This window comes from Pedobacter sp. B4-66 (genome assembly GCF_018492665.1).
Lineage (GTDB): Bacteria > Bacteroidota > Bacteroidia > Sphingobacteriales > Sphingobacteriaceae > Pedobacter.
Genome location: NZ_JAFVME010000003.1, coordinates 1 through 57,671, shown reverse-complemented (window position 1 = coordinate 57,671; position 57,671 = coordinate 1). Strand labels below are relative to the sequence as shown.

Annotated in this window: 44 protein-coding genes (1 of these 44 running past the window's edge); 12 read left to right on the top strand and 32 right to left on the bottom strand. The window is 36.3% G+C overall.

Annotated elements, in window-relative coordinates:
• Positions 1-2,991, bottom strand: the 5' portion of a protein-coding gene (locus J1905_RS04735) for a PVC-type heme-binding CxxCH protein (RefSeq protein ID WP_214226092.1). Its footprint begins 558 nt before the window's first position; the window shows 2,991 of its 3,549 coding nt (coding positions 1-2,991); the start codon lies at positions 2,989-2,991; the stop codon falls past the left edge of the window.
• A gap of 166 nt (positions 2,992-3,157) precedes the next feature.
• Between J1905_RS04735 and J1905_RS04730 the strand changes: the two genes are divergently transcribed.
• Positions 3,158-3,976: a glutaminyl-peptide cyclotransferase gene (locus tag J1905_RS04730; protein WP_214226091.1), complete on the top strand. Its 819-nt coding sequence runs from the start codon at positions 3,158-3,160 to the stop codon at positions 3,974-3,976.
• Between the two features lie 78 nt (positions 3,977-4,054).
• Here the strand turns inward: J1905_RS04730 and J1905_RS04725 are convergent, their stop codons facing one another.
• Genes J1905_RS04725 through J1905_RS04715 form a run of 3 tightly spaced genes read right to left on the bottom strand, consistent with a single transcriptional unit; the run spans position 4,055 to position 9,844 of the window.
• Positions 4,055-5,134 carry a hypothetical protein gene (locus J1905_RS04725; RefSeq protein WP_214226090.1) on the bottom strand — a complete coding sequence of 360 codons (1,080 nt, stop codon included), beginning with the start codon at positions 5,132-5,134 and terminating at the stop codon, positions 4,055-4,057.
• 43 nt (positions 5,135-5,177) lie between these two features.
• On the bottom strand, positions 5,178-6,506 hold the full coding sequence (locus tag J1905_RS04720; RefSeq protein ID WP_214226089.1) for a vanadium-dependent haloperoxidase: 1,329 nt from the start codon (positions 6,504-6,506) through the stop codon (positions 5,178-5,180).
• Positions 6,507-6,523: 17 nt separating this feature from the next.
• Complete coding sequence (locus tag J1905_RS04715; RefSeq protein ID WP_214226088.1) at positions 6,524-9,844, bottom strand: VCBS repeat-containing protein; 3,321 nt, start codon at positions 9,842-9,844, stop codon at positions 6,524-6,526.
• A gap of 570 nt (positions 9,845-10,414) precedes the next feature.
• Between J1905_RS04715 and J1905_RS04710 the strand changes: the two genes are divergently transcribed.
• Both J1905_RS04710 and J1905_RS04705 read left to right on the top strand, forming a co-directional pair.
• Positions 10,415-11,392 carry a c-type cytochrome gene (locus J1905_RS04710; RefSeq protein WP_214226087.1) on the top strand — a complete coding sequence of 326 codons (978 nt, stop codon included), beginning with the start codon at positions 10,415-10,417 and terminating at the stop codon, positions 11,390-11,392.
• 155 nt (positions 11,393-11,547) lie between these two features.
• Positions 11,548-12,615, top strand: a complete 1,068-nt coding sequence (locus J1905_RS04705) for an alpha-L-fucosidase (RefSeq protein WP_214226086.1) — start codon at positions 11,548-11,550, stop codon at positions 12,613-12,615.
• A 67-nt stretch (positions 12,616-12,682) separates the two neighbouring features.
• Here J1905_RS04705 and J1905_RS04700 read toward each other — a convergent pair whose 3' ends face one another.
• Entirely contained in the window at positions 12,683-13,699 is a 1,017-nt protein-coding gene (locus tag J1905_RS04700; protein WP_214226085.1) for a zinc-binding alcohol dehydrogenase family protein, read from the bottom strand.
• Positions 13,696-14,694 (bottom strand): aldo/keto reductase, encoded by a 999-nt coding sequence (locus J1905_RS04695; protein WP_250318000.1) that lies wholly within the window; start codon positions 14,692-14,694, stop codon positions 13,696-13,698. Before J1905_RS04695 ends, J1905_RS04700 begins: the two co-directional genes overlap by 4 nt.
• 181 nt (positions 14,695-14,875) lie before the next feature.
• Here J1905_RS04695 and J1905_RS04690 point away from each other — a divergent pair, with 181 nt between their 5' ends.
• Positions 14,876-15,745: an AraC family transcriptional regulator gene (locus J1905_RS04690; RefSeq protein WP_214226083.1), complete on the top strand. Its 870-nt coding sequence runs from the start codon at positions 14,876-14,878 to the stop codon at positions 15,743-15,745.
• 4 nt (positions 15,746-15,749) lie between these two features.
• On the opposite strand, the gene J1905_RS04685 is transcribed toward J1905_RS04690, so the two are convergent.
• Positions 15,750-17,333 (bottom strand): hypothetical protein, encoded by a 1,584-nt coding sequence (locus J1905_RS04685; RefSeq protein WP_214226082.1) that lies wholly within the window; start codon positions 17,331-17,333, stop codon positions 15,750-15,752.
• An 83-nt stretch (positions 17,334-17,416) separates the two neighbouring features.
• Entirely contained in the window at positions 17,417-17,728 is a 312-nt protein-coding gene (locus tag J1905_RS04680; protein WP_214226081.1) for a hypothetical protein, read from the bottom strand.
• Between the two features lie 118 nt (positions 17,729-17,846).
• Between J1905_RS04680 and J1905_RS04675 the strand changes: the two genes are divergently transcribed.
• Together J1905_RS04675 and J1905_RS04670 are read left to right on the top strand one after the other, a co-directional pair.
• Entirely contained in the window at positions 17,847-19,751 is a 1,905-nt protein-coding gene (locus J1905_RS04675) for a glycoside hydrolase family 172 protein (RefSeq protein ID WP_214226080.1), read from the top strand.
• A gap of 75 nt (positions 19,752-19,826) precedes the next feature.
• Positions 19,827-20,735, top strand: coding sequence for an SMP-30/gluconolactonase/LRE family protein (locus J1905_RS04670; protein ID WP_250317999.1), 909 nt, complete (start codon positions 19,827-19,829; stop codon positions 20,733-20,735).
• A gap of 65 nt (positions 20,736-20,800) precedes the next feature.
• Here the strand turns inward: J1905_RS04670 and J1905_RS04665 are convergent, their stop codons facing one another.
• Entirely contained in the window at positions 20,801-21,589 is a 789-nt protein-coding gene (locus tag J1905_RS04665) for a phosphatase PAP2 family protein (protein ID WP_250317998.1), read from the bottom strand.
• A 133-nt stretch (positions 21,590-21,722) separates the two neighbouring features.
• Between J1905_RS04665 and J1905_RS04660 the strand changes: the two genes are divergently transcribed.
• Positions 21,723-22,433: a DUF4488 domain-containing protein gene (locus tag J1905_RS04660; protein WP_214226078.1), complete on the top strand. Its 711-nt coding sequence runs from the start codon at positions 21,723-21,725 to the stop codon at positions 22,431-22,433.
• A gap of 21 nt (positions 22,434-22,454) precedes the next feature.
• A complete protein-coding gene (locus J1905_RS04655) occupies positions 22,455-23,543 on the top strand; it encodes a Gfo/Idh/MocA family protein (protein WP_214226077.1) in 1,089 nt (362 codons plus the stop codon).
• Positions 23,544-23,557: 14 nt separating this feature from the next.
• Here the strand turns inward: J1905_RS04655 and J1905_RS04650 are convergent, their stop codons facing one another.
• From J1905_RS04650 to J1905_RS04625, 6 genes are all read right to left on the bottom strand, one after another.
• On the bottom strand, positions 23,558-24,304 hold the full coding sequence (locus J1905_RS04650; RefSeq protein WP_214226076.1) for a LytR/AlgR family response regulator transcription factor: 747 nt from the start codon (positions 24,302-24,304) through the stop codon (positions 23,558-23,560).
• 89 nt (positions 24,305-24,393) lie between these two features.
• The gene (locus tag J1905_RS04645; RefSeq protein ID WP_214226075.1) at positions 24,394-25,716 is read right to left on the bottom strand and encodes a RagB/SusD family nutrient uptake outer membrane protein; all 1,323 of its coding nucleotides are present in this window, start codon (positions 25,714-25,716) and stop codon (positions 24,394-24,396) included.
• An 11-nt stretch (positions 25,717-25,727) separates the two neighbouring features.
• Positions 25,728-29,093, bottom strand: a complete 3,366-nt coding sequence (locus J1905_RS04640) for a SusC/RagA family TonB-linked outer membrane protein (protein ID WP_214226074.1) — start codon at positions 29,091-29,093, stop codon at positions 25,728-25,730.
• 25 nt (positions 29,094-29,118) lie between these two features.
• Entirely contained in the window at positions 29,119-31,773 is a 2,655-nt protein-coding gene (locus J1905_RS04635) for a zinc-dependent metalloprotease (RefSeq protein ID WP_214226073.1), read from the bottom strand.
• Positions 31,774-31,852: 79 nt separating this feature from the next.
• On the bottom strand, positions 31,853-33,475 hold the full coding sequence (locus J1905_RS04630) for a sensor histidine kinase (RefSeq protein WP_214226072.1): 1,623 nt from the start codon (positions 33,473-33,475) through the stop codon (positions 31,853-31,855).
• Positions 33,476-33,505: 30 nt separating this feature from the next.
• The gene (locus J1905_RS04625; RefSeq protein WP_214226071.1) at positions 33,506-35,014 is read right to left on the bottom strand and encodes a bifunctional GNAT family N-acetyltransferase/carbon-nitrogen hydrolase family protein; all 1,509 of its coding nucleotides are present in this window, start codon (positions 35,012-35,014) and stop codon (positions 33,506-33,508) included.
• A 481-nt stretch (positions 35,015-35,495) separates the two neighbouring features.
• Between J1905_RS04625 and J1905_RS04620 the strand changes: the two genes are divergently transcribed.
• Positions 35,496-36,152: an ATP-binding cassette domain-containing protein gene (locus J1905_RS04620; RefSeq protein WP_214226070.1), complete on the top strand. Its 657-nt coding sequence runs from the start codon at positions 35,496-35,498 to the stop codon at positions 36,150-36,152.
• A gap of 116 nt (positions 36,153-36,268) precedes the next feature.
• Here the strand turns inward: J1905_RS04620 and J1905_RS04615 are convergent, their stop codons facing one another.
• From J1905_RS04615 to J1905_RS04555, 13 genes are all read right to left on the bottom strand, one after another.
• Complete coding sequence (locus J1905_RS04615; protein WP_214226069.1) at positions 36,269-37,021, bottom strand: hypothetical protein; 753 nt, start codon at positions 37,019-37,021, stop codon at positions 36,269-36,271.
• Positions 37,022-37,044: 23 nt separating this feature from the next.
• The gene (locus J1905_RS04610; RefSeq protein ID WP_214226068.1) at positions 37,045-37,623 is read right to left on the bottom strand and encodes a cupin domain-containing protein; all 579 of its coding nucleotides are present in this window, start codon (positions 37,621-37,623) and stop codon (positions 37,045-37,047) included.
• Positions 37,624-37,695: 72 nt separating this feature from the next.
• Positions 37,696-40,254, bottom strand: coding sequence for a DUF5686 and carboxypeptidase-like regulatory domain-containing protein (locus tag J1905_RS04605; protein ID WP_214226067.1), 2,559 nt, complete (start codon positions 40,252-40,254; stop codon positions 37,696-37,698).
• A 185-nt stretch (positions 40,255-40,439) separates the two neighbouring features.
• A complete protein-coding gene (locus J1905_RS04600) occupies positions 40,440-41,705 on the bottom strand; it encodes a sensor histidine kinase (protein ID WP_214226066.1) in 1,266 nt (421 codons plus the stop codon).
• A gap of 5 nt (positions 41,706-41,710) precedes the next feature.
• Positions 41,711-43,084: a sigma-54-dependent transcriptional regulator gene (locus J1905_RS04595; RefSeq protein WP_214226065.1), complete on the bottom strand. Its 1,374-nt coding sequence runs from the start codon at positions 43,082-43,084 to the stop codon at positions 41,711-41,713.
• Between the two features lie 20 nt (positions 43,085-43,104).
• Positions 43,105-44,289: an ABC transporter permease gene (locus J1905_RS04590; protein WP_214226064.1), complete on the bottom strand. Its 1,185-nt coding sequence runs from the start codon at positions 44,287-44,289 to the stop codon at positions 43,105-43,107.
• A gap of 26 nt (positions 44,290-44,315) precedes the next feature.
• Complete coding sequence (locus J1905_RS04585; RefSeq protein ID WP_214226063.1) at positions 44,316-45,554, bottom strand: ABC transporter permease; 1,239 nt, start codon at positions 45,552-45,554, stop codon at positions 44,316-44,318.
• Positions 45,555-45,565: 11 nt separating this feature from the next.
• On the bottom strand, positions 45,566-46,231 hold the full coding sequence (locus J1905_RS04580; protein WP_214226062.1) for an ABC transporter ATP-binding protein: 666 nt from the start codon (positions 46,229-46,231) through the stop codon (positions 45,566-45,568).
• 23 nt (positions 46,232-46,254) lie between these two features.
• Positions 46,255-47,739 (bottom strand): TolC family protein, encoded by a 1,485-nt coding sequence (locus J1905_RS04575; protein WP_214226061.1) that lies wholly within the window; start codon positions 47,737-47,739, stop codon positions 46,255-46,257.
• Between the two features lie 10 nt (positions 47,740-47,749).
• Positions 47,750-48,997 carry an efflux RND transporter periplasmic adaptor subunit gene (locus J1905_RS04570; RefSeq protein WP_214226060.1) on the bottom strand — a complete coding sequence of 416 codons (1,248 nt, stop codon included), beginning with the start codon at positions 48,995-48,997 and terminating at the stop codon, positions 47,750-47,752.
• 143 nt (positions 48,998-49,140) lie between these two features.
• On the bottom strand, positions 49,141-49,527 hold the full coding sequence (locus J1905_RS04565; RefSeq protein ID WP_214226059.1) for a (deoxy)nucleoside triphosphate pyrophosphohydrolase: 387 nt from the start codon (positions 49,525-49,527) through the stop codon (positions 49,141-49,143).
• A gap of 7 nt (positions 49,528-49,534) precedes the next feature.
• Positions 49,535-50,215 carry a pseudouridine synthase gene (locus tag J1905_RS04560; protein WP_214226058.1) on the bottom strand — a complete coding sequence of 227 codons (681 nt, stop codon included), beginning with the start codon at positions 50,213-50,215 and terminating at the stop codon, positions 49,535-49,537.
• Positions 50,216-50,258: 43 nt separating this feature from the next.
• Positions 50,259-50,564, bottom strand: a complete 306-nt coding sequence (locus tag J1905_RS04555) for a hypothetical protein (RefSeq protein WP_214226057.1) — start codon at positions 50,562-50,564, stop codon at positions 50,259-50,261.
• A 285-nt stretch (positions 50,565-50,849) separates the two neighbouring features.
• Between J1905_RS04555 and J1905_RS04550 the strand changes: the two genes are divergently transcribed.
• Entirely contained in the window at positions 50,850-51,488 is a 639-nt protein-coding gene (locus J1905_RS04550; protein WP_214226056.1) for an NAD(P)-dependent oxidoreductase, read from the top strand.
• 174 nt (positions 51,489-51,662) lie between these two features.
• Positions 51,663-52,520: an EamA family transporter gene (locus tag J1905_RS04545; RefSeq protein ID WP_214226055.1), complete on the top strand. Its 858-nt coding sequence runs from the start codon at positions 51,663-51,665 to the stop codon at positions 52,518-52,520.
• On the opposite strand, the gene J1905_RS04540 is transcribed toward J1905_RS04545, so the two are convergent.
• Positions 52,517-52,762, bottom strand: a complete 246-nt coding sequence (locus tag J1905_RS04540) for a hypothetical protein (RefSeq protein WP_214226054.1) — start codon at positions 52,760-52,762, stop codon at positions 52,517-52,519. The genes J1905_RS04545 and J1905_RS04540 overlap by 4 nt on opposite strands.
• Before the next feature lie 159 nt (positions 52,763-52,921).
• Here J1905_RS04540 and J1905_RS04535 point away from each other — a divergent pair, with 159 nt between their 5' ends.
• Complete coding sequence (locus tag J1905_RS04535) at positions 52,922-53,383, top strand: hypothetical protein (RefSeq protein ID WP_214226053.1); 462 nt, start codon at positions 52,922-52,924, stop codon at positions 53,381-53,383.
• On the opposite strand, the gene J1905_RS04530 is transcribed toward J1905_RS04535, so the two are convergent.
• From J1905_RS04530 to J1905_RS04520, 3 genes are all read right to left on the bottom strand, one after another.
• On the bottom strand, positions 53,380-55,251 hold the full coding sequence (locus tag J1905_RS04530) for a M1 family metallopeptidase (protein ID WP_250317997.1): 1,872 nt from the start codon (positions 55,249-55,251) through the stop codon (positions 53,380-53,382). The two genes, J1905_RS04535 and J1905_RS04530, sit on opposite strands and share 4 nt — an antisense overlap.
• Before the next feature lie 44 nt (positions 55,252-55,295).
• Positions 55,296-56,645 carry a PhoH family protein gene (locus J1905_RS04525; protein ID WP_214226052.1) on the bottom strand — a complete coding sequence of 450 codons (1,350 nt, stop codon included), beginning with the start codon at positions 56,643-56,645 and terminating at the stop codon, positions 55,296-55,298.
• Between the two features lie 103 nt (positions 56,646-56,748).
• Complete coding sequence (locus tag J1905_RS04520; protein WP_214226051.1) at positions 56,749-57,363, bottom strand: hypothetical protein; 615 nt, start codon at positions 57,361-57,363, stop codon at positions 56,749-56,751.
• Between the last annotated feature and the right edge of the window lie 308 nt (positions 57,364-57,671).

Sequence of the window (57,671 nt, the reverse complement as noted above, 5' to 3'; positions counted from 1 at the left end):
CAGCAGATCAAACTTCACATCGCCTTGTTTAACTGATTCTAACAGATAACCAACTCCCTTTTCTGAATTAACCAGCAAACCTGCTATTACCACTTGTAAATTACGTTGGCTTCCTTCAAATCCTTTCTGCAATAAAGCATATTTATCTTCAGAATCATCTTGTGCTATTGCCTGGGCTATTTTTTCTTTCATAAGCTGGCTTTCGTCCAGGCTTAAAAACACATCAGAAATCAATGCTTTGTTCTTTGCCGGATTTAGCGTCATCAAAGCCATTGCCGCTGCAGCCCTTGTTTTGTAATCAGCCCAATCAGCTGTAAACAACTTTTTCATTTCAGGTTCAAGACCCTTTACCTTATATGCATTAACAATCTCAGCAGCGAGGGTATAACGAGATGCATTTTCTGCAGGCCCTTTATCAGGGATTTGCAGAACTGCAGGCTTTATACCTCCAATACCAACTGATCCTGTTTTAGTGCTATCTACAACTTCAATAAAGGCCTTTTGCCCTTCATATGCCTTCAGGTCAAATTTTATAACATTCATGAGGTCTTTATTCTCCATTTTGGTTTTAAACACTGCACGATAAGAGGCCACTACCTTCTTAGATTTAGCCAAACGAATCCGAACTGTATTTTTCGAAACCCCAACTTTAGATTCTGTATTGTGTACATCATTATCAAATACGCTCAACTCTAGTGATGATGGCAAAACAAAATCCGGAGAAACCAATATACCGGTTGGAGGATACCATTTTATTTCGCTCCAAATCATTTTAAGAGCGGGGATTTCGGCAACAATAGCACCATCCCTGGTAGACCAAGGATTTATTGGCTCACCTGTTTGTTCCAAAGGTTTATTGCTCCACATGTTGGCAGTTGCTGAGATATTTTTCAGTGATTGCTCAGCTAAGCTAATACCCCAATTTTTCATTGGAGCCACCAATGTTGTTCCTCCTCGCTGTTGTAAGCCTTGTTGCATAGTATTAAACAACATGTACTGAACATCCAGGTTACCGGCAAACTTTTTCTGAATAAAATCTATCGGTTGCTTTAAGTTCGTAACATCCAGATAACGGCCTATAAATTCTAAACTCGAAAGCAATTCCGCATTAGATAAATCATGATTTTGCAAATATTTCATTGCAAACAATGCGGCCTCTTTAGATGGCACATCTCTTATCACCTTGATCAACACTTTTAATTGCTCTTCATCCCAGTTCTGAGCATTTACACTTTTCATAACCTCAGCATTCTTCAGATTCTCTCTAATGGCTAACAAAGCAGTGTACTTTAAATGACTATCCTGCTCAGCTGCCCCAGTATGCAGTGCTACCAAAGCTTTCACAACTGCTATTTTTGGATACTTACCCAAAACCTCAGCTGCAATGCGCTGTACATGAATACTGGTATCCTTTAGTGCTTTTAGAGCAATATCCTGCTGTTTTGATGAAACAACAGCTTGCTCTGTAAGTATCCTAAAGGCATGTACTCTAATCACAGCCTCTTTATGATTAAGCGCTTTATCTAACATTTCAGCACTTAAAGCTTTTAAACGCAACAGTGCCCACAGAGCCTGAACATAAGTTTTAGAATCAGTTTTTGATGATTTAAGCTTGCTGATTAACGGATCAACAGCCTTAGTACCATATCCCTCAACAATTTGATTGGCAATCATCATCCTTAAATTAAGTTGAGGATGATTTAAATTCTTAATGAGCTCATTGATGCTAGCTTTCGACCAATCTCTAGGTTTATTGTCCTTATGCTTTTTATCGCCTTTATAGGTAATCTTCCAAATCCTTCCGCTTTGACGATCGCGCAAAGGGTGATCTAAAGGCACTTCATAATGGCCTATTATACGGTTATAAAAATCCGCAATATATAATGCCCCATCAGGCCCAGTCTTAATGTTGACTGGTCTAAACCATGGATCGGCGCTGATTAGAAAGTCTTCCTGCCTCTTGGCTTCTGGTGATGAACCAGTAAACGACATTGTATTTCTGTTGATTCTGCAGGTAACCACATCTCCCGAGTAAAAGCTGTTTCTATATTCTTCAGGAAATTGTTCTCCAGAGTAATAAACCAATCCAGAAAGAGCCGTAGAGCCTAATTCATAACTCATCATTTCAGGAGCGAAGCCCATTGCAGGAGATTTTTTACCAAAATGAGGATATTCGGCACCTCTTATTAACTGGTAAATAGGCTTTGAATGGCAATCGACAGAATAAAGATAACCCCACTCATCAAATGTATATCCAAAAGGATTAACACGTCCATACGAAGTTTGCTCTACCCTGCTTCCGTCAGATTTAAAACGGAACGTGTTACCGGAAACCATGGTTATAGAATCGCCATCAGTACCGGCAATTGTTGAAGTATTTGTAAAACCATGACAAGCATATATCCAGCCGTCAAAACCTCTAATAAAGTTATTGACCATCCCATGGGTATCCTGATGACCAAACTCGCCAAGAAGTACCTTTTTTTCATCAGATTTCCAATCGCCATCAGTATCAGTAAACTGATAAACATTGGGAATACTAAATGCAATAGCACCTTTTTTTGAAGGTATTATACCTATTGGTATATTCAAATCTTGTGCAAAGGGAGTAAACTTATCTCCTTTACCATCTCCATCAGTATCTTCAATTATGGTTATCTTATCATGGCCTTTTTTAGGAGCAGCTGCCATTGGGTACTCTGAAGACTGTGTTACCCATAACCTCCCCTTTTCATCAAATTCCATATTTATGGGTTTACCAATGTCAGGTTCAGAAGCAAAAAGTGTTATTTCAAATCCTGGGGGCAGTTTAAATCCGGCTTGTTCTTGTTCGGGTGTCTGGAATTCGGTCGTACGAATATGCTCTGCAAACTGCTTTGGCTCTGGGTCGGTCATTCCCTTCGTTGTTCCCTGACTTGTCTTTTTAGACATATTACAGCCGTAGGAAGTAAGCAGAAAGCAAAGCATCAAAATGCTCTGTTTCAATTTCATTTGTGTTTAGTTTCCATCAAATTACAATTATAAATCCATTTAGCAAAGACGACTAAAAAAATATACTGGTGAATTAAAGTACTCAAGTATTATTGAGTAGTTTTATCTTCGAGTGAAAATTACACTTGATTATTCCCTAGCAATTACCTAAATATTAATCTAAAGAATGAAAAAAACCTATTTATTGCCTTTTGCTTTATTGGTATTACTTCAAAGCTGTCAAAACAATACCAAAGTAAATGAAACTAACTCCGCCTCAAATGACACGATTGAGAACATTGATTTTAAAGTAAAAAATGTGTTACCTCACGACAAAACACTATTTATTGAGGGTTTAATTGTACATAATGGAGACCTGATTGAAAGTACCGGCTCACCAGAAGAATTTAAGGATTCGAAATCACTAATTGGGAAGGTGGATTTGAAAACCGGTAAAATGGAGACTTTAGTAGAGTTGGATAAAACCAAATACTTTGGCGAAGGTATCACTATATTAAATGGCCTTTTATATCAGCTTACTTATAAAAACCAGGTTGGTTTTGTTTACGATGCTAAAACCTTTAAAAAATTACGTGAATTTAATTACTCTAACCTTCAGGGTTGGGGCTTAACTAATGACGGCAAGTATCTTATTATGAGTGATGGTACTAGTCAGTTAACCTATCTTAGTCCTGATAACTTAAAGCCTGTTAAAACCTTAAATGTTACTAAATATGGTGAGTCAGTAGATATGCTAAATGAGCTGGAATTTATTGATGGTTATATTTATGCTAATATATGGCTCGCAAATTCAATAATTAAAATTGATCCTTCGACCGGTAAAGTTGTAGGCAGATTGGATTTGACAAGTGTTTACACTACAGAAAAACATACCAACCCTAATGGGGTAGAAATGAATGGCATTGCTTATGATGCCAAGGCAAACAAAGTTTACATAACCGGTAAAATGTGGGAACACATATATGAAATCGAATTCCGTAAGTAGATGGAGAGTCGTATTTTGATAAACGAAAAAAGTTCCAAAAGCGCGGTTGCACCTTTGGAACTTTTTTTGTTTTAACTACTAAAGTCTGAATGAAATACCCAGATTTACTGAATAATCTGCAAAAGCAGCATCGCCATTTACAAATGTAGTGTTGGTTGATCTAGCTCTATCTGTAACACTTTGAGTTCTTTTTCTGTATACAGCTGCTGGTACAGAAGCATAAATATTTATTCTGCTTAATTGATAGGTAAGACTTGGTTCAACTGATATTACATATCCAGGTCTGCGAAAATCTCCGCTACCACCAATAACATCGTGGATTGGAATACCTTCAACACGTCCACCCGCAGAAATAACAAATTTATCTACAGCGTAGTTAGCTCCCACTCTAGCCATAAACTGATCTGGCACACTACTTATTGCCTCATTAGCTAAACTAGGACTTACCAATTCACGGTATGTTCTAACTCCATTATTTTGACGCGGATTGCTCAAGTAAAAGGCATTTGCATATAATCCAAGGTTGTGTTTTATATTAACAAATGAATTAAGCTCAAGGGTAAGACCTGTACCACCATCACCTAATTGAATTGACTGGTCAACAGTACGTAATTCCGGTCCACCACCAGGTCCTACATTCTGCCAGTAATCTTTGTAATCGTAATCCCCCGTTGCAAATTTTATCCCTAATCCGACTTGAACATTTGCTTTCGGACTTGTGGCAGGATTAAACAACCAACGATAAGCAGCAACACGAATGTCACCTAATCCGAAAGAATGCATGCTATGTCTTTCTTTCCTTCCATGCTCATACAATGATGACCTGGCATTTGATATAATAGGTACATCTAACATCATAGACCAACGGCTATTAAATATCCTTATTAAGGATAGATCTGTAGCAAACTGGTGATTAATTACCTCAGTTCCTAGTTCAATTCGTTCTTTTTGATAAACATCACCTTTAAAGTGCTTATCTGATTTAAAATATCTGGTATTGGCATTAAAAACCCAGCTTCCACCATCTGAAGTTAGGGAGCTGTCAGGATGCTCAGTCATTGAGCAAACACCTCCAGTACTACGAATTGCTACGCAGCCCTGGGAAAAAACTTTAGCGGAAATTAACAGAATAGTGAGCGTGGTAAAGATTTTCTTCATAATTGATTTTTAGTTTATATAATTTATTTTATTTGGTTTCTTTTTAAGATTGTTTTGCCTGCTTTGCTTTCAATTTGGAAACTACCCATTCTCCAACACCAAAGCCGGTAGTCATACCATTGTCTATTGCATCCATAAAATGGATACCTCCCCAGTATCTGCTAATAGCCCCTTCTTTTGCAGCTTCTTTAAATGATGTAAACTTTCTGGCAGGTAAACCATAGGGTTCCTCTACATTATCTGTATAATGATAATTGTCACCAAAGTAGTGGGTAAGTATAACTGCAGATGCTGCCGAAATAACAGAATGTCCACTCAAATATTCTGGAAACGGCGGCGTCTGCAACAATGGTTTCCATTTAGGATCTATATAGCTTCTGATTGCTGTTTCCGGACGTATTCTGTTGCTCCTAAATTTCTCATCCCAACAGCTGAGAAAGCTATCTGTTAAACCCGCAGCTACCATAGTATAAACCTCCATTGACTTAGAAAAACTAAATTTTGACTGCTGACATGCTATACCTGCAATACCCATCCAGTGCGCTCCCGGCGATATTTTTTTCATACCTGTTAACAAGTGACCATCGCTTTTTAATGCAAAAGGATTACAATCCCAAAATGCAGCTATTGCCCTGCGTTCAGGAGTTAACCCGGCTCCTCCATCTACATAATTACTCAACATTAATTTATAAAATGCAGAGTTTTTATCCTTAGAAAAAGGAACAGGAGGGGCTGGTTTAAATTGTGAACTAGAATCTAATGCAAACGGACGTATCGTATTGAAATATGGCTCAACAGGAGCAAAATATCCTGGAGGTGTAGGATACCAACTTCCTTCTTTTTTTAAAGGAGTGTAACGAGGGTAATTACTAATTTTGTTATACTTATCTGCTTTTGCATATGCTAATATTTGCTTGCTTATTTGCTGACCATACAGTTTAGAATTCTCAATAACATCATCAGAGAATCCTACTTTTTTGCAGGAATCTAAAAATGTCTGCTCGTACTTTTCAAATAAACTACCTGATGGTTGCATTTTCTTTGCAGTTGCCATCATAGCCAAAATAGCACTTAACTGGTAAGAGTGCTTACCTGGAACTGAAGGTTTAACAATATCCGGATAATCATTCAGTACACCTCTCATTGATATACAATTCGAATCATTCTGCGCCACAACCTCATAGCCGGAAAGGCTGGCGTAAGTAAAAAATCTTGCCGCCAACGGAGGATTTGTTACATCATGAATCATAAGTGCGGTCATCTCATCTAAAACCTTAGCTATGTCTTTGTTACTTAATTCAGGCGATTTCTCATGCTTGCTACATCCAATGAAGCACACTATGCATAGACTAAGAAATAATAGTTTTCTCATAATAATTAATAGTAATTCTATTTTTGTTTTAACTGATAAGCTTTTGCTCCTTGTTGATTAATACCGAAGACTAGGGTATTGTTAATTTCAATTACACTTCTAACATCTCCTTTTAGTTTGAATCCGGAGATATACTGAGGAACAAAACTAAATCCGCCTTTTCCGTTGCCTTTTAATAGCAAGCCATAATTAGCATCGTATTTCCCAAAACGAAGTCTGGCTTGATTCATATTGCCACACAATAACAGATCTTTATGACCATCTCGGTCGTAGTCAATTGTTGTTATCGTATACACTGGTGACATTTGAACTTCCAATGGCAATGGTTTCTCATGAAAACGACCGTTTGCGCCGCTTTGGAAATAGGTAGTCTTAAGACAATTTGCTTTCAAATATTTAGCTCCTTTTAATTCATCGGCAGTAAATACGTCTTTCAAAGTAGCGTCTGCATAGCTTTTATAATCAGGAAAACGCGGCCGCATGATACTCATCTGATCCAATAATTCATCTCTTGTGATGTAAGGATAGCTTTTGCCCATAATGTAGAAGCAAAGAATAGGATCTATAGCGCCATTATCATCAAAGTCTTTATAATGCATTTCCGCTAGCTCAGCATCACTAACCTTACATTGACTATTTAAACCTAGATTTCCAACAACTAAATCGGGTTTTCCATCCTCATTTAAGTCCGCAACCTGTAGTTTATTCCACCAGCCACTATACTCTTTATCAAAATAATCTTTGGTCTTATTTACCAATTTCCCATTCGAATTAATGAAAGCACTTACTGGCATCCACTCTCCCACTACAACCAAATCTTGTTTTTTATCACCATTCAAATCAATCCATGCGGCGTCAGTAATCATCCCTAATTGACTCAATTCTGGAGAAATAAGATTTAGTTGATCTACAAAATGACCTTTACCATCGTTTATTAAAAAATAACTTTTGGGCGCCTCAGGATACCTGCCTGGAACAACACGACCGCCAACAAAAATATCAAGATGGCCATCTCCATTAAAGTCAACTACTCGTGCACAGCTTTTACTTTCGCGCATTTCCGGTAGTGAGTTGGCCGATTTTAAAAGATTTCCTCTACCATCATTAATATACAAGCGATCTTGTAATAAAGGATCATTAACCGCAAAACTATGGTAGCCCCCACTTACTACATATAAATCAATAAAGCCATCACCATTAGCATCAAAGAATACAGCGTCTGCATCCTCACTATCTTTATCACCTTCAAAAGGCTTCTGGTTTTTTATAAACCTGCCATTTTTTTGTTGAAGGTATAATGCACCTGACTCATTCTTACTCCCGCCTACATAAACATCTTCTAATCCATCCTTATTTACATCCCCTTTAGTTATACAAGGTCCTGCAAAAGATTGTGGATTGGTCATTAAAGGCTGGCGCTTGAAATCATTAATGTCATTTTTACTTCTAGCAAAATCTATGGGTGATGATGCTTCGTTAAACAAAGTAGGTTTAGCTACTGATTTCTGATTATTTACTACTGCATCCTTTTCATTTAGCGATAACATTTGGTTGCTCTTAACATTAGTTAAAACTTGCTTTTTTCCGCTTTGCCACACAACGGAAACTGAATCTATCATGCTTTTCTTACCCAGACCGAAATGTAAAATTGAAGAAACACTGGACAGATAGCCTTTAGATGGCATTTGCTCTAACGTTTGCTGCTTAGAGGCTGAATAAATCGTGATTTTTGCACCAATCCCTTCTGTATTCTGTTTTAATCCGGCTAATTTTATTTTAAGATAGTGAGCTGTTGAATCACCTTGATTCTGATATATAAACGCTGGTTTATTAATATTATTAACGATAAGATCCAAGTCTCCATCATTATCAAGGTCGGCATAGACAGCCCCATTACTGTTAGAAGGTATATTTACCCCCCAATCAAAGCCCTTATTTGCAAAAGTAAGATCACCATTATTTTTATAGATATAGTTCTTTACATCGGAAGAAGGGAGCTTGCTTAACATATCTAAAATATGTCTAGGTTCTATCTCACCATTTATACTGTTAAAGTAATTAGCATTATACTTTACAACATCCATATTGGTGAAATCATGTAAATAGCCATTGGTTACAAAAAGGTCCTTCCAACCGTCATTGTCAAAATCTGCAAATAATGGCGCCCAACTCCAGTCTGTATTAGAAATACCGGCCAATTGCCCCATTTCGCTAAAAGTACCATTACCATTATTTACATGTAACATATTGCGCATGAACTGGTAGTAGAGACCATTACGTAAATTAAGATTAAAAGACTCATAGTTATCAAAGCCCTGAAGCAATTTCTGGCGACGATTTTCTTCCGGGAGCATATCCAAAGTATATATATCCATCAATCCATCATTATTGATATCGACTATATTATTGCCCATCGAAAAAATAGAAATATGCGGGATAGATGTTTTCAATTGATCTGTAAAAGTTCCATCTCTATTATTTATATACAGATAATCTCTTACTGCATAATCATTTGAAACGTATATATCAGGCCATCCATCTCCATTAACATCTCCAATACCTGCACCCAAACCATAAGACAATACAGAACTATGTATTCCTGCTTTCAAAGTGACATCTTTAAAATGTCCACCATCATTTCTAAAAAGCTTAGTTCCAGATATATTATCAGGAGTCCTTTGAAGTTCTTGAATAGTAATATCATCAAGGTCAGTAAGCACTCTGATATTTTCATTTACTAATAGCATATCTAAATCTCCATCCTTATCATAATCAAAGAAATAAGATTGAGTACTATATGATGAATCTGCCAGTCCGTAAATCTCTGCCTCTTCTTTAAACTGCGGAATCCCCTTTTCACCAAGCCCCTTATTAATGAACAATTGATTTTTTCTATTTTCGCCCGGATACCTACCTGAATAACACACATACATATCGAGAAGCCCATCGCCATTAATATCGGCCATATTAACTCCATTCTTCCATCCCTCAGCTCTGCCTGAAACTCCTGCTACATTCGTAACATCCTCAAATTTCATATTGCCTTTATTTAAATAAAGCTTATTAGCAGTCATGTTACCAGAAAAATATAAATCTTCCTGCCCATCATTATTCAAATCTCCAACAGACACACCTGCACCATTATAAAAAGCTGGGTAATTGAAAACATTTCGATCAAAATTCTCAACTATAGTATTAGCGAAAAAGATATTGGTTTGTGCTGTATCCAATAATTTGAACAGTGGATTTTCAGCAACAGTATCTCCTATCTCTTTAGCAGGCTGTTTGCAAGCTGATAGTGCTAAAAGGAAAATAACAGAATAGTAAAATCTCTTCATATTTTCGTGATAAGGGTTAACCACGAAAGTCCTATGCATGCCAAAGGCATGTAACAATTCACACAATTACGCATGGTTCTAATTTGGTTTATTTTGGTTTGGCACTTAATAAAGTTAACTCACACTAACATGTTTTAGCAAACGTGAATGTAACATTATCATGGTTTCAATAAAGTTATAACTTTTATGTATTACTTTGTAATAAAATTAATACTTTATCATAAACACCTAAAAAACAGATAATTAAAATAATATAGTGTAACAAATACACTAACACAAGAATATTAGGTGCATTATTAGTGAAAAAATCAGATTAAAATGCTTCTTAATCGAACATACTTTTTTAAGAAAAAAAAATAAGCACAAGGTTACAAAAACATAAAATTAACTTTTAATTAACTCCCTATCCAATCTTAATATGAAATAACCAAATTAGACTTTTATCAAAAGGCTTTCAATTGGTGTTATGGAATCATTTTACTCCTGTATAGTTAGTTAGTTTTACACTGCCCCTAAATAGCCAAATGAAAGGTAAAAAGAAATTGATCACTAAATAATAAAACGTTCTAAATGAAAAAAACACTAAAAGTATTAGGTTTGCTTATCCTCTTTGTATTAATTGTTGCACTTGCCGGAGGCACCTATATAAATCTCGCTTTACCAAATACCGGCAAACCATTATCAATAAATATAGAAAGAACACCTCAAAGGTTAAAAAGAGGAGAATATCTTGCTAACCATGTAGCAGCCTGTATGGATTGCCATAGTTCAAGAGACTGGAGTCTCTATTCTGGCCCTATGAAACCAGGAACCATGGGTATGGGTGGAGAAATATTCGATGAAAATACAGGTATGCCCGGTCAAATCTATTCTGCAAATATTACGCCTCATTCACTTGAAAACTGGACAGACGGTGAAATACTAAGAGCAATAACTACTGGAGTTAACAAAGACGGTAAAGCTTTGTTTTCTTTAATGGGCTATTCCCGTTTCGGGAAAATGGACAAAGAAGATATCTATAGTATTATAGCCTATGTTAGATCTCTTAAACCTATAAAAAATGAAGTTCCTGAAACAAAACTAAACTTCCCTGTTAATTTGATAAACAAAACACTTCCAGAACCAGCAAATTTCCAAACAATTCCAAATGAAAAAGATACCGTCAAGTATGGAGCATATATTGCAAACGCAGCTGGCTGCGTAGATTGTCATAGTAAGCGTGAAAAGGGAAATATTGTTTCTGGTTCAGAATTTGGAGGTGGAATGGAGTTTATCCAACCATTAGGAACTTTAACCTCTCCAAATATTACAATGCATAAGCAAAATGGAATTGGCTCATGGACCAAAGAAGCTTTCGTGCAAAGATTTAAGCTATATACTGACAGTACTTACACACCGCAACAGATGGGCAAGAATGACTTAAACACTCCAATGCCCTGGACTATGTATGCAGGTATGAACACAAACGATATTGAGTCAATATATGTTTACCTAAAAAGTTTAAAGCCTAACGCCAACAAAGTAGAAGTTAGATCAAACAAAAACTAAAAGCATTATACACAAACGTTTGCGCAATTTTAAGTAACCTCCAAAGTTCGGGTTTCCCAATTTGTTTCTTTACCTTCAATTTATTAAGCCTATTGTTTATCAGTAAACAATAGGCTTAATAAATTATAAGAACAAACCAAAACATAACCCACACAATGAAAAAAAAATCTCTCTTATTTTTAGTACTCCTTGTGCTAACAAAATTATCTGTAGCCCAGCAAGGTATTACAACACCTATCCCCTCTACCAAACCTGGAAAATACCAATTAGAACAAATAAATCGCAAATACGGTATGTTCATTCATTTTGGAATTAATACCTTCCATGATGAAGAATGGACCGACGGAACTATGCCTCCAAGCTCCTATAATCCCTCAGCAATTGATGCAGAACAATGGGTTAAAACCGCAAAAGATGCCGGAATGAAATATGTAATTCTTATTACCAAACACCATGACGGTTTCTGCCTTTGGGATAGTAAATATACAACCTATGATGTTAATAGTTCACCTAATAAAACTAACGTTGTAGACGCGGTGGCTAAAGCATGCAAAAAATACAACATAGGTTTAGGCTTATATTATTCCTTATGGGACAGGCATGAAAATGGTAAAGTTCAAGATCTGACATTAGATAAAGCATATAATGAATATATGGTAAATCAAATCAATGAATTGATTGCCATCGCTCAAAAAAATAAAACTAAAATTGTAGAGTTTTGGTTTGATGGAGGCTGGGAGAAACCAAACACCAGATGGCCTGCAGCCGATCTTTACAAAGCGATTAAATCAAAAGAGCCTCAATGTCAAGTAGGAATTAACTGGACGATAGGTGCGCCTGGTAATCCTGACCAACACGCAGTGTTACCTGATCAACAGAAAGAGGGCTATCCTATTAGATATTTCCCAAGTGATTTTAGATTAGGCGATCCGTACCTTCCAGCAACACCAGATCCTAAAGTATTTTCTCATAACAATGAGAACTATTACATGCCCTGGGAGTCTACCATATGCGTAAGCTCAAAATGGTTTTACAATACCAAAGACACTACATATAAATCTATTGATAACTTGGTTCAGGATTATAACATAGCAACTGCCCAAAACAATATCTTAATATTAAATACCCCTCCTAACAGAGAAGGAAAAATAAGACAAAAGGATATTGATGTGTTAATGGAGCTTAAGAAAGAAATCTCCAAACAAAAAAACAAGTCAAAATAATAGCAATTCTATAAGATAAAGTGGTAAAGCATTACTGAGTTTAGTAATGCTTTATCCGTTTTAAGTATCAATCAAAAACCACAACAGCCTTCACTAAACCATCTTCAGAGCCAATAAGGCTAGCAAATTTATCCTTTACTTCTTCAAAATTTAATTTATGCGTGATGTAATCTAATGGTCTTATCTCTCCGTTTTTTATACATGATATCACATGCTTGAAATCGGCAGGCAAGGCATTCCGGCTACTTAATAATGTTGCTTCTCTCTTATGAAATTCTGGATGGCTAAAGCTTATTTCTTGCTTCTGCAAACCTATTAATACAAAACGAGCACCATGGGCCATGTATTGAAATGCATTGTTTATTGCTTTCAAATTACCAGTGCAATCTATAACAACTGTAGGCATATCGCCATTGGTTATCGATTTCAATTGCTCAACAACATCATCAAAAACTGCATTTATGATGTGTTTTACACCTAATTTGTCCCTACAAAACTCAAGTCTTCGAGAGTTAGTATCTAATGCAATAACCTCTGCGCCTGCTATTCTAGCGAAATCCATTGTTCCTAAACCAATAGGTCCTGCACCCACAACCAAAACATATTCACCTTTACTAACATTTGCCCGGCTAATGCCATGCGCACCAATAGCGAACGGCTCTACAAGCACCAATTCATCCTCACTCAGTCCTTCTCCGTTTATTAATGAATAATCAGGGACAAGAATGTATTCACTCATTGCGCCATCTACATGCACACCACAAACCTTCATTGTTTCACAGCAATTTGTTTTTCCCTTACGACATGCAATACAATTTCCACAATAAAAATATGGACTTATTGTAACCTTGTCTCCTACGCTAAATCCACTTGTTAGAGATGTTTCTACAATTTCAGCAGCCATCTCATGCCCCAATATTCTGGGATAATTAAAGAAAGGCTGAACACCTTGATAAGCATGGTAGTCAGTACCACAAATTCCAATTGCCTTAATCTTGAGCAAAGTGTATCCAGTTTTTAAAGCAGGAAGTACAGCCTCTTTATATTCAAACTCCCCAGGAGTATTACAAATTAATGTTTTCATCTAATAATAGGTATTGCGATCAATTGCTCTTCTTGCATGGCTTTCCAGAAATCTGAAGGGACCTCTTTATTTACCATATTTACATTTTCTTTTATTTTTTCTGGCTTTGTTGTATTTAAAGCAATACTACTTACCCCTTCTACATTGAATCCAAAACTGAAACACACTTCGGCGGGCTTAACTTTAAATCTATTACATAATTTAAAAAAACTATCTCTCCATTCATATAGCGCCTTACCATTCATACTGTTTCTATCTACTTTCTGATAGTTATAAAAATCACTACCGATCAAGAAGCCTCCATTGAATACAGCAGAATTAATAACAGTGATGTTCTTTTTATTTAAATCAGCAATAAACGCCATTAAGTCTTCAGGGTGCGATTTTACAGTCAAACTATTAGCTATCATTACCCAATCAAGATCCACATCATTGGCAATACGCTCAATTACCTTCCAGTTCTTAGCACCAATACCAATTGAAGTTATTGTCTTTTGTTTTTTTAAATCAGCGAGTGCCTGGTAAGCCTCAAGAATATCATGGTACTTTTGCTTTTCTTCGATTTCATTCGATGCAGTAGCCAAATATTCATCGGGATCATGAACTGATACCATTTTTGCCGAATAAACGCCTAATAACCGATTGCCTTGATTGAAACATTCTAAAATACCATCATAACTAATCTTCTGCACTGCATCATTTTTCAGATTCACCCAAACCCCCTTTTCAAAAGTTGGTTCTGGAGTAAGTAATTCGGTTTGATACCAACCTAACTTATTGCAAATGATCACATCATCAGGATGAACACTTAAATCCGACAAACATCTACCCAGAGTTTCCAAAGCCATTCCTGCCCCATATTTACCAGCAGTATCAAATAAAGGTTTATCAAATGAATGCTCGATGCATTCATTCACTATATCTCTCTTTGTTTCATAGTCAATTTCCTGATACAAATTACCTAAGCTGCTTGTACCAAAAATTACCGGGGGCATTAGATCTTTATTTTTAAATTCCTTTTTTACAGATAACATCAAATGACTATATAGTTGACATTATAAAGGAAGCTTCTTTTGATTTAAAAAAAGATTACATGTTTATCCATTCATTAAGCTATTTTAACATAATTACTATTAATATGATTTTTTAATGAGTATTTTAGCTATAATAGCTTAAATGAAACCTCAGCATCTGAAAATACCGAACAGCGCGGATCACTCTTTCAGTGTCAGAAAAGACATGATCCCGAACATCAATAACAGATGGCATTACCATTCTGAAATTGAATTGATCTATTTCCATAAAGGATCAGGAACTCAGTTTGTTGGTGACAATATAAAAAGGTTTGCTCCAGGCGACATTGTTTTGGTTGGAAGTGATTTGCCTCATTACTGGCGATACGACCCTCCATATTTTGACAATGCCTCTCCAAATGAGCCGTATTCTACAGTAATTCATTTTTACGATAATTTTATTGGCGAACGTTTTTTACACCTTCCTGAAACCAAGCCCATTAAAGATATTCTTGAAAAAGCTAAAAGAGGTATCCTAATAAATGACCAGAATGCAATAGAAATCGCCCCATACATTGAAAAGATCTATCAAAGCAATGGAATAGCTAAAATAATAAGCCTACTTGAGTGTTTAACAGCAATCTCAAATCTATCTCAGATTGCACTGCTATCTTCTATAGGTTTTAAGTACGATTACAGAGAATCTGAAAATGAGCGCATGAACAACATTTACAACTTCGCCCTAAATAATTTCAGAAAGAAAATTCAATTGGAGGAAATTGCTTCAGTTGCTGATTTGGTTCCAAATTCCTTTTGCCGCTACTTTAAAACACGCACTGGAAAGACATTTTCTAAATTCCTTGTCGATATTAGAATTGGTTATTCATGCAAATTAATCCTTGAGAACAAAATGGATATTAAGCAAATATGCTTTGAATCTGGCTTTAACAATTTTTCCTCATTTCATAAAAGCTTTAAAATGATTACAGGGAAAACACCAAAACTTTATCGCCAAAGCCACATGCTTACTTAGGTGATTAATAAGGCAGTACAAACACTGGAGTTTCAGTAACATTCAACAGAAGCTTCCCTTTGGTAACCTTTACATTCTCTACTTTCATAGAGTCCTGACCAGCTGTAGGATAGTAAATCCGGGCATTACTAATTGTATTCAAATTTAGTGTGTATTTAATGCTGCTGCCATTTTCAGAAGGCTTTACTAATACATAAGCCAGTTTTCCATTAAAACTATACTTATCAACTAAAGGGTTAGAGTTAATTGTTCCAGAATAATTATAATTTCCAAGCAGCTTATTCACCTGATAGAGATAGTCAGCAGCAGGTTTTCTGGTATGATCTTTATTCAGTAGCCCTGAAGAGCTGAATCGTCCCCCATTAGCGAAATCATAATCATAGGTTTGATAAAAGAATACTCGAGAAATTCCATTTCTAACATACAAGAGAGCAGATCTCAATATCCAATCGGCCTGGGTTAAAAGAGCCGTTTTGTTTCCAATAGGGATGGCTTTTAGTGGACTTTGCTGGTTTACATCATATCCTGTTTCTGACATCCATACCGGCATATCTTTAGCGTATTTATGTGCGACTTGCATAAACGTTTGCGCAATTGAATCTGCTCCTGATAGTTCTGGTGCAGAACCACGAGTAGCTTTATTCCCTTGAGATGAATTTTCATCATCGGAATACAAATGATAGTTAATTACATCCCAGCACAAATTAACAGAGCCATCAGCCCTATATCCACGATTATCTTTACACCACTTTATCATTTCCAGCACATAATTTGCATCAGGTTTAGCCAGGCCTGCCATAACAACCTTCATATTGGGGTCTGCGTTTTTAATACCCACTCCCGGCCCCATTGTATTCATATGCCCATCATAAAATGCTGAGAGATTTGCGGCATATTGCCTGCCATTCTGATATGCTTTTTTCCCTTTCCACCATTTATCACGCTCATTATCACACTCAATATATTTTATAAGATTAAGCCCTTTTTTTACTTCATTGATTTTATCGTTATACCAACGTGGTTTTGTGTAAACACTCAAGAGACTGGTATCTACATTTAAATTGCTACCATATCTTGCAGCGAATTGAAAACCCACTTTAGCTTGTTCGATATATGAACGAGGGTCTGAAAAATCTTTTCCGTAGCGTACGGGAACATTTTCATTATCACGCTCTCCAACAGGATATGTTTCCTGCAACCATGCTGGAATTGTTTTGAGACATGCCAAGACATCAATTCCTTCAGATTTACATGTCTCATATAATGCATCATAATTCCAGCCTCCACTAATTGTAGGGTTAAAACTGTAGCTTCCTTCCTTATGCTCTAACTTTTCCCAATCCATATAATGACGAATTGCAGTAAAAGATTTCATACCAGCAAGCAGTTCATTATTTACAACAGTTGGATTATTACCATGCTGAAAATCCCATTCAAAGGCATTTATCCCAAGCACCTGTTTTAAAGGAGTGGGTTTATTGAATTTAGAGGAAAATTTATAGGGCTTCAATTGAACTAAATTCTTTTTTACGCAGCACAAATGAATAAATAAGAAAAAAGACAGGAAGAGTAACAGCTTGAATTTCATGATCATGATTTACTCCTAAAGTATAAAAATTTAATTATTAAATCACACGAAAGAAGTAATTGCCTGTCCCTTAATGAAATAGTCTATCGACCATGAAAACTATTAAGGGTTGGCGTTTTCCATCTAATATATCCAAGTAATGCACATTGATCAGCTACGATACTTTCTATCTTAGATGGCACATCATTTACAATTTTCCAGCGAATACTATATTTAGTGTTATAACCAATATAGATTACCAAATCTTCGAACATAGGTTCAATTGTTTCCAATTCATTGAGGTGGATATCCCTCAATTCCATAGCCAAACGACGCAATCTCTCATTCATCACTTTAGCTAATGGTGCAGCAGGAATGGCTTCAGATTCTATAATTGGGAGTACAGTAACTTTCATAACACTAATTGAAATACTACAAATATTAGCAAATATAAGAATATTAAAATTGCCGCGTAGATTGAAATGTTCGGTTCATGTAATTTTTATAATTAAAGAAAATATTTAATTTAACCAAATGAAAAGAATCACTTTATGTGCATTCCTGTGTGGTATAACCCTAAATTTATCGGCCCAGGAGAAACAAATAAACACAATCACCGAATTAAGCAAACTGAGTTCTATAAAAGATTTACCCTCTTACTGGGACAATACAGAAGTAAAACAGTTTTCATCATACGATACTACAGGTAACAATGATGATGGATTTAGCGGTAAATATTCCTTTATCCGTAAAAATGCAGACAGTTCACTAGTAATATTTGAGGCAAAAGGAAATGGTGTGATTAATAGAATCTGGACGCCAACTCCAAACAATGATATTCTTGATTTTTATTTCGGCGGGACAACAAAGCCAAGTTTTTCAATTCGTTTTTCAGATCTATTTTCAGGAAAAGCATTTCCTTTCATTTCCCCGCTAACAGGTAATGAGCTTGGCGGTTATTTCAGTTACATTCCAATTTCCTTTAAAAATGGGTGCAAGATAGTTTCAAGAGGAAAAAAAATGGAATTCTATCAAATTCAATACAGAAGCTACCCAAAAAACTATCAGGTTAAAAATTTCAGTCCTAATCTTAATGAACAAGAAAAAGAAGCATTAAAAACGCTTAGTCAGGACTGGAATAATATCACAAAACCACTCGGTAAATTGATCCATACCGAAGCTACCTTAACACCTTCCAAATCAGTAATTATTGCGGAAGCAAATCAAGGAGGTAGAATAACTGGGATAAAATTACATCATGCAGATTCTTTCAGGGGTTTAAATAAGGATATTTTAATAAAAATGAGCTGGGATGATGAACGCCCTGCCCTGTTTATGCCTGTAGCCGACTTTTTTGGTTATGCATTTGGAAAAGAATCTATGCAAAGTCTATTAATAGGCTCAGCCGATGATATCAATTATTGCTACTTCCCAATGCCATTTCAACAAAAAGCAAAAATAGAGCTCATATTACTTGAATCAGCCAGCGGGGCAGCATCAACTCCTATAAAAATAGAAGCAGACGTTTACGTAGAGGATAGAAAATACAATCCTTTAAAAGAAGGTAAATTCTACGCTTTTTGGAATCCTGAAAAAAACACTAAACCTGGCCAGCCTCATTTATTTCTTGAAGGAAAAGGAAAGGGACATTATGTGGGCACGATCCTCCAAGCTCAAGGCCTTACTCCAGAAATGACTTTATTCTTTGAGGGGGACGACGTAACCACAATAGATGGTGAAATGAGGATGCATGGAACCGGATCAGAAGATTACTTTAATGGTGGTTGGTATGCACTGCTTGACCGTTGGGATAGAAAAATGAGTTTACCACTTCATGGTTCACTTGATTATTCTTTACCTTTTGCCAGAACCGGAGGCTACAGACTCTTCATTTCGGATAAAATGCCTTTCGAAAAGCAAATAAAACACACTATGGAGCATGGTCCTGAGAATAATAACAAACCAGGAGATTATACGTCAGTGGCGTTCTATTACGCAGGGAAACAAATTAATGAAGGTTCTATTTTACCTACCCAGACTTTAACAAAAGTATATATTCCAGATACACTTATGGTCTATCCACAACTGATGCAATATACTATTGGAGGCGCTGTAAAAATAGATGGCAATGTTTTACATTCTACAAATGGTGGTCAAGTGAAAATAGACCTTAGTGAGCTCCCTAAAGGTTCTTATAAACTGTATGCTGATGTTGAAAAATCAACTGATGGTGCAGAAATCACCGTATGGCAAAGACAAAAGCTAGTAAGTGAACCTTTCTCTTTCTATGCTGAAAAACGCGAATCTTTTCCAAATTCATATGTCTGCGACATTAATTTAGATGACTTTAAGAACGCTGTAACCCTACATTTTAAACGCGATGATAAAAAATCAATAGTCAACATACATCGGTTAATATTAATCCGCCAAAAAACCTAGGCTAATAAACTTAAGCACATTTCTATTATCTTGGGCATTTCCTTAATACACAAAACGAACCAAATAACAATGAACATGAAAATTACACGTTTCAACATCCTCACACTCCTCCTTACAGTTTCGTCGTCTTATCTATCCGCACAAAACCTAACCTCTCATCCAAGTAATCTTTTTGCAGAAGATGATGTGAAACTTGTATCTTCCGATTTCAGTTTTACAGAAGGCTGCTCAGTCGATAAAAACGGAAATGTGTTCTTTACAGATCAACCAAATGATAAGATATGGAAGTATGACACAGATGGTAAACTCTCAATCTTCCTGGATAAAACCGGAAGAGCTAATGGAACCTATTTTGATAAAAAAGGAAATTTGATTACCTGTGCCGATGAGTATGGCCAATTATGGTCAATAAGTCCTTCAGGTAAAGTAAAAATCATTTTAAAAGATCTGGAAGGCAAACAACTAAATGGACCAAACGATATTTGGATACATCCAAACGGAGATATGTATTTCACAGATCCATATTACCAGCGTGATTACTGGAAAAGGACTTCACCAGATCTTAAAAGTGACGACGTTTACTACCTTGCTAAAGGCAGTAAAAAGGTAAAAGTTGCGGCTGATGGCATAGTAAAACCAAATGGCATAGTCGGAACACCTGATGGTAAATACTTATATGTATCTGACATTAATGCTGGAAAAACCTACAAATACGCCATTGAAAAAAATGGTGAACTAACAGGGAAGCAATTGATCATTAATAAAGGGTCTGATGGAATGACACTTGATGAAAAAGGTAATGTATACCTGACTTTAGGTCCTGGTGTCTATATATATAATCCTGAAGGTAAAATGATTGCCGAATTAAAAGTGCCTGACGGGCCAAGTAATGTTTGTTTCGGAGGTAAGAACAGGGACATCCTTTTCATTACAGCACATAAGACCATACACACTTTAAAGATGAATGTTAAAGGAGTAGAATAATAAAAAAGAGAGGATGAATTTTGAAGCATCCTCTCTTTTTTTATTTACAAAAACGCTTTACTAATTTAAAAAGTACCGCTTAAAGAAAATCCCATTGTATGCTGCTGATAAGATGGTGCAACAGTATAATTGAAATTCTCCTTTCCAGTAATCAATCTTTTCAGTTTAGGATAAAGAAAATATGATAATTTAGTTGAAAGAATACCAAAACCAGCACCAGCAACAACATCGCTAACCCAGTGTTTATTGTTGTACATCCTCAAGATACTAGTAGCTGTCGCAACAGTATATCCCGCATAACCATACCATGGCGAAACATCTTTATATTCCTGATTTAAAAATTCAGCTGCAGCAAACGCATTGGCTGTATGTCCTGAAGGAAAAGAGTTGTAACCAGAACCATTAGGTCTTAACCTGTGTGTAGCTTTCTTTAACACAGATACACTGCCGCCCATAATTGCAGAAGATAAAACATATATTCCAGTAGCATCGAGTAAAGAATTTTTACCCTTTATGCCCATTAAATTAAGTCCGTAAACCGCTGCCGCCGGAGTAAACTGCATGTAATCGTCCGCATGTGCAGCAAATAATGGATGGTCTTCCTGCAACTCATTTTTTGTAGTATAATCCAATCGCCTGACCACATTGTCACCAGCTAGCGACACCACACTATAACCAATAAACACTGCGGGAATAATAAAGGCAGTAACTTTAGGCTTGTAATCATTTGTAGCCCTTAATGTGGTATCTGATCTACCAATGACAGCTTCTTTTAGTGTATCTTGACTTTGGGCAAAGATAGCCCCTGGCATTATAAGCAGTGCCAGTACACTTAACAATTTCCTATACATCATTTAGTTGCTTTAATCCCTTTTAAGAATTTTGTATTAAAGATGATGGGTAATTTTGGAGAAATACTGTAGATAAAATTTCGAAATCATGGAATGTTTTCTATCTTTAACACAACCACCTATAAATTAAACCATTATGAAAAAGCACCTAATCTCGCTCCTATTTGCGATTTGCATTTCCTTTACAACTGTTCAGGCACAAACTAATTCTCTAAACGGCGCATGGGAATTCAATGATGGATCAGATCAACATCAGCTTTTTTTTGAAGATGGCTATTTTATACATACAGTGCATCAAGCCGACAAGTTTATAATGTCGCGTGGTGGCAGCTACGAAACAAGTAACGGCAATATTAAAGCTAAACTATATTTTAATAGCTCCAAATCATCCACTGTTGGAGAAGAATTAAATATTCCCTTTGAAGTTTCTACCGATAAGCTATCTATGGATGTGCCCGCTGGGCATGTGAATTTTAACCGGGTTGATGATGGAAAAGCGCCATTAGCAGGTGTTTGGCGTATAACCGGTAGGATGCAAGAAGATGGAAAGGTTGCAGACATTCACCAAACCGGTTCCCGTCAAACCTACAAATTACTTACAGGAAAGAAATTTCAATGGGTTGCAATAGATCCTGATAAAAAGGAATTTTCCGGAACCGGAGGCGGTTCATACACTTTTAAAGATGGAAAATATACAGAACAAATTGAGTTTTTCTCAAGAGACAACAGCCGTGTAGGAGTTTCATTAGTGTTTGATGGAAAATTACAGGATGGCAAGTGGCACCATAGTGGATTGAGCAGCAAAGGCGCAAAAATCTATGAAATATGGAGCAAAGTAAGTGAATAAATAAAATCTAACAATCATTATATGCAAAAGTACCTTGCCATTTTCCTCTTGGCATTTTTCTCATTACAAGTTAAAGCACAATCTAAATTAAATGTTGTATTAGCTGGCCTTAGTCACGATCACGTAAACCTAATTATGGACAGCTATCGTAAAGGCGAAGTAAACATCATAGGAATTGCAGAAGAGAATCCGGTTTTGGTTGAAAGGTATAAAACACGTTTTAAACTTGCTGACTCAGTCTTTTTTACCGACTTAAAAGAATTATTAAAACATCGTAAACCTGATGTAGTACTAGCCTACAATGCTATTGAAGACCATTTAATGGTGGTAGAAGCCGCAGCTCCTCTCGGAATTTCTGTGATGGTAGAAAAACCCCTAGCCGTATCTGTAAAACATGCAGAACGTATGGCTGCACTTGCCAAGCAATATAAGATACATCTACTAACCAACTACGAAACCACATGGTATCCGAGTAATCAGGAAGCATATAACCGAATTAAACAAAACAATACCATAGGTGATATTAGAAAAATAGTAGCCCACGATGGTCATCAAGGTCCTAAGGAGATTGGAGTAAGCAAAGAGTTTCTGAGCTGGCTTACTGACCCAAAGAAAAATGGTGGAGGCGCAATTATAGATTTTGGTTGTTACGGTGCAAACCTTATGACCTGGCTTATGAATGGAAAAGCTCCCATTTCAGTTACAGCAATAACGCACCAGATTAAGAAAGATATTTACCCAAATGTTGATGATGATGCAACCATATTACTTGAATACCCTACGGCTACAGGAATAATTGAAGGCTCCTGGAACTGGCCTTTTGGTATAAAAGACATGGAAGTATTTGGCAAAACCGGATACATACAAGCTGTAAACTCCAATACTTTACGCACTAAAGAAAATGGAAAACCAGACTATCAACTTGAAGAGGCCAAACCCCTATCTCCTATTTATAGCAATCACCTTAACTATCTTTCTGCTATACTAAAAAATGAGATAAAACCAGATAATGATTTATCGTCATTAAGCAACAATTTAATTGTGGTAAAGATTTTGGAGGCGGCTAAACTTTCAGCGAAAGAAGGACGCAAAGTCATCTTAACAAAATAACGTGATAGGTTGTATTACTGATTTAGCCAATTTTTAAACGCTTCAGCCCTTTCTTCACTAACCACTACTTCTACATCAGCAGGTTTTGGAGAAAGGATAATTCTAACCCTATTTCTGGAGAGCTTATACATTTCCTTAATGGAATTGATATGAATAATGAACTTGCGGTTGATTCTAAAAAAATCAGTAGCATTAAGATTAGGTTCTAAACTACTTATCGTCTCTTCTATTATGTAATTTTTCTGATCTTTAGTTACCAGGAAGAGATATTTATCTTCAGCCATAAAGTATGCAACCTCATCTGCAGCTACTGTTTTAATCAGCTTACCAACTTTTACCATAAAGCGGTTTCGAGTCTTCCCAAATAGTTCATCTATTTTTTGAGGTAGTACATTTGACTCTTTAGTTTTTAAAATACCATTCAGTTTAGTCAGTGCCGCTCGAACATCATCTTCATCAAAAGGTTTTAAAAGATAATCTATACCTTGATTTTTGAAAGCTTTAAGTGTGTATTGATCATAGGCTGTCGTAAAAATAACAGGACTATTAATAACTACCTCTTTAAATATTTGAAAACTTTCTCCATCTCCAAGATGAACATCCATAAAAAGAAGATCAACTGTATTGCTTTTAAACCAGTTTACCGCATCCTCAATTGTACCTAAAATACCAAGAACCTGAAGCTTAGGATCAATATGCTTAAGCATATTCTGCAACGTAGTTGCAGCCAGCTCTTCATCCTCAATAATCAGTACAGTCATGCTTAAATTATTAGGAAGTAAATGTAAAAAAAAACTCCGGCCTGTAAAAACAGACCAGAGTTTGAAGAAATTATTTAAATGCGATGTTATTATTTCAGTTCTGGGTTATTAGCCAAAGCTTCTCGTGGAAATTTAACCGTATACCTTGGGTCATTTTTAAGCAGTAAGTAATCTTTTCCGCTTACAGTATGTTTGATTTGTGATTGTCCATAACGTCTTAAATCATACCATCTGTGGCCTTCAATGGCAAATTCACGCTCGCGTTCCGCAAGGATTTCTGTCATTAAATCTTCGGGCAACAAATCTGAGATCCGACTTGCTTCCGTTTGATAATATGCCGGTTTTAAGCGTTTTGCTTTCAGCGCAAGCAAGCGTTGTAATGCCAGGTCTTTATTGTTGGTCTGCAATGCAGCTTCTGCAGCAATCAGGTACATTTCTGCGTTACGGAAAGTGATTTTTAAAGCATTGGAATTGCCTTTTATGGAAACGTAATCTGAACCGGATTTGCTAAAGTACTTCGAGAAACGAAGATCGTCTGTCTGATTGTAGATACCAAGTAAATGGGCTGAGATAAATGATACATTAGAAGATCTGGAATCCATTACGTCTTCCATCGACATGATGTTTTCTTTAGATAGATAGTTGTTTGGCAGCAGGCTTTCGGTAACATTGAGGTCTTCGAGTGCACTGTTTGTTTGCAGCACGCCTTGGGCAGCGGTAAGGGCTTTATCCCATTCTCCTCTGAATTCATATATCCTGGCATAAAGTGCTTGTGTAGCGGTTTTTCCGAAACGATAATTTGTTCCACTATCCCATTTATCTACATTTAGTAATTGCTCACCAGCAGCTAGGTCGGAGAAAATCTGCGTATAAACACCTTCTATAGTAGCTAAAGGAAATTTCTGCTCAATGTCTATGGTTGTTGCAAGCGGTACGCCACGGTCTGTAGCTGCAGTTGCTTTATCATAGGGTTTGGCATATAAATTAAGTAATTCAAAGTGCGAATATGCTCTTAAAATATAGGCTTCAGCTTTAATCTGACTGGCTACTGCCGTAACACCTACTTTATTGTCGATATCTGCAATGACCTGGTTGGTAAAAAAAATGGTTTTATAAAACTGAGCATATGGAAATGGAGCAGTTAGCCCATCCGGATTAGCGTCCTGCCAGGTATAGATATCACGTACAGTTTGAAAATCCTGACTATATTCATCCAAGGTTAATTCGTCTGTGCGTAAAGCAAGCAAGGCTTTGTGCTTAGGGAAGTTGGCATAAGCAGAGGTCATTAAACTTCTGAAATCTTCTGCGGTAGTTGGAATTACCTTGCCTGTAGGTTCTATTTCTAAGAATTTTTTACAGCTACTTACAGTTAGTGTAAGTAATGCTGCGCTTAATATGATTAATTTCTTCATTTGATTTAACATTAAAAAGTTGCATTTAAACCAATAGATACGCTTCTTGTGATGGGTTGAGCATAAATATTACCATAGGTTTCCGGATCGAAATAACCTTTGTAATCAGATCCGAATACGAACATATTTCTGCCCTCTACGCTGATTCTTAAAGTATTTGCTTTCACTTTTCCTGCTATTTTAGCTGGAAGGCTATAGCCCATACGGATGCTGTTGATCCTGATGTAGCTCATTTTTTTAGCCCAGATGTCAAGGTTGTTATAAGAATAACCAGGGTCATTCCCATTTAACCAGCTGTAAGCCATCCAGCGACTACCGTCACCTGTATCGTTACCAATGATTGCTGGCAAGTTACTGCTAGTGTTGGTTGGACTCCATGCGTTTAATACTTGTTTGTTGTAATTCTGACCACGGTCTAATGATGCAGGATTGTAAGGTGGCGTTTCTATAACCCACTGACTTAAGTTAAAGTTTGCTGCAATAGCTAAGTCAAAGTTTTTGTAACGGAAACGGTTAACTAAACCTCCTGTGTATTTCGGGTCACGGTCTCCAACGTAAGTAAATAAGTTCTGATATTCTTTATCACTCAGATTACTTTGTGCCAACTGGCCCGGGAAGAAATCTGCATATGGATCATACAGTTTGTAGAAATCCTCCAGGGAAACTACTTTGCCGTCTTGAACAAATTGAGGAATTCCATTGGCATCTAATCCTGCTGTTTTAATTACAAACAATGGATTGATAGAATAACCTTCTTTTGAAGGGGTTAGTGATTTTAAACTTACTTTCTCTCTGATCACCTTGCTCTTATTATGGGCAAAGTTAAAATCTGTCCACCACTGGAAGTTTTTGGAGCTGATGTTCCTGGTAGAAATGGTCAATTCAAAACCTCTGTTTCTAACTTGTGCCCAGTTTGCATTGGTAAAATCGAATCCGTTTTCTAAAGATAGTTCCTGAACACCAATCAGGTCTTTACTAGATCTGTTGTAATATTCTGCAGTTACTTGTACCGCATTGTTAAATATACCAAGGTCTACAGCTGCATTAAACGTTGCTGTTTTTTCCCAGCGCAGTTTTTGATTTGGCGGATTGCTTACATTGATAGTCGGTTCTGTATTTCCAGGTAAAATAGTGGTCTTGTCATATACACCAACTACATATGGAGAAGTGTTTTTGTCAATATTTCCTTGAATACCATAAGATGATCTTACGCGTAAGTTCGAGATCCATTTTACATCCTTAACGAAATCTTCTTCTTTTGCATTCCATGCACCAGATACAGAATAAATAGGTAAGTATTTGTATTTGGGGTCTACACCAAACAGATCAGATCCATCATAACGTACGCTTCCATAAACTGTATATTTTCGATCATAGGTATAAGAAAGGGTACCGTAGAAAGAGGCATAGGCGTTTTCAAGCAAGTTCTTTTGGTAAGCCCTATATGGACTACTTAAACCACTAGTATAGTTTGAATTTGGAAATATAATCTCCTGGCTGGTTAAGGTACGGTCATTATAACCAAATCCCCTGGTCATAATTCCCTGATTCCTTGTTCTGCGGAACTCAGCTCCTGCTAAGGCTTCAATCTCATGCTTTTCATTAATTACTTTATTAAATTCAAAGATATTTTTCCAGTTGTATTGAAAGAAAGAAGTATTTTGGTTCTGAATTACACCGCCTTGTGGCAAGAAATATTCGTATTTTTTAGTAGCAGAGTTGTAATAACGAGTACCTTCACGGAACTTTCTTACGTAATAAGTGTCCTGACTGCCATACTTTTCGGAACCGTTTTCTTCAAATTGCAGGCCCATTTCTGAACGAAAATTTAGTTCTTTAATGATTTTGTAATTTACATCAAAAATTCCTTTGAAGCTTTTGCTGTTTAGGTTATACCTGGTGTTTTCACGCTCTTCGATAATATTAAAAGGAACAAAAACATCACCTGTTAAAGTTGATGATCCCTGGATATCCGGGTCATATACATAGGCACCATTTGCATCTTTGATGCTCAGATATGGGTTTGCATTTCTCACATATCTGGATGGACTTGTGAATGCACTGGTTTCTGTTAAGTAATTTTTTTGATTAGTTACTGATCCAAATAAGGCGGCGCCGAACTTTAGTTTAGGAGAGATTGTAAAATTTGTTTTTAAGGTAGTATTGTACCTTCTTAAACCTGTACCAATGGTTGACCCTTTTTCATCATAAAAGCCACCTGAGAAATAGTAATTGGCTTGATCTGTTCCGCCAGATATTCCAAGGGTGTATTGCTGGTTTACCGGAGATTGATACAATTCTTTACCCCAATCGGTATTTACATTTTTCAATGCATTAATCTGCTCTTGTGTGCCGGTTTTAAGACCGGAAAATCCGCTGTTGCGGTAAGTTCCCAGTTCGCCTGTTTTGTTTAATATTCTGGCAACGGCACCCAGGTTATCTCTGTAGGTTAGATCTGCTCTGGAAGCTAGTCCAAGTTCAAAATCAACTTTTTCTCCTGCATTCATCAGGTTAAGTTTACTGAAATCAGGACGTTCTCCAATAAATGTGTTGGCACTGAAATTTATGGTTGCAGGACCTTTTTTACCCTTTTTAGTGGTAATTACAATCACTCCATTTGCAGCTCTGGCACCATAAATAGCGGTTGCTGCGGCGTCTTTTAAAATGGTGATGTCTTCGATGTCATCCGGATTTAAGCCGGCGATTGGTAAATTACGAAGCTGATCGATATTCTCTTTGTCCATAATGTTCTTCGGAAGGTCGGTACCTTCTAATGGTAAACCATCCAATACCCACAATGGATCTTGTGAACCATTTAAAGATACAGTACCCCTAATGCGAATTTTAGGCGCAGATGAAGGTCCGCCATTTAAACTGGTTACGGATACACCTGCAACCTGCCCTTGTAACATTTGGTCGATACCTGAAACCCCCGTTTGGCGGATCTTATCGTATTCCAATTTGGCCACTGAACTTGTGTTTTTACGTTTAGCAATATCGGTATATCCGTTTACGATAACTTCTCCAAGTATATTGTCACCATTTTCAAGCGTAACATTTACGTTGTTTTTACCTTTAATGCTAACCATCGCTGAGTTATATCCAAGATAACTTACGCGAATAGTTTCTGTCCCCTCAGGGACATTTAAAGTAAACTTACCATCCACATCGGTAACTGTACCGATAGCTGAATTCTGGATTTGGCCAGGTACTCCTGTTTGTTCTCCAATGGTCGATTTTTCCACGAAAACTGATGCTCCAGGTATTGGCAACCCATCGGACCCCATCACCTTTCCGGTAATTGTTTGCTTTTGCTGGCTAAATCCAGATAGACCAAAGCCAAGCAGAAGAAGTAATAAAAGTATTGGTTTATTCATTATATATAGTTTGATTGAGTATACATTAGTTCATTTTAAGACTCTGGCGAATCCGAAGAATCAAATCCTGATAATGACCTTTTGTACCCTCATCACCAGTGTATTTGTATTTTTCCAATAAGGATAAAATTTGAACAAGCTCTCCGCGTTTTGCTGCTGCCACATCCGAAGTTCTACTCATAGAACTAACATAAATGGTCTTCAAAGCGGATACAGTACTCACATCTGACGAAGGCGCAAAGTTCGGAATTTCTTTTTCTATTCCCAGATCACAACCTGCTGGAAGGTTCATGGCTGTGTCATCCTTTAGTGTTTTTTTAGTCACTTTTTCAAGCATTTTATCTGTGCTTACCAGTAATACATCAATGTAGTTCTGCTGTAGCAACCTATCTGTAATAGAAAGCCTTAGCCCTTTAGTTGTTTTAGCAAAAACAGTAGTCCTGATTTCTTTTAGTAATTCAGAAGCAGTGAACACTTTTTCCTTTCCCTGAAGCAATTCCATTTCAAGCATTCTAAGCAAGCGTTCTTCACCTACCAGACTATAAAGCATGCCATACTGAAACTCACGTCTTAAGTTGTAAGGGCCATACTCAAATGGTCCATACGGTGTATCTTTAACCGGGAAAGTTTTGCTTAACAAAGCTTTATTAAATAACCAATCTGGCATATTAAAAACTTCTTCTTTCAGGTAATTAAGCGATTGTTTTTGTACAGCGATAGGAACTGGTGTATAGGTATTTTTACCATCACCACTTACTGTGTTTTCTAAATAGTAACCACCAATATTTCCTGCAACATGCTCTGCATAAGTTTGCCATTGTCCTAAAGCAGCCATGTATAGCTTACCTGCTTGATAATAATCTTCACCATCTGCTGCAGACCATTTAGCTATTTGGGGGATTAAGCGTTTTAGATTAGCTAATCCATAACGACTTGCTTTTACGGCATCATCACCTAGGTCTTCAGACTGAGAACGTGGATCAACAATATTTAAGCTGCTCTGTTGTTGACCGAAACGATACATAGGATCGTTAGCATGAGCTTTAATCCAACTGCTCAATACGGGTAACTCATCATGAGCATCCTGAACATCAAGCCATCTGTAACCCCATGCAATTGCATACTTATCATAAACACCAATCTGTGGAGTAATATTGGTAACCTTATCTTCTGGTTGTGCTACATAATTAAAGCGTGCGTAATCCATAATGGAAGATGCTGTTCCCCCCATCCTATTTGTAAAAGATGGCGATCTTAAAGAATCTACCGGATAAGAAGCAGAAGCACTCATGTTATGCTTTAAACCCAATGTATGACCTATTTCATGAGATGATACAAAACGAATGGCATGTCCCATACGCGCATCTGACAATTTATTGCCTCTGACTTCTTTATCGATAACACCTGTTTGAACACGCATCCAATATTGCAAAGACGTCATTACATTATGCCACCAGATTACATCTGACTCCAGAATTTCTCCAGAACGAGGATCAACAACCGCTGGCCCCATTGCATTTGATTTTGGTGATGCAGCATAGGTAATTTCCGAGTAACGAATATCATCACCATCGTAATCTGCTGTATCTGTAACTTCCTTGGCCAATATGGCATTTTTAAAACCTGCCTGCTCAAAGGCCTTTTGCCAATCAACAACCCCTGCAATAATTTCCTTTCTCCATTGCGGTGGAGTTGATGGGTCAATATAAAATACGATTGGTTTAACCGGTTCTACCAATTCACCTTTCAAATAGCGTGCACAATCTTCAGGTTTAGGTTCCAATCTCCATCTGGTGATTAATTTCCTAACCTCCATTTTATGTTGTTTATCAGAAAAGTACCATCTTGGAGTATCAAAAAAACCTACTCTATCATCTGAAAAACGAGGCTTCATAGGAGTTTCCGGAAGTAATAACAAATTAGTAGTTACTGAAACACTAATTGGAATACTATTTTGACCCTCAGTAACTCTAGTACTTAATAATGCTCTTACTACAATATTTTGAGGGAAACTTTTTATACGTTCAATAGCTGATAACGATGTTTTTGGAGCAGTGCCTAGCCCTATATCAGTAAATACATCATTAAAGCTTTTCTCAGTACCATCAAAAACTTTGTTCATTTTAATAACAACAGCCGATGAGTCTGGTGAATAAGCTTCAATTTTAAATGACTCAATTACGGATCCTGTAAAATTATCATTTACCGAACGGGTAATGGCATCGCCTTTCACAGACTCTACCTGAGGAACTATGGTTTTAACCCATACTGTTCCTGCAAGTTTATTTCTTGAAAATCGGATTACCTTATTTTCAAAGTTCATTCCTTTGTTTAAACCTGATTCGTTAAGCGCCAAGGGCACAGAAGAGATCTTGTTAACCAATAAAAAGTCTTTGTTCATCAGGTTCAAAGGAACCTCAAAATAGTAATCAGACTCAACCTGGTGTACCTTAAACAAACCATTTACAGTGGTAGCTTTTTTAAGCAATTCAGCATAAGTTTTCATGCTCTTGCTTTTGGTACTATCACTGTCCGACTTTTTCTTTAAAGAATCAGTAAGTGTTTTTTTTACAACGGGTTCAGCTTGTTTTTTAGGTTTTTGAGCGTAGATATTCGCTCCGCATAAAATTAAAAAGAGTACTATTGAAACGAATTTCAAAGGTTTTTTATCCAAAATCATGCACCAAAATCCCTCTTAATTAGCAGATTATGAAATTATGAGGAGTGAGCACGCAACTATAGGAAGTGAAAGCGCAGTTTTAAGGAGTGAAGGAAATATTAATTAGAGGTAAGAAACACCTGTACTCATCTCCCACTATGCCATGCTTTAAACGGAGTTCACCAAAATGAGTATAAGCCTGCTGAAGATAGTCCAATCCCTGCTTGCTTGAATCCTTAACATCATTCCGTAATTGCAAATTATTAACAACCCAAATACCATCTGCATCACTTTGTATACTAATCCTTAATGGATTTGTTTTGGAAACGACATTATGTTTAACTGCGTTTTCTACCAGCGTTTGTAAACTCATGAAAGGTACATACCCATTAGCATGGGCATCAGAAATATGAATATCTAATGGTTCTAAAGCATCCCCAAAGCGAATTTTTAATAAAAAGAAGTACTCTGTAACAAAACGAACCTCTTGAGATACTTGTGCTAGTCCATCAGGAGCAGGATCAAGCAAGTAACGATACACTCTTGAAAGTTTAACAACAAATGATTTTGCAAGGTTAGGTTGCTCATCTATTAGTCCGTTTAGGGAACTTAAGGAATTAAAAAGGAAATGAGGATTCACCTTTTCCTTAAGCTTATCCAGTTGCAAAATCGCATTCTCCTTTTGCTGTCGTTCTGAAATAAGACTTAAAGCTTGCTTCTCCATCGACAATTCCTTTCTGTTCATTTCGGCCTGCTGGCGTAACATAAACTCTTTTTGCCATTTGGTTTGTGCCCAGGCAATAAGTAGTAAAATGATAAAAGCCGACGAAATAAACATAAACAAAACATACTTTTCAATCACCTTAACATCCTCATCTACGGCAAGAAACGGAGTATCAACAACCATCACCCAGCTCATCCCTGAAATATTTAATGGAGTGTAATATCGAACCACCGGAATTTTCAAATAATCAGAAGTTACCGTTTCGTAACTACTAATGCTATCTCCTAAAACCGTTTTACCTGTTAATGGCGTAACCGGTTCAGACATCTTTGTTCCGATTAACTTTTCTTCAGGATTTGTAATATAATAACCTTCCTTGCTTGCAATAAATGCGTATGCCCTACCTGTAGTATCAACACTCCACAAATAATGCTGCAGCTGCTTAAGATTAATATCTAACCCAAAAATCAGGACAGATGAGTCGGCCAGTTTATGCTTTGATCCAACAAGCCAATGCAATGAATCATCCTCATTAATCAGTTTTCCACTTCTTAGGGTGGTGTCTTTACTGGCCATCTCGCTTTTGATCCAGCTACGCTGATATTCCAAAACACGTTTCTGTTTAAAAATATTCCCTGTTTTACTAATTGCTTTAAAAGTGGTATCGCCATTATGTGCAATAGCATACCAACCGTAATTCATCTTTGGATGACTCAATAATAATGATCCAACAACCTGTTCTAAAGAATTAAAATCACTTGTAGAAGCAATCCTATTCATAATGGCTTCAGAGTTATTTAATCCCCTCATGAAGCCATTAAATTCATTACGAACAACGCTAGATTTCAGCTGATAAACCTTAGTCGCCATATCTATGCTGATCTGTTCCGTGCGACTATTGAACTTTCCGGTCATAAAAAGCCCTATCAAGGTAAAGCATAAGAATATGAATATTCCTATTCCTATAAAATACCTGGAACTGTATATGGCTAACTTCATCTAGGCAAAGATAGCAGTATAAAATTTATCTTATTTAAGCAGTTTAACTTCATAAAGGTCATTACGCCTATCTTTAAGTATCCTAACGGTACCAAAATGATGTATTTCATCTAAAAGGTGAAGATCAACATCTACCACAAGCATCATTTCTGTATTCGGCGTAGCTTCAGCTTTAACTGCATTAGTAGGGAAAGCAAAATCGGAAGGCGTAAATACGGCCGATTGAGCAAACTGAATGTCCATATTATTTACCTTAGGTAAATTACCTACACATCCTGCGATTGCCACATAACATTCGTTTTCTATAGCTCTCGCTTGAGCGCATCTTCTTACACGGGTATAACCATTTTGAGTATCAGTAAGGAATGGCACGAACAAGATTTGCATACCTTGATCTGCATAAATTCGACTCAATTCTGGGAATTCAACATCATAACATATCAAAATCCCTACTTTTCCGCAGTCAGTATCAAACACCTGAATTTTATCACCTCCTACCATACCATAATACTTTTGCTCGTTTGGTGTGATATGAATCTTCCTATATTCTTCTGTTTTACCATTCCTGTGGCATAAATAAGTAGCATTGTATAGCTTATTGTCTTCAAGGATTGGCATGCTGCCAGAAATGATATTTACATTGTAAGAAACGGCATACTCTTGAATTTTTACTACGATTTCTTCAGTAAGCTCTGCCAGCTTGCGCATTGCCTCCATTTCCGGCAAATCGTTGTACGGCTGTAAAAGTGGCGTATTGAAAAACTCCGGAAACATAATAAAGTCAGATTTGTAGCCACTCACTGCATCTACAAAGAACTCTACTTGTTCATAAAAAGATTCCATGGTAGGGAAAAGACGCATTTGCCATTGAACCAAACCAATGCGGATGGTTTTCGCAGAGCGCGCAGAAGCATCAACTCCTTGATAATAAATATTATTCCACTCAATTAGCGTTGCAAATTCTTTAGACTCGTGGTCGCCTGGAAGGTAATTCTTAAGTACCTTTCTAACGTGGAAATCATTAGACAATTGAAAAGTAAGCGTAGGATCATACAATTCTTTAGCTTTTACTTTATCGATATACTGTCTAGGACTTAAGGTCTCTGCATGCTCATGATAACCTGGGATTCTACCACCAGCAATAATGCTCTTTAAATTTAAGCTTTCACAAAGCTCTTTTCTAGCCTCATAAAGTCTCCGTCCCAAACGTAGTCCACGATATTCTGGTGATACGAAAATCTCTATTCCGTATAAGGTGTCGCCATTTGGATCATGGGTTGAAAACGTATACCTACCGGTTATCATCTGATAGGTGTGTTTGTCTCCATACTCATCATAGTCTACTATAATAGATAGTGAACAGGCCACCACCTTATTGTCAACAGCGATACATAACTGGCCTTCAGGAAATAGTTTTAACAGCTTTGCTATGGTTTGCTTGCTCCATATTTGGCCGCCAAGGGTATCATATGCCTGCTCCATAGACTCTTTGAGATCATTATAATCCTCAAGTGTCAGTTTTCTAGTTTCAATATTCATGAGTAAGTAGGGTTATAATTGCTAGTGCACATAAATAGTGCCTGAAATTGTATTGTACAACGGAATTAGGTAATAGCCAAAGCTATATTCCAAGAACTTCTTACTATCTTTAGCAAAGTGCCGAAGGCTTAATTTCCCATCGGATTTAACACTTCTAAACTATTCAACCGAATATTAAAATGCTAAAAATTAAAACATTAAGACTAATGTTCACTTTTTACCTGAGCTATTTCACTACAGCTTTTGTATTAACTCTGGTATCTGCATATATGTTATCTAAACTCGGATCAGGCGCTTTTACATTAATATTTTGGTTCAAAATGGCTACCTACGGCATTATCATTTATTATATAAACAATTACAAAAGCAAGGAGTTCTATTATTATCAAAATCTAGGTATACCAAAACTTACTTTATGGATTAGCACATTAACCTTTGACTTCATCCTATTTATAACTCTTTTAATTTACGTAGCCTCTAAATGATACATAAACTTGAAGTTGATAGTGTTTTCCTTGAATTTGGTGAAAGACGAATTTTATCTGATATATACTTAAAATGTGAAACCGGAAAAATAACCGGTTTATTAGGTAGAAACGGAAATGGTAAAACCTGCTTAATGAACATTATTTATGGGAATCTAAATCCCAATAGCAAATCTATTCGTTTTGATGATTTAACTGTTCTAGCAGCGTATAAACGACCAGACCTTCTGTTGTATCTTCCACAATTTAATTTTATACCTCAAACATTAAGTTTAAAAAGAGTGTTTGCCGACTTTGAACTTGATTTCTCCGAATTTGAATCTCGTTTCCCAGAGTTTAAATCTAGAAACAGTAGTTCATTAAAAAGCCTATCAGGTGGCAATAGAAGATTGGTGGAAGTGTATATTGTGCTAAAGGCAAAATCTAAGTTTGCCATGCTGGATGAACCCTTCTCTCATTTAAGTCCAGTAATGATTGAGGCTGTTATGGAACTAATGAATGAGGAAAAGATGAATAAAGGACTGTTAATTACAGATCATATGTTCAGAAACATAATAGAGATCAGCGATAGTCTTTATGTTCTAACAGGAGGAAAAACTCATTTGACAAAAGAAGTCGAAGAACTTGAATTTCTAGGTTATGCAAAAGCTTAGCCTTTAGAACCATTGATGCTACTCCTCCAGCTCCGTTATAAGAATGACATCACAAAAAAGGCAATCTTAACGGAGAGGAGTTTCGCATATCTAACTACAAACTGTACAATTGGGATTTAAAAAGTGTACTTAACACCAAGACCACCACTTTCAGCAGAGAAACCGCTGCTTCCGTAGGTATCTTTTAACTGGAAACTAGGCTGCCAATCGGCACTAATTGCTATTGGCAAACTGCCTATCTTATATTCCAGTCCTAAAACTCCGGCAAGGCCAAAATAAAAATTACTGCCCTCCCCATACTGATCCATATAATCAGAGATTTCGTCTTTAAAAGAGAAGGTTCCTGCATAAACGCCGCCTCCAGCATACCATTTTAAACCTTCTATACCTTTTATATCATTATGGTATTCATACAAGACACCTAAGCCTATATCCGCTCCTACACCCGTATATCCTCTGTATTTAAAAATCGCTTCTACCGCATGCTTTTCTTTAAAAAAGTGCTTTCCTGTAAGTGCAATACCCCACAAAAACTTTAACCCTAGTGCGGTTTTGTAAGAAGTTTCTACTTTCTCTTCTTTTGCCGAAGTATTCACTTTAGCGCCTTTTTCTTCTGCGGGCGCTCCAACAGATTTCACCGCTTTTTCTGGAGTGCTAGCAGACTGGCTTTCTGTAGTTTGTTTTGTTTGCGCAGTTGAAACTGTTTGTGTGGTCTCATTAACTTGCGCAGTTGGGTTTGCTCTTGCTGCTTTTTTCTGTACTATAGTTTTATTTGACTGCTTTTTGCCAGCTTGTTTTTTTGTCTGTGCCTGAACAGAAAGCCCCAAAAAAAGGATCAATAATAGAATAGGTAATTGTTTTCTTTTCATTTTAATTAGATTGTTTTTACTTGTTATAGATTACTCTTACCCGCTAAAAAGTAACGGAGAGGTTGATTAAACTTATTTTTGTAATTGTGCACTTTAAATAAGGGCTTAAATAGAATAGACATTACAGTCAAAACACCCATAGGAATTTTGGCCAGACGAAAAGTTTGATTGTATTTTTTTAGTAGGAATACGAGTATTGGTAATGGGGGAACCCCTGTATCATTAGTTTTGCCAGTATTGGCCAATTGAGTCAATGTCGTAAGGAAATGCTCTGTATCCATTGCCGGATATACCTTCCAGTTCACAAGAGCATCCATGAGTCCCTCGTTCCACATACTATGCCTAACTCCAGGTTTTATTTTAATAGTAGCCCCACTCCTGTATATGCGACTTTCATTTCCTATACGAACGGTAAGCTCTCCTTTAAGTACCTTGAAATATTCTTCCTGATGAGGATGGAAGTGTACGGGAGGTTCTTTAGAAAACAGCGGATAAAGAGATTCCATCTCAAGTAACTCCCCGTTTGTATCTTTGGCAGTCTGTATAAATCTGATGACCTGTCCGGTAACTCGATTTGCTATTTCCTTGTTGTTGAGAGACATAGTTCTAAATATCTGTTTAGCAAAACAACAGATATTTCATCAACAAAAGTATTCGGATAACACCCGTTTTATTTAGAAATCAAATTTCACTCTTGCGCGGATTCCCCATTCAGAAACCATTGGGTTATTAAGATAAGTGAAGCGTTTTACCATATCCACTCGCAGTATTTTAAAAATATTACCTACACCTACACTACCTTCAATATATGGTTCTTTACCTAAAGAATTTGTAATAGGTACACCATCCTGGTTAAGTACAAATTGCATTGTGTTATTGTTAAATGCTGGGTTATTTTCGTTTCGCAAGCCACCGTATAATGCCTTAAATGACATTACTTCTCTAAGCTTCAGTTTTTTTAATAATGGCACTTTATTAAAGAAGAATCCATTAAAATTCTGATCAATATTGATGCTTGCATAATGATCACTAACAAACTCCAAAAAGTTCATTAAGTTATAGGATTGCAGTTGATATGCATAAGTTTGATTGGCCCTATGAATGGACAATAGCGGAAAAGGTACTTTACCTAAAATATAACCTCCCTCAAGTGTTACATCGGTGTACCCAAATTGTGATAGGTAAAAACGCTTATCAACACTCCCTAGGAAATTATGGTAGCTATATTCACCACCTAGCACACCTTTTAAGCCAGCCGTATATCTGAAATTAAAAACAGGGTACTTACCCACAAATGGAGTACGATAGATCTTGCTTTGATAAAACTTTTCGTTAGGTGCATACCTTAACTGAAGTGATATTTCTGAAGTATTGATCTGATTACTTTTAATCAAATTATTGTCACTTGAAGTGGCAAAATACAAAGATCCCGCAGGTGATTGATTCCATTTACGCAAACCAAGGCTATAAGAAAAGTGGTTTTCAAATTCATGTACATAATCTACTCTGTAAAAATCATTGTACAACATCATATCGTTTGTACCTCTCTTAAAGGATAACAAAAAGTTATCTTCTTGAACAAACTGTAATTCCTGCCCTGGTATTTTTGTATCTCTTTGAAAGCTTGCTCTTACATAATTCTGTGGAAATGAATAGATCGACTTATTGTTTAGTGAATAAGTTCCACTCAGAAAATACTTCCATTTTGTATCGTTAAACCCATAAGCCGCATAGGTCTCGAAATAATAGCGTTTACTAAGTGCAGGAGTAGTTCTTCCCCCTAAACGTAAACGAAACCCTTCTACACTGTTAAAGCTGTAAAAAGTGTTTACCGGCCCCATTTCAAAAGGTCCAAAATCTTTATAGCCTGCAAAGAAAAGCGTAACCACATCCATTGTTCTCTTAAAAGATGGAATGGTCTGCAACGTATCTAAATTATGATATACTTTTAAATTTGTACCACTCAGAGCCTCCGGGCGATTATCCACCCAAAACTGTTCTGATCTGTTGCCTGCGTCAGCAACTACAACAGGAACTGCTGAACCGTGATAGGTAGTATCAGGGTGTTCCTTATTTATTAAATAATCTTTAAAATTTACAGTTCTCTCGCCAGTAAACCCTGTTCCTCCTTTTTTACTTAAGCCAAAATCAACGATCAGATTACTCTTACTTAAGTGATAACGTTTGTCTGGATTTTGCTCAAAATCAAGCTTAGCCTCCAACGCTCTAACAAAATTCAAATTGATATCCTTATTTACAGTAAGGTATGCGTTCTGAACAGCATAATTACCATCTAAGGTGATGTAAAGCTTACCTTCAAACAATAGATCTGTATTATTTCTTGGCATAAAAGAAAGCTCCACAAGCTTTGGATTATGGTTTTGAATCGTATCTGTAATGAAGAACTTATAAAAAGTAGGTGCTCCATCGGCAATTGGACTTAGCAATTGATTACTTACAACAGAAATGTTATTATCATAGATATCTATATCCTGATACATTCTATCAAAATACGCTGTTAAGCCCTGATTATCAATAAAACGTTCATCAAAATTAACCCGTTTATCTGCAATTACAATGGTTTTCAGTTTCTCAGGACTTTTACGAAAGTAATTATTTGAAAGCTTCTCTTGCTGAAATACCGGAAGCGTAGTTTTACCCCCTATTTTGGTAGAGTCTTGTTCCTGAAACAGGAATTTATAGTTACGGAATATCCTTTTGTTTTTAAACTTATCAGAAAGATTACTCATAGAAAACATCATTCTTTCGTATTTCTTATATTCTACGAAATCATAATGATCCATACGGTTCTTCGATTTATTAGCAATCACTTGCCTGATCAGCTCTACTGCAGGATTATCCTTATTTTTATATTTTGGTCTTTTGCCAGCTGTAATCACCACCTCATCCATTTGGGTGGTTTCGCTTTGCAACTGCACATTTATAGTTTGTGTTTTGCCTGGAGTAATTGTTTTAATAACAGATTTATAACCGACATAGCTAAATTTAACCTGTGTATGGTTATCACCAATCGTTATACTATATTGTCCATCAGCGTCTGTTCTGCCACCCTTTTCCGTTCCGGTAATTAAAAATGAAACATAAGGTAAAGTTTCCTTTGTTGTAGCATCAGTAACCGTACCGTTAACAACCGTTTGCTGGGCTTTTGAAGTAAAAGCAAATGCTAAGAGTAAAACAATTGACCCTATATATTTAAAAAATTGATGTTTCATTATGTAATTCATTTGCCTTAATCCTGCTAACCCAATGGTATTTACCGGACATGCTCATTCAGGATGTCGACAAAGGTACATCTCAACTTTTGAATATTATACTAAAATAGTCAGGATAAAGTCTTCAGCTAGATGTTATGACATCAAAATGAAAAAGCAAAAAAATAAATAATGTAAATAACTGATTATCTAAGCTGAATAACAAAATCTGTTTGTCCTGGCTGTAGAGTTTTTAAGGAGAATACAAAACCGTGATTCAGTAATATCTCCCTAACCAGAGTAAGGCCAATACCTTGACCATCTTTCTTTGTACTAAAGAATGGGCTAAAGAGCTGCTCATTTAAGTCTTCTGATATACCCCTTCCATTATCAGAGATTATCAGTTTCTTTAATTTAATATCTAACACAAACCGAACAACACCCTCTTGTTCAATAGCTTCTACTGAATTTTTAACTACATTAATCAGTGCTTGTTCCATTTGCTGAGAATCAGCTGATATGTAAAATGGAGTATTTGATAACTCAAATTCGAAACTAACACCACTTTCCTTTGCTTTAATATGCATAAAATCAGAGACTGAATAAATTAAGGCGACAAGGTCAACCTGAAGCTTATTTACCGGTGTCAACTTTACTAGGTCTGCAAAATTTCTCATAAACAGATTTAAGTTCTGGTTTCTGGCCACAGCTACATGCATCGCATTCTTTAAAGATGATTTATCAGCAGAAGCCCAAATATCATTGGCATCTAAAGCCATATTAATGATTGAATTTACTGGCCCAACCGTATTATTAACTTCGTGCGCCATCATCCTGATCACTTTACCATAAGCATTCTTTTCTGCTTCAAAAATCTCTGTGGTTACTTCTTCGATCATCACAAACATGCGAGGAAAACCTCTGTCTATAAAATGAGATTTCTGAACCTTGTAGGTATTTAAACTACCTATCCTTATAGTTTTAGATTCTCCAACTTGAAGCGGTTCAAACTGAGCTAAAAGTAGTTCTGGATTTGAACCTAGTATTTCTTCTGCTTTTGGATTAATTTGCTTTACAAGGTTATCATAATCAAGTATAACGATACCTGTAGGCGAAGTATGGATCAGTTTTTCAAGAAAAAAGTGCTGCGCTTCCTGCTTTGTCCTTTCTTCCCTTAAAGCATCCATCATTTCATTATACACATCTATCAGCTCATCTGTTTCTTGTTTTCCGGTAGGTAAAAACTTAACATTAAAATCACGGTCATTGATTGCACTTATCCCCTCTCTCAGGTAATTTAAAGGCTCAACAAGCTGTCGATAAAGACCAATTGAGATCACCACCGAAATGATAACCAAAACTTCAGAAACTATAAAAATCACCTTATTCTTCTCCAGAATAAGATAGCTAAGCCCTAAAAAGACAAGATGAAGAATGACAATAAAAAGGATATACTTAGTCTTTAGCTTCATTAAGTTTAATCTTCGGCTTCATTAAATGGAATCTGATACTTCTCAAGTCTGCGGTATAGGGAGTTTCTGGTTATTCCAAGAGAGGCGGCAGCTTTGGTAATCTTATTTTGATGAAAGCTCATTGCCCTCTTAACCATTTCAATTTCCATCTCCTCAAGTGTAATACTGCCTACACCAGGCATTTGTAGATTTGCTTTTTTTACTGGGGATAATTCCAATTGAGCCTTAAAATCATCAATACCAAGTTCGCTATTTTTACAAACTAAAATGGTTCGCTCTACCAGATTTTTTAATTGTCTTATATTACCCGGTAACTCTAATTGTTGCAGCCATTTCATTGCATTAGCCGATACCGATAACAATGGGCGATTGTAAATTTCTTTAAGGTTATCAATAAAGAAATTTACCAATAAAGGTATATCACCAGATCGTTCACGTAAAGGCGGTAAATTAATGGTGATCAGGTTGATGCGATACAACAAGTCTTCTCTGAAAGTGCCCGCACCGACCATTTCATTTAAGCTTTTATTAGTTGCGCACACCACCCTGACATCCACGACTTTACTACGGCTACTACCCAATACTTCATATGTTCTATCTTGCAATACTCTTAATAGCTTAACCTGACTACCTGCCTCGAGTTCCCCTATTTCATCTAAAAAAATAGTTCCCTTGTTTGACATTTCAAATCGTCCAGTCCTGTCGAAACGCGCATCAGTAAATGCACCACGGACATGACCAAACATCTCACTTTCAAACAACGAAGAAGATATCCCTCCAAGATTAACCTTTACAAAGGGTTTATTGCGACGCAAACTATTCTCATGGATTGCTTCAGCTATTAACTCTTTCCCTGTTCCGCTTTCTCCTAGAATTAGCACCGATGCATCAGTTGTTGCTACCTGTCCTATGGTTTCCAATATATCAAGCATTCGAGGGTCTTCCGCAATAATCTGTTTAAAATTATACTGCTTATCTAGTTGTTTCCGACTGCTGTTCTTTGTTTTAGCGATATTTAACTCAAGTAGTGTTTTAACTGATTGCAGAACGTGTTCATTATTCCAAGGCTTATTTATAAAATCGTTGGCTCCAAGTTTCATACCCTGAACAGCCAGCTGAATACTTGCCCAACCTGTAATCAGAATTACAGGAACACCAGCATCAATCTGCCTGATACTACTCAGCAATTCCATACCTTCTTTTCCTGTAGTATCAATGGAAAAGTTAAGGTCAAGAATAATCAGTTCCGGCATTTGCCTTTTGATGATATTTAAAGCCCCCACAGCACTATCAGCTTCCTGAACTTTATTACCTCCGCTTTCAAGCAATAAAGTTAAAGAAGTCCTTACAGCAATATCGTCATCTACAATCAATATCATATACAAAGTTAATATAGTTATTATTCTTCATGCAATGCAATTGCAGGATGTATCGCTGCCGCCTGTTTTCCGGGGTATAAAGAACAGAAGATCACCAGTAAATAAATAAATGCAATTGAAAGTAGCAGCGCAATAATGTAAACAGCCGTAGGTACATTAAACACATTTAACAAAGGGAACTGCAAAGCAAAAAAAGAACCTACAATAATGGATAATGTTGCCAGCATTAATGACTCACTGACCAGTTGAAATGATACTGATGAGCCTGTTGCTCCAATAGCCCTCCTTAAACCTATTTCTCCCCTGCGTTGGCTAATGTTATACCATAACACTCCAAACAGACCAAGAGCTACGTTAATGATAAGAAAGCCCGCTACAGTAATACAAATAATCATCGGAATAATTGTGTCTTCATTAGTTGAATCACGCATGTCTTCAAGATGCTGAATCTCCAAATTTGAATTCTGTATAGTTCTGGCCAGCAGTTTATGCAAACGGCTTTCGAAAGCAGCATCTGCATCGGGGCTCACTTTAATCAGAATAGTCCCTATCCAGCCAAAGGCTCCACTATCCAGTCTTTTGTAAAATCCTTTTCCAGCTGGCAAGAAGTCTCCACTGGCCTTTACATCCGCCACCACCCCAATAACTTTCCAGGTTTCCTTTTCATTGTCAGCTCCCACAACAGCACCTACTGCTTCTGCATCACCAAACATTGCTTGCTTTAAAGTCGAATTAATAACAACATTTCTCTTCTTACCAATTTTGTCTTCTTTATTAAACCACCTACCAGACAACAACCTCATGCCCAATACCTTATGATAATCATCCTCAATCATATAATTATCTATAGGAGACAATTCCTTGCCTTTATAGGTAAAGCCAGTAGTTGAATGGCTATTTGAATAAGGATAATTAGAAGCTGAAAAGGACAGTTCTTCAACCTGAGGCAATCCTTTTATTGTGCGTCTTACATTCTCATAAAAAGTTTCCAAAGAATCTGCATTTGAAGTTTTTAATGGGTTAGTATATTGAATAGACCAAACATTTTTGTATTCAAAACCGTTAGACTTTATATAATTTAAATAATAAAACACTAGCAGAGAAAACACCGCAAATATGACCATAAAGGACACCAATATTTCTGACAAGAACAGGAAATTCTGCTTCCTTTTATTCCAGATCAATTTAAATAAATGCTTAAACATGATAATTTCTTTTAAATAATAATTCCTTATTGTGCTTTCAAAGCACTAACTACATTTAATCTTGACATTCTCCATGCAGGATATACCCCCGAAAGCAGTCCAAAAAACAGACAGACAACAAATCCAAAAAACAATACCGTAAAGTTTATTGATAAATTCAGATTGGGAACAATATTAGACTGATTAAAGAGATAAATTGATATCACAGACAAAACAACACCAATGACACCCCCCAAGAGGGTTAAAATAACATTTTCTACAATAAACTGATACACAAGAGTTTTCGAGGATGCACCAAAAGCTTTACGTACACCAATTTCAGATGAACGCTCCATAATTCTTGTAATGTTTATGTTAACCAAATTTATGGTTGGAAGCAACAAGAATAATAGAACAAGTAAACTACCGTATGTTAGTAACCTACCTATACCTACATTTTCATTATTGCCCGCCAACGACCTCACCAAATGCTCAATTGTATTATCTGCATGTGCATATAACCTATCATACTCCTTATCGCCAGTAGGAACCTTTGCAAGCATTCGGTAATACTCTTCTTTCATTTTAGGAATATCTTTTTCTGATTTGGCTAATAATACTGCACCAAAACCTCCCATTAAGCCTACGTCTTTGTAAGTGCCTTTAGAAACAGTATACGGCAAGTACAGATCTCCGTAAAAATTACGTATGCTCCTTGGCATATCCTTTACCACTCCAATCACCCTATAATTTACATTATCTGCCTCAATGTACTTTCCTACAACAGATTTCTGATCACCAAAGTAATTCTTTCTGGTTGTTTCACTAATTACTGCCACTCGCTCAGCATTATCTACCTGTTGTTCTGTGTAAGGTTTGCCTTCCAGAAATACGTATTCGGCAATCTCCCAATAGGTAGCATTAGTATATTTACTCTCTATAACAAGCTTTTTATTGTTAACATAAGCATTAACCTTATTTGAATAAGTAAACATTCCAATTTTCTCAGGCACCTTTAATTTTGAAACATAACGATCCAGAAAATAAAAAGATGCCGAGCTACTGTTTATCCAATGCTGCTTAGAGCTTTCCAATGTTACTTTCGTGATATACAGAGATCGGTTCCTTTTTAAATCCGGATAGCTTGGACTAAGCGCTTTATCCAGAAATGCTGTTGCTACCATCAATATGGTAAGCGTAAAACTGATACCAAACAAACTGATAAAAGTGAAGAACTTTCTTCTTTTCAGTACTGCTATGGCTATTTTAAAGTAATTTTTAAGCATAACTATACGGGTTATTGAACTTGAGAACCATCAAATAAACGCACCAAACGATGTGTTTTATGCGCCATGTTTTCATCGTGAGTAACCATCACTATGGTTGTTCCATCATTCCTGTTTAGGTTAATCAGGATATCCATAATCTCATTTCCCATAGCACTATCCAGATTACCTGTAGGTTCATCTGCAAGAATAATCTGAGGATTACCAACAATAGCCCTGGCAATCGCTACACGCTGACGTTGCCCTCCGCTAAGCTGGGTGGGAAAGTGTTTGATCCTATTGCTCAACCCAACTTTCGCCAGAGCTTCAGTAGCCAGTTCTCTACGCTCTTTAGCAGAGCCTGCACGATAAAGCAGTGGAAGCTCTACGTTATCCAGCACTTGTAAATCGTTGATCAGATGATAACTCTGAAATATAAAACCTAGTTTCTGATTCCTGAATTTTGCCAACTGCTGATCAGAGAATTTAGTAATATCTTGGTCAGCAATTTTAATACTCCCTTTGGATGGCTCATCCAATAATCCCATAATATTAAGCAGTGTACTTTTACCACAGCCCGAAGGTCCCATTATCGATAGGAACTCTCCTTTTGCAATATCTAAGCTAATGCCATTAATAGCCAGTGTTTCGACAGTATCGGTGCGATACACCTTTTCAATATTTTGTAAACGTATCATAATGTATAATTAGTAATTAAGATTTATTTATAAGTTATTTTTTCATTTTTTTCGAAATCATACAACGACAGATACCTTAACTGGTAGTAGGCTCCCCAAAAATCTCTTAATGAGGCTACATAATCCCTTTTGGCCCTATCACTTTCCTGAAATGCTATACTCAGATCTGTAATACTCAGATTACCTAAAACATAGCGTTCACTTGCAATCTGATATTTTTCGGAAGCAATCCTATCAGCCTGAGCAGTTAATTCCAATTGCTCCTTCATCATATTAAAAAGTGTAACCTGTGTTACTATCTGTTGTTTAAAGGTTTGCTTATCCTGCTCTACTTCATAAATGGTAAATTGCTGATTCGCCTCTGCCGTTTTGGTTCTCGATTTAGATCTGCCCCAATCAAGTACAGGAATAGCCAACTGCAATTGAACAGATTGCTGACTTTTAGGTGAGCGGTAAACATCTAATATATTACTGCCTGCACTAGAAAACCCCAGATTAGCTTTTAAAGTAGCTGTAAGTCCATTTTCTCCCTTAGCTTTTGCAACATCTCTTTTCGCTTCCGCAATACGTCTTACAAAAGCTATGGCATCAGAACGATTTTCAAATGCTTCTATCAGAACTCTTTCCGATGATACCTCAACACGCTTTACCGCCTCTGGCATTGTCAACACAATTCTATCATCTCCTTCTATTCCGGCATAGCTTCTTAAATTGAGTGTTGCAATTTCCATATCTCGCTTTGCCGTTCCCACAGCTTTTTTAGCATTTACCTGTTCAAGCTGTAACTGCAGTATCTCATTTTTGGAGATTTTACCCAATTCAAACTTCGTATTGGCTATGTTTAAGATGTTTCCTGTGTTTGTATAATTGGTTTCCGCAATATGCAGGTTCACCTGTGCAAGCAGCAAGTCAAAGAAATACCCCGTCACTGTTACAGAAATTTGTTCCTGAGATTCTATATAAGCTTGCTTACTCTCATTGTATTTTAAGGGTGCTATTCTTTTATCCCATTTAAGGCTATTAAACTGCAACAAAGGTTGTATATACCCAATACCATATGGAGTTCCATTGTATAATACATTATCTCTGTCAAAATCAGTAAAGCGTTGTAATTGGGTGGTACCATAAATAGTACCACCTGTTGCGGCCAAGCTCTGACTAAAATCGAGCGTCAGTGAAGAGTTATCATTTCTTATTGGTTGAAAAGCTACCGTACCATTTGGTTGAAGTACTTGCGAGTATGTTTTATTATATCCTGGTAAAATACCGCTTAAAGCTAGTTGAGGCTGATAATTAGACTTAAATGTTCTCCACTCCCAATACTTGGTTTCTTTAACAGTAGTAGCTTGCTTTGAGGCAATAGAATTGGATTTAGCTTTTTCTACTACTTCATTTAAAGTTAGCCTTAAGGTATCCGACTCTACATGGATATATACACTACTATTATCTTTGCTCCAGGCATTAAAACAGCTCATGATCATTAAAGCCGCTGTGAAAATGATTTTCATATGCTTATGATCAATTAGTGATTGAAATTTCTTTTGAATACTCGTACTTACTCATATCAGAAGTGATCACTGTCTCGCCCGCTTTTATACCACTTATCACTTCTACATAATCAAAGTTACTAAGCCCGGTTTTTACACTTCTTCGTACAGCTTTCCCATTATTTAATACAAAAACTTCTTGTTGATTTGAACCTTTAAAAGCTGCCCCATTCGCAACGCGAATTACCTTGTTACGAGTTTCTGTAATCAGGAAAACATCAACTTTCATATTTGGTCTAAGCAATTTATTGTTCTTTTCATCCAGCTGAACTTCAAACGAAACAATTGAATTATTTACAGCCGGAGAAACACTGGAAACCGATCCCCTAAGTTGAGTATCATTTATTCTGATTATGGCATACATGTTATTATGAAGCTGATCTAACATGTTATCAGATATACTGCCTGTAACCTTATAACTGCTGAGGTTTGCGATTCTAGCTAAAGACTCACCTTCCTTTATACTAGCCCCAATGTTTTTATTTACCCAGGTTACCACGCCATCTCGTGTGGCAATCACATTGGCCAGATCAAGTTTACGCTTTAGGGCTTGCTGATCACTCTTTTGAATAGCCAAAGCAATTTCAGCCTCTCTGATCTCTATTTTCATAGTTTGCTGCTTGTTTTTGATCTCATTTTCAAGCTGCTGCTTTTCAAGCTCAGCTACTTTTAAATTTAACTGAGCTTGCTCGATGTCTTCTTTTGTGCCCCCACCTGCTTTATACAACCGTTGTGCGCTTGCAACTGCATCTTTAAAATTTGCAATACGAAGTTGCTTGATGTTATTGTTAGAATTGATATCGTAAAAGGTTTTCTCGAGATCAAGCTTTAGTTTTTTGATTTCATTTTCTTTGGATTCGATCTGAAACTTTAGTTTATCGAACTCAGTTTCGGCAGATGACTTATCCAAAGTAAGAATAGATTCTCCGGCTTTAACCTTTGTACCTGCATCCATTAATACATTTCTTACTGCAGCATTTATAGGGCTGGTTAGTACTTCTTCAAATTCAGGGAGTACTTCTCCAGTAGCATTTATCGTATTTTCTATGTTGCCTGTTTCAGCTACTGCTGTTGTAAATTCAGTGGTTGCTATTGATGGTTTAATATAGGCGCGTAAAGTGAATACACCCCCAATAATTACACTCACTATTATGAATACAATTATCCTTGTTTTCTTCTTTCTTTTTGCTGTAACTTCTTCTTCAATTGGTTTGTCCATCAGTGGTCTATTTGGACAAAGCATTACAAGTCGAATACCAAACTTAAAAAACTAATAAACAACCAATTACAAAAACAATACTCCATAAAAATGCCCGATACCAAACTAAATGTTCGATATCGGGCGTTTTTGCATAATACTCCTTAGATACTATTTAAATAATTATCAACTATAGGAACATCTGCTTCTGCCCAATCCTGATCTGACAGTTCCGATGGATTCAACCATTGATATGATGCATGTTCTCGCAGCTCAATAGAACCTCCAATTATCTTACAAACAAAAGGGATCAGATTAATTGAAAACTCCACATAATGATGGATGTTGGAGGGCATTTCAAATAGAGTTTTGATATCTAAATTTAACTCCTCTTTTATTTCCCGTACAAGGCAATCTGAAGCTGTTTCACCCGGTTCAATTTTTCCTCCTGGAAATTCAATCTTAAATGGCAATTTCATGATGGCACTGCGCTGTGTAACAAGTACACTACCGGCATCATCTACTATTATCGCACAAGTAACATTAATCATGATTAATTTATCGCCATTTCATTAAGTCCATTACTCTATTAAACTCATCCTGTAAAGGGGCCTTAAGGTGGATTTCTTTATTCGTTACCGGATGCTTAAATATAAGTTCAGAAGCATGCAATAGCATGGTTGTCATCTCCCATTGTTCCTTAAACAGCTTATTTTGCTTATTGCAGCCATGTTTGCGATCACCAATAATGGGGTAAAAAATATGCGCAAAGTGCTTTCTAAGCTGGTGCATCCTTCCTGTTGTTGGAGTTGCTTCTACCAAAGAGTACCTTGAAGTTGGATGCTTTCCAAGAGCTACATCTAACTCAGCTCTTTTTAGAGTAACAAACGCAGTAAAAGCTTCCTGAATTGCTCCGTTTTCTTTTACTAATGGATAATCAATATCCTGACTATCGGGTGCATAGCCTCTAACAATTGCAAGGTACTTCTTTTGAACCAGACCGTTTTGAAACTGCTGATGCATGGCAATTTCAGCATCCTTTTCAAATGCAAATAATAGTAAACCACCTGTTTTCCTATCCAAACGATGAACCGGACTCACATACCTGTTTACCTGATCTCTTAAAAGCTGTAATGCAAATTCTTTTGCATCACTAGCAATTGAGGAACGATGTACAAGTAAGCCATGAGGTTTATTAATCGCAATTAAGTGGTCATCCTGATAAACAATCTCTAGCATTTAAACTTTTTTTCGCGAAGATAACCTTTTAAAGTTTCCCGTTCTATTTAGAAGTAACTTCCACAACTTCTATTAGCTCCGGACCATTTTCAACGGGATATCCGTCAACCTTAGTTCCTTTTAAAGTAACGTCTTTATCTACGTAGGTGTTTAAATCAACTTTGCTGCTTCTCAGTGCATAGGTTTTGGAATCGACTTGCAAGGTATGTGTACCATACTGAAAGGTAGTCATACCTAACTTTTCAACCTTACCACTAAGTTTAATTAAGTTTTTGCCACCTGCCTGTTTTGCTGTATTACAACTTACCATGGCAAGTCCAACAAACAATAGGATTAATATCTTTTTCATAACCTTAAAACGATTAAATTTTTAATTACGCTACAAATAACAATAATTAAAGATAATGAAATCTAAGACTTGATCTCAGAAAAAGATAGTTGCAGTTTAATCTACCCAATGTCAGATTATTTTATAAATTTGAATCATATTAACATTAGTTACATATCTAAATAGGATTATCAAAAATTCAAACCCATAACGGGAAAGGTATTTTATTGACCTTTTTTCTACGTTAAAATCATCTACCTATTAATATTTAGAAAGAATTATTCTTTTCACATCAGAATTTTTAAAATGACTAATCATATAAAAGTCGCCCTAATTGGCGCAACCGGGAAAGCTGGAAGCTACTTACTAAAAACACTATTAAATCAAGGCTATACAGTTAAAGCATTAATCAGAAATCCATCTACTTATACTATCATCCATCCCAATTTAAAAATTGTAAGTGGAGATATTAAAGATTTAGAAACAGCAAACAAACTAATTGAAAGTTGTGGAGTAGTAATTAGTGCTATCGGACAAGCCAAAGATGAGCCACTAATATCCAGTGTAGCAGCACAAAACATTATAAAAGCAATGGAAAAGCAGCAAATCAAAAGATATATATTCTTAACCGGCTTAAACATAGATGTACCTGGAGATAAGAAAAGTCAGAAGACCATTCAGGCATCAACATGGATGAAAGAAACCTTCCCGGTATTTGTTGCTGACAAAGAAAAGGCTTTTGAAATCATAGCAAATAGCTCCTTAGATTGGACCATGGTAAGATTACCTTGGATAGAACAAACAGATGAGATAAAGAATCTAGTTGTGAGCCTTGAAGATAATCCTGGAGAAAAGATTAGCACTACCGATCTTGCGTTCTTTCTTATAGATCAGATTTCTTCGACTCAATTTGTTAGAAAAGCGCCATTTGTAGCAAGTCTATAAAAGTTTAACATTTCTTAACATTTGCTTATTACTATCAACCTTATCTTTGAGGCATAAATATTTGGTTAGTATTTATAGTTTAGGTTTAGTTGATAAAAAAGAGCACCGATGGATTTCGGTGCTTTTTTGTTTAATGAAATCCTTAGATTTGCATCCTGATTCCCCCCCTTACCCATGAGCACCAATAAATTAATAAATATACCGCCACTACCTGCCGTACTATTATCTATAATTAGCGTGCAAGGGGGCGCTGCTATAGCTAAAGGATTATTTCCTGCACTTGGTGCAACTGGTACCGCTTCGGTGAGAATTGGGTTGTCGGCAATTATTCTATTGTTTGCTTATAGGCCAAATTTAAAACTGTTGACCAAAAAACAATGGAAAGCTGTAATTCCATATGGCGTATCATTAGGGTTAATGAATGTTATTTTCTATATGGCAATAGAAAGAATTCCTTTAGGTTTAGGTGTAACCCTGGAATTTATTGGGCCGCTTTTATTAGCTGTTAGTGGATCTAAACGCTTGTTAGACTTTTTTTGGGTATTATTAGCTGCAATTGGAATAGCATTTATAGCCCCTTGGACAGGGAAAGGAATTGATTTACTTGGGGCATCACTTGCCCTGCTTGCCGGAGGTTTTTGGGCAGGCTATATTGTTCTTGGTGGTAGAATAGCTAAAATAATGGATGGAGAGCAAGCTGTTGCAGTGGGTATGATATTCGCTGCCATTGTGGTAGTTCCGTTTGGTTTTGGAAGTGGTGGTTTAGCCAATTTCACGCCCTTAATGCTTTTAAGTGGTGGCGCACTGGCATTGTTATCAAGCGCGATCCCCTTCACTTTAGAAATTGGGGCGCTTAAAAAATTACCAGCACGTACTTTTAGCATATTAATGAGCCTTGAGCCCGCTGCTGCTGCATTATGCGGAATAGTATTTTTAAGTGAACACCTCTCCTTTTATCAATGGTTAGCTGTATTTTTTGTGATTATAGCAAGTCTAGGTGCTACCCTAACTAAAGGTAAAAAGAACCTTTAACTTGCCATAGGGATTCCATTCTTTGAAACTACCATCACAATAAGTGACCTTTGTTGCTCATCCCGGAAATTGATTAAAAAATTCTTATTCCCATTCTTTTTGATCAGACTAGTTAGTTTTGGGAACATGATAGCCAGTGATTCCACTTGCGCTATATCATCGCTATCAACAACAAGAAATCCTGAAGATGCATCATTCTTAATATGTTCTAAGTTTTGGTGAAAAGGGTGTAGTGAATCCATAATATAATTGGGTTGATCTGATTAATAAACTGTTATTTTTATATATAACGAGATTAATTGCTATCATGCTACAATTAGCCCCAACTATATTCCATTTATTTTTAGACTGCTAAATCTTTAAATTATTACATACATTGTAATAACAAATCTATTTTAACTATGAAAGCTGTCTTAATTATCCTCTTCTTGTTTCCGTGTATGCAATTATTTGCCACACAGAATCAACCAACTGATTCAGTAAAGAAAACATTAACTGCTAAGGAATTCAAAGAAATGAAAAAGCAGATAAAAAAATCAATGCCTAAAGAACTGGCTAATATGGCCATCAAGGAATTGGAAATATTAAATCCTTCTAAGCGAAACTTAACACTAACTGCAAGCCCTTATTCCGGCGATATGGATAAGTATACGTATGACATGGATCTTTCTTCTTTAAAATTGGACTACCAACTTGAAAAACAAGAGATAATTGACAATTTCAAAAATGACATTTACGACAGTGCTTCAGACAAAAGAGAGGCAAGAAAAGAAATGAAAGAAGACCTTAAAGAACTAAAAGAAGATTTCCAAAGAGATCTAAAAGAACTTAAGAAGGAATTAAAAGAGAATAAAATACTCTAATCTAAAAGCTTATCTATTGCCTGATAAGTCATCGGGTGATAGTTAGGCCTTGCTTTTTTGTAAATCTCTTTGGCCCTTTTTAGGCCTCCAGGTATTTTCATCATTTCTTTATACAAAGGAATAATGTGCCACATTCTTCCATTTTCTATTAAATAATCCTCTATTCTTTTATCAGCAACCATATATTGGTTTCGAATAGCCAAAGTGTACCAAGCTAACTGAATATCAGTATTATTAGAGCCAGTAAAATTAAACTGACGATCCAAATCAGTCATCTGTTTTACAGTCATTTCTTGAGGCAACATATTGATAAAGAACTTTTTCTCATTACTTGTTCCAATTTCTTTAGTTAAAATTGAAGTATCTGTCAGTTTCCCTTTATTCCATGCTGATGCTAAACTATCAATTTTAGAGAACTTACCTCCTTTAGCCCACAGACCTTTAGCATAGGCAATATTTGATGGAATGCCAGGCCCGTAAACCCAATCATTTACTCGAATCTTTTTCTCAAGATCAGCATTTCCTTTAATTAGATTTTCATTCAAATACGTTAGAAACTGTTCTGTAGAAACAGACTGAAATGCATGACTATCAAAATAGCCTCTTAAAAATGCATCAAAATTTGGTCTACCTACTGCTGCTTCAATTGTACGTAAAAAGAAATAACCTTTTTCATATGCTATATCATTAGTCCCATCATCAGGATTTCTGCCAGCATATTCAGTTTTCAAATAAATATCCTTACTTGTATCACCCATCTCTTTTACAGCATCCTCTAATGCTTTTTTCGCGAACTCTTCTTGCATCTCTGCTTCTTGCTTACCAAAAATCTCTTCATCTATTCTCCGTTCAAAATAATTAGTAAATCCTTCATTAAGCCAAAAATCATTCCATGTGGCATTTGTAACCAAATTACCACTCCAGCTATGTGCCAATTCGTGCGAGATTATGCTTACTAAAGACCGATCACCAGCAATAACAGTCGGAGTAATAAAAGTTAAATTAGGATTTTCCATACCACCAAAAGGAAAACTTGGTGGCAATACAAGTAAATCATACCTTCCCCACCTGTACGGACCGTATAATTTCTCGGCAGCATGTACCATTTTACCCATATCAGCAAACTCGTATACAGCTTTTGCCAATACCGATGGCTCAGCATACACTCCGGTACGTTCATCTACAGCCTTAAATGCAATATCACCTACAGCCAATGCCAATAAATAAGAAGGAATAGGATGAATTTGTTTGAAATGATAAACGCCTGTTGTGTTTTTTACTTCCGGATTTTCTGCACTCATTAAAGCCAATAAATCATTTGGAACAGTAACTGTTGCATTGTATGTAAATCTGATACCAGGACTATCCTGACAAGGTATCCAGCTCCTGGCAGCTATACTTTCCGACTGTGTAAATAAATACGGACGCATCTTACCTGCTGTTTGGTGTGGATTTAACCATTGCAATGCACTTGCGTCCTTATTAGTTGTATAGTAAATAGTTATTAATTTTGTTTCAGGCGTGATTGCTACTTTTAATGCTCTTCCAATATATTCCTTCTCCTCGCCATAGTTAAATGTAGTTTCCTTTTCTTCTGCACCTAAAGTAATTTTTGAAATGTTAAGCTTACTATCATCAAAAATAATTTCATTCGACTTAGCCTTGTTGTTTATTGTCCAAACAGCCTTTCCGCTAATTTGCTGATCTTCAAAATTCACTTTTATATCTAAATTCAGATGTTCTACAACTGCCATAGATGGTTTTGAAAAAGAATGAGGATCTTCAACAAGCTGACTTGCAACTTCTTTCTTTTGTTTGCAGGATATGATCATTAGAAATGGAATGAAAAATATAATATTCTTCATCATGATAGTTTTTTTAAGCATAAACAATAATAAGTTTAGTATTCTAATTACAATAAATCATTTGCAAGATTTGCCAATTCACTACGTTCGCCCTTATCTAAGGTAATGTGCGCATACAGCTGATGGTTCTTTGCATTTTCTATCAGATAAGACAAACCATTACTTTCGGCATCAAGGTAAGGTGTATCTATTTGATAGATATCGCCAGTAAATATGATCTTGGTGTCTTCTCCTGCCCGCGAAATTATTGTTTTAATTTCATGTGGAGTTAAGTTTTGAGCTTCATCTACAATAAAAAAGATTTTAGAAAGCGTTCTTCCTCTTATATAAGCAAGCGGAGTAATTACAATTTTACCTGTAGTTACAAACTCATCTATCCTTACTTGCATCTTTAAATCATGATTATATTGCTCTTTTATAAATCTTAAGTTATCCCAAATGGGTGCCATATAAGGATCAATCTTTGATTTAGCATCACCGGGTAAAAAACCTATATCCTTATTACTCAAAGGAATAATCGGCCTTGTTACATAAATCTGTCTATAATCTTTCCGTTGTTCCAGTGCACTTGCTATAGCCAAAAGCGTTTTACCTGTACCTGCCTTGCCTTGAATAGTTACCAGTTTAATCTCAGGATTTAGTAAGGCGTGTACAGCGAACGACTGCTCATAATTTCTTGGTGCTATATTGAATATTTTCTTTGAGGCTACCGGATACAAACGCTGTGTTTTGGAATCAAACCATGTTGTTGCAGTTTTTCGGCTGTTTTTCAGTATGCAGAAATGATTTGGAGATTGAGGAGCAATGTCAAGAAGTTCCGTGCTAATACTCCCTTCAGTTTTGAGTTCAGCCAAAAGTTCTTCAGGAACTTTAGTAAGGACAGTTTTACCAGTGTACAGTTCATCTACATTTTTGATCTTTCCAGTTTCATAATCTTCGGCATAAAGCTCTAGAGATTTCGCTTTTAAACGCAAACAAATATCTTTCGATACCAGTACGACTTTCTTTTCAGGAAATTCCTGCCTTAAACTTAATGCAGCATTTAAAATACGATGATCAAATTTCCCTGCTCCAAAAATGGCTTCAGCATCAGCATGGTCAGGTTTATTATCCATTACCACCTTAAATCTTCCGCTTTTACTCCCATTTAATGGAATCCACTGGTTCATTATTTTATTCCCAGATGCATTATCCATCAAACGAATAAAACTCCTGGCTTCTGCATTTCGAGTTTCATTGCCGTTTTTCATGTTATCAAGCTCTTCAAGGACCTGAATAGGAATGGCTACATCATGCTCCTGAAAATTGTTAAATGCATTATGGTCATATAAAATAACAGAAGTATCAAGAACAAAAATCTTCTTTTGGGAGGAGGGATATTTAGCAGATTTACTCATAACACTTAAATTTAGCGAATTTTATCCTCGATATGAAATAACAAAAAAAGGCTGTACAAATTAAATATTTGTACAGCCTTATAAAAATTGAGATTAAAATAGATTAGAACAATAAGTATATTTTAAAACCTAAATTACTAAGAGCACCTTCGGTTGCTATATTAAAATTAGTGAATTTATTTTCTAACAAACTAGCATCCTTTTGTTTTTGCCTATAATTAGAATAGCTTGCATTTGCAGATAACAATGTAGTTTCAAATGCAAATCTTTTAGATACAAACCATGTAACACCGCCATATACTCCTAAAGTATATTGATTAGATTTAGTATTATTATAATAAGAGTCAGGATTATAAGATCTCTGGCTCGCATAACTATACCCTCCCTTACCACCTGCGTACGCATATAATTTATTTATCAGGGGATAATATTGTTGATAAGTAACATTCCCACCATAACTTTTCTTATTGAGATCACTTCCTTTTTCTTTACCATATAATAAATCAATACCAATTCTGGTATTGTCTTTAATGAACAATCCGTAACCAAGTGAAAACCAATTATATTTGGTTTTACTTTCGTTAACAGGTTGACCATTGAATTCAGTTGTAGTTGTCGATACATTGATACCCAGCCCTAATGTACTGGTTCCTTTTGTTTGGGCATACCCGCATAGGGAAGCCAATACTGCGATTGCAGTTAATAGTTTCTTTTTCATATTGTGTGTTTGTGTTTAACCTAAACTTAATCATATGCATTGTCATTATGAAATATTTATTTTCATAATTTGTAACATAATTAAGATAATAGCGAAAAATGTATTGAAAATTGCTAGAGTCAAGAACTTATATATCGTTAAAGTTTAGCAATAATTGTAACCTTTAATATGGAAACAAAAGAGTATGAAGATTAATGAGGATTTTACTACCGTCTGTATTCAGCAGAGAGAATATAAGAGGCTAGTATTACAAACATGCATAAATTACAAACTGGCTATAAACAAGAAAACCCTGTAGTGATTAGCTA

What these genes read in the sequence shown, in the direction of transcription:
- J1905_RS04730 (WP_214226091.1), top strand. Translation starts at nt 3,158, where the DNA reads ATGAAAAAAACCTATTTATTGCCTTTTGCTTTATTGGTATTACTTCAA.
- J1905_RS04725 (WP_214226090.1), bottom strand. Translation starts at nt 5,134, where the DNA reads ATGAAGAAAATCTTTACCACGCTCACTATTCTGTTAATTTCCGCTAAA.
- J1905_RS04720 (WP_214226089.1), bottom strand. Translation starts at nt 6,506, where the DNA reads ATGAGAAAACTATTATTTCTTAGTCTATGCATAGTGTGCTTCATTGGA.
- J1905_RS04715 (WP_214226088.1), bottom strand. Translation starts at nt 9,844, where the DNA reads ATGAAGAGATTTTACTATTCTGTTATTTTCCTTTTAGCACTATCAGCT.
- J1905_RS04710 (WP_214226087.1), top strand. Translation starts at nt 10,415, where the DNA reads ATGAAAAAAACACTAAAAGTATTAGGTTTGCTTATCCTCTTTGTATTA.
- J1905_RS04705 (WP_214226086.1), top strand. Translation starts at nt 11,548, where the DNA reads ATGAAAAAAAAATCTCTCTTATTTTTAGTACTCCTTGTGCTAACAAAA.
- J1905_RS04700 (WP_214226085.1), bottom strand. Translation starts at nt 13,699, where the DNA reads ATGAAAACATTAATTTGTAATACTCCTGGGGAGTTTGAATATAAAGAG.
- J1905_RS04695 (WP_250318000.1), bottom strand. Translation starts at nt 14,694, where the DNA reads ATGCCCCCGGTAATTTTTGGTACAAGCAGCTTAGGTAATTTGTATCAG.
- J1905_RS04690 (WP_214226083.1), top strand. Translation starts at nt 14,876, where the DNA reads ATGAAACCTCAGCATCTGAAAATACCGAACAGCGCGGATCACTCTTTC.
- J1905_RS04685 (WP_214226082.1), bottom strand. Translation starts at nt 17,333, where the DNA reads ATGAAATTCAAGCTGTTACTCTTCCTGTCTTTTTTCTTATTTATTCAT.
- J1905_RS04680 (WP_214226081.1), bottom strand. Translation starts at nt 17,728, where the DNA reads ATGAAAGTTACTGTACTCCCAATTATAGAATCTGAAGCCATTCCTGCT.
- J1905_RS04675 (WP_214226080.1), top strand. Translation starts at nt 17,847, where the DNA reads ATGAAAAGAATCACTTTATGTGCATTCCTGTGTGGTATAACCCTAAAT.
- J1905_RS04670 (WP_250317999.1), top strand. Translation starts at nt 19,827, where the DNA reads ATGAAAATTACACGTTTCAACATCCTCACACTCCTCCTTACAGTTTCG.
- J1905_RS04665 (WP_250317998.1), bottom strand. Translation starts at nt 21,589, where the DNA reads ATGATGTATAGGAAATTGTTAAGTGTACTGGCACTGCTTATAATGCCA.
- J1905_RS04660 (WP_214226078.1), top strand. Translation starts at nt 21,723, where the DNA reads ATGAAAAAGCACCTAATCTCGCTCCTATTTGCGATTTGCATTTCCTTT.
- J1905_RS04655 (WP_214226077.1), top strand. Translation starts at nt 22,455, where the DNA reads ATGCAAAAGTACCTTGCCATTTTCCTCTTGGCATTTTTCTCATTACAA.
- J1905_RS04650 (WP_214226076.1), bottom strand. Translation starts at nt 24,304, where the DNA reads ATGACTGTACTGATTATTGAGGATGAAGAGCTGGCTGCAACTACGTTG.
- J1905_RS04645 (WP_214226075.1), bottom strand. Translation starts at nt 25,716, where the DNA reads ATGAAGAAATTAATCATATTAAGCGCAGCATTACTTACACTAACTGTA.
- J1905_RS04640 (WP_214226074.1), bottom strand. Translation starts at nt 29,093, where the DNA reads ATGAATAAACCAATACTTTTATTACTTCTTCTGCTTGGCTTTGGTCTA.
- J1905_RS04635 (WP_214226073.1), bottom strand. Translation starts at nt 31,773, where the DNA reads ATGATTTTGGATAAAAAACCTTTGAAATTCGTTTCAATAGTACTCTTT.
- J1905_RS04630 (WP_214226072.1), bottom strand. Translation starts at nt 33,475, where the DNA reads ATGAAGTTAGCCATATACAGTTCCAGGTATTTTATAGGAATAGGAATA.
- J1905_RS04625 (WP_214226071.1), bottom strand. Translation starts at nt 35,014, where the DNA reads ATGAATATTGAAACTAGAAAACTGACACTTGAGGATTATAATGATCTC.
- J1905_RS04620 (WP_214226070.1), top strand. Translation starts at nt 35,496, where the DNA reads ATGATACATAAACTTGAAGTTGATAGTGTTTTCCTTGAATTTGGTGAA.
- J1905_RS04615 (WP_214226069.1), bottom strand. Translation starts at nt 37,021, where the DNA reads ATGAAAAGAAAACAATTACCTATTCTATTATTGATCCTTTTTTTGGGG.
- J1905_RS04610 (WP_214226068.1), bottom strand. Translation starts at nt 37,623, where the DNA reads ATGTCTCTCAACAACAAGGAAATAGCAAATCGAGTTACCGGACAGGTC.
- J1905_RS04605 (WP_214226067.1), bottom strand. Translation starts at nt 40,254, where the DNA reads ATGAAACATCAATTTTTTAAATATATAGGGTCAATTGTTTTACTCTTA.
- J1905_RS04600 (WP_214226066.1), bottom strand. Translation starts at nt 41,705, where the DNA reads ATGAAGCTAAAGACTAAGTATATCCTTTTTATTGTCATTCTTCATCTT.
- J1905_RS04595 (WP_214226065.1), bottom strand. Translation starts at nt 43,084, where the DNA reads ATGATATTGATTGTAGATGACGATATTGCTGTAAGGACTTCTTTAACT.
- J1905_RS04590 (WP_214226064.1), bottom strand. Translation starts at nt 44,289, where the DNA reads ATGTTTAAGCATTTATTTAAATTGATCTGGAATAAAAGGAAGCAGAAT.
- J1905_RS04585 (WP_214226063.1), bottom strand. Translation starts at nt 45,554, where the DNA reads ATGCTTAAAAATTACTTTAAAATAGCCATAGCAGTACTGAAAAGAAGA.
- J1905_RS04580 (WP_214226062.1), bottom strand. Translation starts at nt 46,231, where the DNA reads ATGATACGTTTACAAAATATTGAAAAGGTGTATCGCACCGATACTGTC.
- J1905_RS04575 (WP_214226061.1), bottom strand. Translation starts at nt 47,739, where the DNA reads ATGAAAATCATTTTCACAGCGGCTTTAATGATCATGAGCTGTTTTAAT.
- J1905_RS04570 (WP_214226060.1), bottom strand. Translation starts at nt 48,997, where the DNA reads ATGGACAAACCAATTGAAGAAGAAGTTACAGCAAAAAGAAAGAAGAAA.
- J1905_RS04565 (WP_214226059.1), bottom strand. Translation starts at nt 49,527, where the DNA reads ATGATTAATGTTACTTGTGCGATAATAGTAGATGATGCCGGTAGTGTA.
- J1905_RS04560 (WP_214226058.1), bottom strand. Translation starts at nt 50,215, where the DNA reads ATGCTAGAGATTGTTTATCAGGATGACCACTTAATTGCGATTAATAAA.
- J1905_RS04555 (WP_214226057.1), bottom strand. Translation starts at nt 50,564, where the DNA reads ATGAAAAAGATATTAATCCTATTGTTTGTTGGACTTGCCATGGTAAGT.
- J1905_RS04550 (WP_214226056.1), top strand. Translation starts at nt 50,850, where the DNA reads ATGACTAATCATATAAAAGTCGCCCTAATTGGCGCAACCGGGAAAGCT.
- J1905_RS04545 (WP_214226055.1), top strand. Translation starts at nt 51,663, where the DNA reads ATGAGCACCAATAAATTAATAAATATACCGCCACTACCTGCCGTACTA.
- J1905_RS04540 (WP_214226054.1), bottom strand. Translation starts at nt 52,762, where the DNA reads ATGGATTCACTACACCCTTTTCACCAAAACTTAGAACATATTAAGAAT.
- J1905_RS04535 (WP_214226053.1), top strand. Translation starts at nt 52,922, where the DNA reads ATGAAAGCTGTCTTAATTATCCTCTTCTTGTTTCCGTGTATGCAATTA.
- J1905_RS04530 (WP_250317997.1), bottom strand. Translation starts at nt 55,251, where the DNA reads ATGATGAAGAATATTATATTTTTCATTCCATTTCTAATGATCATATCC.
- J1905_RS04525 (WP_214226052.1), bottom strand. Translation starts at nt 56,645, where the DNA reads ATGAGTAAATCTGCTAAATATCCCTCCTCCCAAAAGAAGATTTTTGTT.
- J1905_RS04520 (WP_214226051.1), bottom strand. Translation starts at nt 57,363, where the DNA reads ATGAAAAAGAAACTATTAACTGCAATCGCAGTATTGGCTTCCCTATGC.